58 protein-coding genes and 1 rRNA gene (1 of these 59 only partly in view) are annotated in these 56,277 nt (G+C 67.2%); 40 read left to right on the plus strand and 19 right to left on the minus strand.

Annotated elements, in window-relative coordinates; translation table 11 throughout:
- Together rrf and ABZ827_RS13340 are read left to right on the plus strand one after the other, a co-directional pair.
- Positions 1–91, plus strand: a 5S ribosomal RNA gene (gene rrf, locus ABZ827_RS13335); the annotation flags it as partial.
- Positions 92–785: 694 nt separating this feature from the next.
- Entirely contained in the window at positions 786–1,655 is an 870-nt protein-coding gene (locus tag ABZ827_RS13340; protein ID WP_357236683.1) for a hypothetical protein, read from the plus strand.
- A gap of 147 nt (positions 1,656–1,802) precedes the next feature.
- Here the strand turns inward: ABZ827_RS13340 and ABZ827_RS13345 are convergent, their stop codons facing one another.
- Positions 1,803–2,291 (minus strand): GyrI-like domain-containing protein, encoded by a 489-nt coding sequence (locus tag ABZ827_RS13345; RefSeq protein WP_357236684.1) that lies wholly within the window; start codon positions 2,289–2,291, stop codon positions 1,803–1,805.
- A 250-nt stretch (positions 2,292–2,541) separates the two neighbouring features.
- On the opposite strand from ABZ827_RS13345, the gene ABZ827_RS13350 reads away from it, so the two are divergent.
- From ABZ827_RS13350 to recN, 5 genes are read left to right on the plus strand one after another with little or no spacing between them, the layout of a single operon-like run.
- The gene (locus tag ABZ827_RS13350) at positions 2,542–3,444 is read left to right on the plus strand and encodes an HAD-IIA family hydrolase (protein ID WP_357236686.1); all 903 of its coding nucleotides are present in this window, start codon (positions 2,542–2,544) and stop codon (positions 3,442–3,444) included.
- A gap of 13 nt (positions 3,445–3,457) precedes the next feature.
- Entirely contained in the window at positions 3,458–3,742 is a 285-nt protein-coding gene (locus tag ABZ827_RS13355; RefSeq protein WP_357236688.1) for a hypothetical protein, read from the plus strand.
- A gap of 1 nt (position 3,743) precedes the next feature.
- Positions 3,744–4,565 (plus strand): TlyA family RNA methyltransferase, encoded by an 822-nt coding sequence (locus ABZ827_RS13360; RefSeq protein ID WP_357236689.1) that lies wholly within the window; start codon positions 3,744–3,746, stop codon positions 4,563–4,565.
- Positions 4,562–5,536 (plus strand): NAD kinase, encoded by a 975-nt coding sequence (locus ABZ827_RS13365; RefSeq protein WP_357236691.1) that lies wholly within the window; start codon positions 4,562–4,564, stop codon positions 5,534–5,536. The genes ABZ827_RS13360 and ABZ827_RS13365 overlap by 4 nt, the downstream gene beginning before the upstream one ends.
- Positions 5,514–7,286, plus strand: coding sequence for a DNA repair protein RecN (gene recN / locus ABZ827_RS13370; protein ID WP_357236693.1), 1,773 nt, complete (start codon positions 5,514–5,516; stop codon positions 7,284–7,286). The genes ABZ827_RS13365 and recN overlap by 23 nt, the downstream gene beginning before the upstream one ends.
- Before the next feature lie 192 nt (positions 7,287–7,478).
- On the opposite strand, the gene ABZ827_RS13375 is transcribed toward recN, so the two are convergent.
- The gene (locus ABZ827_RS13375; RefSeq protein ID WP_357236695.1) at positions 7,479–7,898 is read right to left on the minus strand and encodes an SRPBCC family protein; all 420 of its coding nucleotides are present in this window, start codon (positions 7,896–7,898) and stop codon (positions 7,479–7,481) included.
- A gap of 173 nt (positions 7,899–8,071) precedes the next feature.
- Here ABZ827_RS13375 and steA point away from each other — a divergent pair, with 173 nt between their 5' ends.
- The 10 genes from steA to der all read left to right on the plus strand — a co-directional run bounded on the left by steA (position 8,072) and on the right by der (position 19,261).
- Complete coding sequence (steA, locus tag ABZ827_RS13380) at positions 8,072–9,283, plus strand: putative cytokinetic ring protein SteA (protein ID WP_357236697.1); 1,212 nt, start codon at positions 8,072–8,074, stop codon at positions 9,281–9,283.
- 316 nt (positions 9,284–9,599) lie between these two features.
- Positions 9,600–11,327, plus strand: coding sequence for a CTP synthase (locus ABZ827_RS13385; protein ID WP_357236699.1), 1,728 nt, complete (start codon positions 9,600–9,602; stop codon positions 11,325–11,327).
- Positions 11,324–11,980 (plus strand): NUDIX hydrolase, encoded by a 657-nt coding sequence (locus ABZ827_RS13390; protein WP_357236701.1) that lies wholly within the window; start codon positions 11,324–11,326, stop codon positions 11,978–11,980. Before ABZ827_RS13385 ends, ABZ827_RS13390 begins: the two co-directional genes overlap by 4 nt.
- A gap of 14 nt (positions 11,981–11,994) precedes the next feature.
- Positions 11,995–12,942, plus strand: coding sequence for a site-specific tyrosine recombinase XerD (gene xerD, locus ABZ827_RS13395; RefSeq protein ID WP_357236703.1), 948 nt, complete (start codon positions 11,995–11,997; stop codon positions 12,940–12,942).
- A 353-nt stretch (positions 12,943–13,295) separates the two neighbouring features.
- Complete coding sequence (locus ABZ827_RS13400) at positions 13,296–14,102, plus strand: ParA family protein (RefSeq protein WP_357237405.1); 807 nt, start codon at positions 13,296–13,298, stop codon at positions 14,100–14,102.
- A gap of 83 nt (positions 14,103–14,185) precedes the next feature.
- A complete protein-coding gene (locus ABZ827_RS13405; protein WP_357237407.1) occupies positions 14,186–14,989 on the plus strand; it encodes a segregation/condensation protein A in 804 nt (267 codons plus the stop codon).
- A 71-nt stretch (positions 14,990–15,060) separates the two neighbouring features.
- The gene (gene scpB / locus ABZ827_RS13410) at positions 15,061–15,717 is read left to right on the plus strand and encodes an SMC-Scp complex subunit ScpB (protein ID WP_357236705.1); all 657 of its coding nucleotides are present in this window, start codon (positions 15,061–15,063) and stop codon (positions 15,715–15,717) included.
- A gap of 9 nt (positions 15,718–15,726) precedes the next feature.
- Positions 15,727–17,058, plus strand: coding sequence for a pseudouridine synthase (locus ABZ827_RS13415; RefSeq protein ID WP_357236707.1), 1,332 nt, complete (start codon positions 15,727–15,729; stop codon positions 17,056–17,058).
- A gap of 80 nt (positions 17,059–17,138) precedes the next feature.
- A complete protein-coding gene (gene cmk / locus ABZ827_RS13420) occupies positions 17,139–17,837 on the plus strand; it encodes a (d)CMP kinase (RefSeq protein WP_357237409.1) in 699 nt (232 codons plus the stop codon).
- Positions 17,834–19,261, plus strand: a complete 1,428-nt coding sequence (gene der / locus ABZ827_RS13425) for a ribosome biogenesis GTPase Der (RefSeq protein ID WP_357236708.1) — start codon at positions 17,834–17,836, stop codon at positions 19,259–19,261. The genes cmk and der overlap by 4 nt, the downstream gene beginning before the upstream one ends.
- 75 nt (positions 19,262–19,336) lie before the next feature.
- On the opposite strand, the gene ABZ827_RS13430 is transcribed toward der, so the two are convergent.
- Positions 19,337–20,254, minus strand: coding sequence for an NADP-dependent oxidoreductase (locus ABZ827_RS13430; protein ID WP_357236710.1), 918 nt, complete (start codon positions 20,252–20,254; stop codon positions 19,337–19,339).
- An 89-nt stretch (positions 20,255–20,343) separates the two neighbouring features.
- Here ABZ827_RS13430 and ABZ827_RS13435 point away from each other — a divergent pair, with 89 nt between their 5' ends.
- The 6 genes from ABZ827_RS13435 (at position 20,344) to ABZ827_RS13460 (ending at position 24,876) form a co-directional block, all read left to right on the plus strand.
- Positions 20,344–20,943 (plus strand): helix-turn-helix domain-containing protein, encoded by a 600-nt coding sequence (locus tag ABZ827_RS13435; RefSeq protein WP_357236712.1) that lies wholly within the window; start codon positions 20,344–20,346, stop codon positions 20,941–20,943.
- Between the two features lie 31 nt (positions 20,944–20,974).
- Positions 20,975–21,907, plus strand: a complete 933-nt coding sequence (locus ABZ827_RS13440) for an alpha/beta hydrolase (RefSeq protein WP_357236714.1) — start codon at positions 20,975–20,977, stop codon at positions 21,905–21,907.
- A gap of 126 nt (positions 21,908–22,033) precedes the next feature.
- Positions 22,034–23,398: a hypothetical protein gene (locus ABZ827_RS13445; protein ID WP_357236716.1), complete on the plus strand. Its 1,365-nt coding sequence runs from the start codon at positions 22,034–22,036 to the stop codon at positions 23,396–23,398.
- A gap of 96 nt (positions 23,399–23,494) precedes the next feature.
- Positions 23,495–24,007: a DUF1992 domain-containing protein gene (locus ABZ827_RS13450; protein WP_357236717.1), complete on the plus strand. Its 513-nt coding sequence runs from the start codon at positions 23,495–23,497 to the stop codon at positions 24,005–24,007.
- A gap of 45 nt (positions 24,008–24,052) precedes the next feature.
- A complete protein-coding gene (locus ABZ827_RS13455; RefSeq protein WP_357236719.1) occupies positions 24,053–24,478 on the plus strand; it encodes a nuclear transport factor 2 family protein in 426 nt (141 codons plus the stop codon).
- Between the two features lie 119 nt (positions 24,479–24,597).
- Positions 24,598–24,876: a CsbD family protein gene (locus ABZ827_RS13460; RefSeq protein ID WP_357236721.1), complete on the plus strand. Its 279-nt coding sequence runs from the start codon at positions 24,598–24,600 to the stop codon at positions 24,874–24,876.
- A 93-nt stretch (positions 24,877–24,969) separates the two neighbouring features.
- Here the strand turns inward: ABZ827_RS13460 and ABZ827_RS13465 are convergent, their stop codons facing one another.
- From ABZ827_RS13465 to ABZ827_RS13490, 6 genes are all read right to left on the minus strand, one after another.
- Positions 24,970–25,737 carry a metallophosphoesterase gene (locus tag ABZ827_RS13465; protein ID WP_357236723.1) on the minus strand — a complete coding sequence of 256 codons (768 nt, stop codon included), beginning with the start codon at positions 25,735–25,737 and terminating at the stop codon, positions 24,970–24,972.
- 24 nt (positions 25,738–25,761) lie between these two features.
- A complete protein-coding gene (locus ABZ827_RS13470) occupies positions 25,762–26,040 on the minus strand; it encodes a BON domain-containing protein (RefSeq protein WP_357236724.1) in 279 nt (92 codons plus the stop codon).
- Positions 26,041–26,056: 16 nt separating this feature from the next.
- On the minus strand, positions 26,057–26,626 hold the full coding sequence (locus ABZ827_RS13475) for a nucleotidyltransferase (protein WP_357236725.1): 570 nt from the start codon (positions 26,624–26,626) through the stop codon (positions 26,057–26,059).
- A 101-nt stretch (positions 26,627–26,727) separates the two neighbouring features.
- Entirely contained in the window at positions 26,728–26,949 is a 222-nt protein-coding gene (locus ABZ827_RS13480; protein ID WP_357236727.1) for a CDGSH iron-sulfur domain-containing protein, read from the minus strand.
- Entirely contained in the window at positions 26,930–27,589 is a 660-nt protein-coding gene (locus ABZ827_RS13485) for a HemK2/MTQ2 family protein methyltransferase (protein WP_357236729.1), read from the minus strand. The genes ABZ827_RS13480 and ABZ827_RS13485 overlap by 20 nt, the downstream gene beginning before the upstream one ends.
- Complete coding sequence (locus ABZ827_RS13490; protein ID WP_357236730.1) at positions 27,586–28,596, minus strand: iron-containing redox enzyme family protein; 1,011 nt, start codon at positions 28,594–28,596, stop codon at positions 27,586–27,588. The genes ABZ827_RS13485 and ABZ827_RS13490 overlap by 4 nt, the downstream gene beginning before the upstream one ends.
- A gap of 237 nt (positions 28,597–28,833) precedes the next feature.
- On the opposite strand from ABZ827_RS13490, the gene ABZ827_RS13495 reads away from it, so the two are divergent.
- The 4 genes from ABZ827_RS13495 to ABZ827_RS13510 all read left to right on the plus strand — a co-directional run bounded on the left by ABZ827_RS13495 (position 28,834) and on the right by ABZ827_RS13510 (position 31,428).
- On the plus strand, positions 28,834–29,241 hold the full coding sequence (locus ABZ827_RS13495; RefSeq protein ID WP_357236732.1) for an STAS domain-containing protein: 408 nt from the start codon (positions 28,834–28,836) through the stop codon (positions 29,239–29,241).
- A gap of 90 nt (positions 29,242–29,331) precedes the next feature.
- Positions 29,332–30,015, plus strand: coding sequence for a PAS and ANTAR domain-containing protein (locus tag ABZ827_RS13500; RefSeq protein WP_357236734.1), 684 nt, complete (start codon positions 29,332–29,334; stop codon positions 30,013–30,015).
- A gap of 164 nt (positions 30,016–30,179) precedes the next feature.
- Positions 30,180–30,623, plus strand: a complete 444-nt coding sequence (locus tag ABZ827_RS13505) for an anti-sigma factor (RefSeq protein ID WP_357236736.1) — start codon at positions 30,180–30,182, stop codon at positions 30,621–30,623.
- Positions 30,613–31,428, plus strand: coding sequence for a SigB/SigF/SigG family RNA polymerase sigma factor (locus ABZ827_RS13510; RefSeq protein ID WP_357236737.1), 816 nt, complete (start codon positions 30,613–30,615; stop codon positions 31,426–31,428). The genes ABZ827_RS13505 and ABZ827_RS13510 overlap by 11 nt, the downstream gene beginning before the upstream one ends.
- On the opposite strand, the gene ABZ827_RS13515 is transcribed toward ABZ827_RS13510, so the two are convergent.
- On the minus strand, positions 31,417–31,935 hold the full coding sequence (locus tag ABZ827_RS13515; RefSeq protein WP_357236739.1) for a DUF664 domain-containing protein: 519 nt from the start codon (positions 31,933–31,935) through the stop codon (positions 31,417–31,419). The two genes, ABZ827_RS13510 and ABZ827_RS13515, sit on opposite strands and share 12 nt — an antisense overlap.
- Before the next feature lie 209 nt (positions 31,936–32,144).
- Here ABZ827_RS13515 and ABZ827_RS13520 point away from each other — a divergent pair, with 209 nt between their 5' ends.
- On the plus strand, positions 32,145–32,627 hold the full coding sequence (locus tag ABZ827_RS13520; protein ID WP_357236740.1) for a nuclear transport factor 2 family protein: 483 nt from the start codon (positions 32,145–32,147) through the stop codon (positions 32,625–32,627).
- Positions 32,628–32,634: 7 nt separating this feature from the next.
- On the opposite strand, the gene ABZ827_RS13525 is transcribed toward ABZ827_RS13520, so the two are convergent.
- On the minus strand, positions 32,635–33,675 hold the full coding sequence (locus tag ABZ827_RS13525; protein ID WP_357236742.1) for an NAD(P)-dependent alcohol dehydrogenase: 1,041 nt from the start codon (positions 33,673–33,675) through the stop codon (positions 32,635–32,637).
- A gap of 171 nt (positions 33,676–33,846) precedes the next feature.
- Here ABZ827_RS13525 and ABZ827_RS13530 point away from each other — a divergent pair, with 171 nt between their 5' ends.
- The 6 genes from ABZ827_RS13530 to ABZ827_RS13555 all read left to right on the plus strand — a co-directional run bounded on the left by ABZ827_RS13530 (position 33,847) and on the right by ABZ827_RS13555 (position 39,200).
- Positions 33,847–35,190, plus strand: coding sequence for an NAD(P)-binding domain-containing protein (locus ABZ827_RS13530; protein WP_357236744.1), 1,344 nt, complete (start codon positions 33,847–33,849; stop codon positions 35,188–35,190).
- A complete protein-coding gene (locus ABZ827_RS13535) occupies positions 35,187–35,867 on the plus strand; it encodes a TetR/AcrR family transcriptional regulator (protein WP_357236745.1) in 681 nt (226 codons plus the stop codon). The genes ABZ827_RS13530 and ABZ827_RS13535 overlap by 4 nt, the downstream gene beginning before the upstream one ends.
- Positions 35,845–36,819 carry an alpha/beta fold hydrolase gene (locus ABZ827_RS13540; RefSeq protein WP_357236747.1) on the plus strand — a complete coding sequence of 325 codons (975 nt, stop codon included), beginning with the start codon at positions 35,845–35,847 and terminating at the stop codon, positions 36,817–36,819. The genes ABZ827_RS13535 and ABZ827_RS13540 overlap by 23 nt, the downstream gene beginning before the upstream one ends.
- A 187-nt stretch (positions 36,820–37,006) precedes the next feature.
- Positions 37,007–37,231: a hypothetical protein gene (locus tag ABZ827_RS13545; RefSeq protein ID WP_357236749.1), complete on the plus strand. Its 225-nt coding sequence runs from the start codon at positions 37,007–37,009 to the stop codon at positions 37,229–37,231.
- Positions 37,228–38,526, plus strand: a complete 1,299-nt coding sequence (locus ABZ827_RS13550; protein ID WP_357236750.1) for a hypothetical protein — start codon at positions 37,228–37,230, stop codon at positions 38,524–38,526. The genes ABZ827_RS13545 and ABZ827_RS13550 overlap by 4 nt, the downstream gene beginning before the upstream one ends.
- Positions 38,527–38,699: 173 nt before the next feature.
- A complete protein-coding gene (locus tag ABZ827_RS13555) occupies positions 38,700–39,200 on the plus strand; it encodes a L,D-transpeptidase (protein WP_357236751.1) in 501 nt (166 codons plus the stop codon).
- A gap of 247 nt (positions 39,201–39,447) precedes the next feature.
- Here ABZ827_RS13555 and ABZ827_RS13560 read toward each other — a convergent pair whose 3' ends face one another.
- The gene (locus ABZ827_RS13560; RefSeq protein WP_357236752.1) at positions 39,448–39,699 is read right to left on the minus strand and encodes a hypothetical protein; all 252 of its coding nucleotides are present in this window, start codon (positions 39,697–39,699) and stop codon (positions 39,448–39,450) included.
- A 10-nt stretch (positions 39,700–39,709) separates the two neighbouring features.
- A complete protein-coding gene (locus ABZ827_RS13565) occupies positions 39,710–41,440 on the minus strand; it encodes a sodium:solute symporter family protein (protein ID WP_357236753.1) in 1,731 nt (576 codons plus the stop codon).
- A gap of 366 nt (positions 41,441–41,806) precedes the next feature.
- Here ABZ827_RS13565 and ABZ827_RS13570 point away from each other — a divergent pair, with 366 nt between their 5' ends.
- Positions 41,807–43,864, plus strand: a complete 2,058-nt coding sequence (locus tag ABZ827_RS13570; RefSeq protein WP_357236754.1) for a hypothetical protein — start codon at positions 41,807–41,809, stop codon at positions 43,862–43,864.
- A 64-nt stretch (positions 43,865–43,928) separates the two neighbouring features.
- Here ABZ827_RS13570 and ABZ827_RS13575 read toward each other — a convergent pair whose 3' ends face one another.
- On the minus strand, positions 43,929–44,177 hold the full coding sequence (locus ABZ827_RS13575) for a hypothetical protein (protein ID WP_357236755.1): 249 nt from the start codon (positions 44,175–44,177) through the stop codon (positions 43,929–43,931).
- A 116-nt stretch (positions 44,178–44,293) separates the two neighbouring features.
- Here ABZ827_RS13575 and ABZ827_RS13580 point away from each other — a divergent pair, with 116 nt between their 5' ends.
- Entirely contained in the window at positions 44,294–45,049 is a 756-nt protein-coding gene (locus tag ABZ827_RS13580) for an SDR family oxidoreductase (protein ID WP_357236756.1), read from the plus strand.
- A 22-nt stretch (positions 45,050–45,071) separates the two neighbouring features.
- On the opposite strand, the gene ABZ827_RS13585 is transcribed toward ABZ827_RS13580, so the two are convergent.
- The 5 genes from ABZ827_RS13585 to ABZ827_RS13605 form a co-directional block, all read right to left on the minus strand.
- Positions 45,072–47,546, minus strand: a complete 2,475-nt coding sequence (locus ABZ827_RS13585) for a CoA transferase (protein WP_357236757.1) — start codon at positions 47,544–47,546, stop codon at positions 45,072–45,074.
- Between the two features lie 172 nt (positions 47,547–47,718).
- Positions 47,719–48,705: an enoyl-CoA hydratase/isomerase family protein gene (locus ABZ827_RS13590; protein ID WP_357236758.1), complete on the minus strand. Its 987-nt coding sequence runs from the start codon at positions 48,703–48,705 to the stop codon at positions 47,719–47,721.
- Between the two features lie 54 nt (positions 48,706–48,759).
- Positions 48,760–49,884, minus strand: a complete 1,125-nt coding sequence (locus tag ABZ827_RS13595; protein ID WP_357236759.1) for a M24 family metallopeptidase — start codon at positions 49,882–49,884, stop codon at positions 48,760–48,762.
- On the minus strand, positions 49,874–51,109 hold the full coding sequence (locus ABZ827_RS13600) for a Xaa-Pro peptidase family protein (RefSeq protein ID WP_357236760.1): 1,236 nt from the start codon (positions 51,107–51,109) through the stop codon (positions 49,874–49,876). Before ABZ827_RS13600 ends, ABZ827_RS13595 begins: the two co-directional genes overlap by 11 nt.
- A gap of 30 nt (positions 51,110–51,139) precedes the next feature.
- On the minus strand, positions 51,140–52,309 hold the full coding sequence (locus ABZ827_RS13605) for an amidohydrolase family protein (RefSeq protein ID WP_357236762.1): 1,170 nt from the start codon (positions 52,307–52,309) through the stop codon (positions 51,140–51,142).
- 435 nt (positions 52,310–52,744) lie between these two features.
- Between ABZ827_RS13605 and ABZ827_RS13610 the strand changes: the two genes are divergently transcribed.
- The 4 genes from ABZ827_RS13610 to ABZ827_RS13625 form a co-directional block, all read left to right on the plus strand.
- A complete protein-coding gene (locus tag ABZ827_RS13610) occupies positions 52,745–53,347 on the plus strand; it encodes a TetR family transcriptional regulator (RefSeq protein WP_357236764.1) in 603 nt (200 codons plus the stop codon).
- A complete protein-coding gene (locus ABZ827_RS13615) occupies positions 53,347–53,853 on the plus strand; it encodes a hypothetical protein (RefSeq protein WP_357236766.1) in 507 nt (168 codons plus the stop codon). Before ABZ827_RS13610 ends, ABZ827_RS13615 begins: the two co-directional genes overlap by 1 nt.
- 761 nt (positions 53,854–54,614) lie before the next feature.
- A complete protein-coding gene (locus ABZ827_RS13620) occupies positions 54,615–55,409 on the plus strand; it encodes an ABC transporter permease (RefSeq protein ID WP_357236768.1) in 795 nt (264 codons plus the stop codon).
- Positions 55,410–55,422: 13 nt separating this feature from the next.
- Positions 55,423–56,277, plus strand: the 5' portion of a protein-coding gene (locus ABZ827_RS13625; RefSeq protein ID WP_357236769.1) for an ABC transporter permease. The gene runs 3 nt beyond the window's last position; the window shows 855 of its 858 coding nt (coding positions 1–855); its start codon is at positions 55,423–55,425; its stop codon lies off the right edge, out of view.

The raw sequence follows: 56,277 nt of genomic DNA on the forward strand, positions 1-56,277 counted from the left end.
GCCCGGTCCCATTCCGAACCCGGAAGCTAAGCCTGCCAGCGCCGATGGTACTGCACTCGACAGGGTGTGGGAGAGTAGGACACCGCCGGAACATACTTTCACGATAGGGGACCCAGATTCTGGGTCCCCTATCGTCGTTTCTGTATCGGGGTTGTGGCCCGTAAACTTGTGCTGAACAACAGTTCGTTGTGATCAATTCAGACGTTTTCATTTGAGAGAGGGAATCCGCCGTGCCGGAACACAGCGATGACCGGAAACCGTTCCGGCGCAATTCTTCCGGGGCGGATAGCGGATTCCGCCGGTCGGGGGGCGACGGCAAATCCGGCTCGGGTGGTGAGAAGCCTGCCGGCGACCGTGCCCGGAGTACGGGCGGCCGCGGCGGCTTTCGTCGTGACGACGCTTCGGGCGGAGGTCCGCGAGGCGACCGCACTGGTGAATCCCGAACCGGGAATCGCGGACGGCCCGCCTCCGGCGACAATCGGTTCGGTGGTGACAGCGGCCGCGGTTCCTACCGGGGCGACCGGGATCGCCCTGAACGCGGTGGCAGCTCGAGCGGCCGGGACAATCGTGCCGGCAGGTCCGATGATCGCGGCGGTTTCCGAGCGGGCGGAACGCGACCGGGGCGAGACGACAACCGCTCTGGTGGATACGGCGGCCGGGATTCGCGGGCCGGTGCGGACAAGCCCGAGCGTGGGTATCCGGACCGTGGCGAGCGCCGTGGGTCCGATCGGCGCGGCGGCGAGGACAGCGGTCGTGATCGGAGCTACCGGGATGCCGCGGGTCGGGTGGACCGGCGCCCGGATTCCGGCGACCGCCGGTTCGGTGAACGCGGTGGCCCGGGCGGTTCGGGACGTGGGGCCGATAGGACTCCTGGTACGGCCGGTGCCAACGGGTCGGCGGCGCACCGGGGTGACGATTCGCGTGGGCCGCGGCGCCGAGGTGGAGAAGGCGCTGCCCGGGGCTTGGATCGGCGCCCCCCACGTCCGGACGAACCCGATCTGCCCGATGATATTCAGGCCGGTGACCTGGATTCCGCCGTCCGGCGTGATCTGCTGAGCCTGGACAAGGGCAACGCGGAAACTGTCGCACGGCATCTGGTGATGGCGGCGCAGGTACTCGACGACGACCCGCGGCTGGCTCTGGCCCATGCGCGGGCGGCTCGGCAGCGTGCGGGACGGATCGCCGTGGTCCGCGAGACAGCGGGCGTAGTGGCCTACCACGCCGGGGAGTGGGCAGAAGCGCTCTCGGAGTTACGCGCGGCGCGCCGGATGTCGGGCGGTTCCGGGCTGCTTGCTGTGATGGCCGACTGCGAACGTGGTCTGGGCCGGCCCGAGCGGGCCATCGAAATCGGGCGCAGCGATGAAGGCCGGGCATTGACCGGCGACGAGGCGATCGAGCTGCGGATCGTGGTCGCCGGGGCCCGGATGGATCTGGGCCAATACGACCAAGCGGTGGTCACCCTGCAGACTCCGGATCTCGATCCGGCCCGCAGCGGTTCCGGTCCGGCGCGGCTGTTCTACGCATACGCCGACGCGCTTGTCGCCGCCGGTCGCACAGACGAGGGTTTGACCTGGTTCTTCAATGCCGCGTCGGCCGATCTCGACGGGGAAACCGATGCGGAGGAACGGGCAGCGGAGCTCACCGGAGGTTCCTGACAACCCGAGGACGGGCTCGTACCCGCCGGTGAGCCGCGTACAACGGGGCACCTGTGCGGTTCTCGGTGGCTCGGGTGCTGTTCCGGATGTCGTGCACGGCGGGGTGCTCGCCCGGACATCGGCTGAATATCTGGGCGAGGACGTCGATCACGCAGGTGTGATGGACCAGTTGAGCTCTGTACGGAGGTCGCCGGGGTCCATCTGTGGGTTCGGCTCGGTTATATAGACCTCCCACCTGGCGGTTCCCGGGGTGAGGTCCCGCTCGGTGATCCAGGAGTGCAGGAGATCCCAGCTGCGGCTCAGGCCGTCGAAGGAACCGTGGTGCACAAGACGAGCGATCTGCCCGGCTGGGAGCCGGTCGGCAATGACCTCGCCTTCGGGACGGATCGGCCGGTTGACGGGGAAACCTACCGTGATGTCCATTGTGTGCTCGGTGATGGTGCCGTAGCGGGCGAGTGCGGGGCCGGTGATGGTGATGGCCTGCGCGGCGATGACGGTTGCCAGCCGGCTGAAGGACGCGTCGAAGAAGTCGCGAATTCCTTCCGGTGAGATCCGGCCGTGGACGGCCGCGAGTATCGATTCGGCGATTTCGAGCACCTGTGGTTCGGCAGTCCGATCGGCGGACTCGGCGGCCATATGTTTCCTCCAAGATCGTTGTCCGGTGGTCGCGTCGTGCGCGGCCGGATGCTTCTCGACTACTACGACGTCGTTCTCGGTGCAGAGTCATCGTTCCTGCCTCCGGGGCCGGCTACGGCTGGGCCCGGAGAGCGATCATTCCCTGTCCCTGTCCCTGTCCCTGTCCCTGTGCCTGTGCCTGTGCCTGTGCCTGTGTGCGGCGGGTGGGCTGGGTGGGAGCCGGCTACGCAGGACGACGTAGGGTCCGGGTGTGCGGGAAGCGAGTGAAACGCCACGGTTGCGGGATCGGTACGAGGCGCTGCTGCTGGATCTGGACGGGACCCTCTACCGCGGATCCGCGGTCGTCGAGGGCGGGCCGGCGGAACTGGCCGGGGGGTCACAGCGGCTGATGTATGTCACGAACAATGCGAGCCGGGCTGCCGGCGCGGTCGCGGACCATCTCGCCGAGCTGGGATATTCGGCCGGGGAAACCGATGTGGTGACCAGTGCGCAGGCCGCGGTGCGGCTCCTGGCCGAACGCGTCGAGCGTGGCGCGGAGGTCCTGGTTGTGGGCACCGACGACCTGGCAGCCGAGGTGAAGGCCGCGGGCCTGCAACCGGTGCGGCGGGCGACGGATTCCGTGGCGGCGGTGGTGCAGGGGCATTCCCCGCAGACCGCGTGGCCGGATCTGGCCGAGGCGTCGTATGCCCTGCGCGCGGGCGCGATCTGGGTTGCTGCCAATACCGACCGGACACTGCCGAACGAACGGGGCCTCGCCCCGGGTAACGGTGCGATGGTCGCCGCGCTACGGGCGGCGTCGGATCGCGAACCCGTGGTCGCGGGTAAACCCTGTGCACCGCTGCTCGATGACGCGCTCGCGCGGGCCGGGACCCGGGCCGCCCTGGTGGTGGGCGATCGCCTCGATACCGATATCGACGGTGCGGAGAACGTGGCAGTGGATTCGCTGCTGGTGCTCACCGGCGTCAGCACGGTCGAGGAACTGGCCGGGCTGCCCGAAGAACGGTGGCCGACCTATATCGCCGGCAGCCTGGCCGCGCTGAACAATGCGCCGGTCGTCGGCGGCATAGGCGAGCCGGCCGCCATCCGGCGTGAACTGCTCGCGCATCCGGACCGGGCCCTGCGGGTTCGCGCGCCTCGCTCGGAAATCCGATAGCGTTGACCTCACGATGACTACCCCGAATCCCCGCCCGAACAACCCCGGCGCTGCCCGGCCCGGGGTGCCGCTGCCCGGTCAGCATCTGCCCGGAGCTTCCGAGCAGAGCGAACCCGCGGATCCGGAACGGATCCGTGCCGACGTCCGTGAACTGCTCGCCGAACTGGCCACCGGGCCGATCGGCGATGGCGCGGCCGGGAACGATACCGCTGGCACCGACCTCGCCCGCCGTGCGCACATCCTGGAACAGGCACATGATGTGCTGGTCCAGGCTCTGGCGACGGTGGACAAGATCTGAGGTGGCCAGGCGGGCGCGGGTGGACGCGGAACTGGTCCGCCGCGGATTGGCGCGGTCACGCGAACATGCTGTCGAGCTGATCGGCGCCGGGCGGGTGCTGATCAACGGGGCCGTCGCGGTGAAACCGGCGACAGCGGTGCAGACCGGGACACCGCTGATCGTCAAGGACCAGGTCGACGAGGTGGTGTGGGCGTCGCGCGGTGCGCACAAACTGCTGGGCGCGCTGGCGGCTTTCGAGCCGCGAGGTCTGACTGTCGCCGGACGGCGATGCCTGGACGCCGGCGCGTCCACCGGTGGGTTCACCGATGTGCTGCTCGATCGCGGGGCGCGGGAGGTGGTGGCAGCGGATGTCGGCTACGGCCAGCTGGTGTGGCGGCTGCGTACCGATGATCGAGTGCATGTTCTCGATCGGACCAATGTCCGCTCGCTCACACCGGACGATATCGGTGGACCGGTGGAAACGGTGGTCGCCGATCTGTCGTTCATATCGCTGAGTCTGGTGCTGCCCGCGCTGGCCGCCTGCGCGGCGCCGGGTGCCGATCTGCTGCCGATGGTCAAGCCGCAGTTCGAGGTCGGTAAGGAACGTGTCGGGTCGGGGGGCGTGGTGCGTGACCCACAGCTGCGGGCGGATGCGGTGTGCGCGGTGGCCGCCGCGGCCGCGGAGCACGGGCTGCGGACACTGGGGGTGGTGGCCAGTCCCTTGCCTGGGCCCTCCGGGAATGTCGAATACTTTTTGTGGCTGCGCCGGGAGGAAACCGCCGGTGAAACGGCCGGCGAGGTGGCGGAGATGGTGCGGCTGGCGGTCGAGGAAGGTCCACAATGAGTGCGGAAACCGGCCGGCCCAGAGAGATACTGCTGGTATCGCATCCGGGTCGCGCCGAGATAAGTGAGACGGCACATCGTGTCGCGAAAATCTGCGCCGAGGCCGGTATCGGCCTGCGGGTACTCGCCGACGAGGCGTACAGCACCCGCTTCGACGCCGACTGCGAACCGGTCACCGAATCCGGTGGCTATCCGGTGCAGGTGGTGGCGCATGAGCCGGATGCGGCGCTGGGTTGCGAAATGGTACTGGCGCTCGGCGGCGACGGTACGCTGCTGCGCGCCGCGGAATTGGCTCGGCACGTCACTGTACCGGTGCTCGGGATCAACCTGGGCCGTATCGGGTTCCTGACCGAAGCCGAGGCCGAGAATCTGGACGAGGCACTTGCCCAGGTGGTGCGGCGGGACTACCGGGTCGAGGACCGGATGACCATCGATCTCAGCGTCCGGCTCGACGACGAGATCATCGAGCGTGGCTGGGCGTTGAACGAGGCCAGTATCGAGAATGCCGCGCGCATGGGAATACTCGAAGTGGTACTCGAGGTGGATGGGCGGCCCGTGTCGTCGTACGGATGTGACGGAATCCTTGTCGCGACCCCTACCGGTTCCACGGCGTACGCATTCTCGGCGGGTGGACCGGTGGTGTGGCCGGAACTGGAAGCGCTGCTGGTGATTCCGAGCAACGCCCACGCTCTCTTCGCGCGGCCCCTGGTGACCAGCCCGGATTCGCGGATCGCGGTCGAATCGGTTGCCACCGGCCATGATGCGATAGTTTTCCTGGATGGCAGGCGCACCCTCGCACTGCCGCGGGGCGGCCGGGTCGAAGCGGTCCGGGGTGCCGAGCCGGTGCGATGGGTGCGGCTGGATTCCGCGCCGTTCGCGGATCGGATGGTGCGCAAGTTCGAGCTGCCGGTAACGGGTTGGCGGGGCCGGCGGCGAACGGAGGGCACACGTGCTGACAGAGATAAGAATTGACGGACTGGGCGTTATCTCCACGGCCACCGCGCAATTCCACGAAGGGCTGACGGTGCTCACCGGTGAAACCGGAGCGGGCAAGACGATGGTGGTCACCAGTCTGCACCTGTTGAGTGGTGCCCGCGCGGATGCCGGACGAGTGCGGCTCGGCGCGAATCGTGCGGTGGTGGAAGGCCGGTTCACCCTCGACGAGGTGAATTCGACGGCTCGCGGGGAAGCCGAACTGGTACTGGAAGCGGCTGCCGCCGTCGCGGACGACGACGGCACGGTGATCGCGATCCGCACAGTGGGCAGCGACGGGCGGTCCCGGGCGCATCTGGGCGGCCGCGGTGTTCCGGCTTCGGTGCTGTCGGATTTCACCGCGCCGCTGCTGACCGTGCACGGGCAGAACGACCAGCTGCGACTGCAGCGCCCCGAACAGCAGTTACGCGCTCTGGATCAGTTCGCGGACGCGACGGTGGGGCCGCTGCTCGGCGAGTACACCGACCGGCGCCGCGCCTGGCTGGACGCGCGGAACACACTGCTGGAACGCACCGCGCGCAGCCGCGATATGGCGGCCGAAGCCGAACGCCTCACCCAGTCGCTGGCCGAAATCGACGCGGTCGCACCGGAGCCGGGTGAGGACGAACGCCTGGTCGCGGAGGTCCGGCGGCTCAGTGATCTGGATTCGTTGCGGGAGGCGGCGGCCACGGCCCATGAGGCGCTGGCGGGTCCGGAAGACAATCCGGGCGAGAACGCCGGGGCGCTGGATGCACTGGGCGCAGCGCGCTCCCGTATCGAAGGAGCCGAGGACCCGGCGCTGGCGGCGCTGTCGCCGCGGCTGGCCGACGCGATCGCTGTGGTGGTGGATCTGACCACCGAATTGAGCGGATACCTGGCCGATCTGCCGTCCGATCCCGGTGCGCTGGAATCCATGCTGACCCGGCAGGCCGAACTGAAATCGCTGACCCGCAAATACGCACCCGATATCGACGGAGTGATCGCGTGGGCGGACGAGGCGCGGACCCGGCTGGAATCGCTGGATGTATCGGAGGAGACGCTGGCGGCGCTTGCCGCCGAGGTCGAGGCGGGCGCCGCACGGGTGCGGGACGCGGCGGTGAAACTGTCGGAGGCGCGTCACGCCGCGGCGGGGGCGCTGGCCGCGGCGGTGAGCGAGGAACTGAGCGGGCTGGCGATGGGTAAGGCGCGGTTGGAGGCGGTGGTCCGCCCGGTTCCGGCCGGACCGCAGGATTCGGCTCCGCTGCTGATCGACGGCACCGAACTACATGCCGGGCCCGCCGGCGTCGACGAGGTGGAGTTCCGGCTGGCCGCCCATTCCGGGGCGCAATCGCTGCCGTTGAGCAAGAGCGCGTCCGGTGGTGAGTTGTCCCGGGTGATGCTGGCTCTCGAGGTTGTGCTGGCGGGTAACGAACACGGCGCGACCATGGTGTTCGACGAGGTGGACGCCGGTGTCGGTGGCCGGGCCGCGGTCGAGATCGGCCGGCGGCTGGCCCGCCTCGCGCGCACCCATCAGGTGATCGTGGTGACCCATCTGGCCCAGGTCGCGGCGTTCGCCGACACGCACCTGGTCGTGAACAAATCCGACGACGGTGAGGGTGCCGTGGACTCCGGGGTTCGCGCCCTGACGCAGGACGAACGGATCGTCGAGCTCGCCCGGATGCTGGCCGGGCTCGACGATACCGAAACCGGCCGCGCGCATGCCTGGGAACTGCTCAATATCGCGCGCGCGGAGCGTATCGCGGCGCGCTGACCCAACCACGCCCGTCACGCCTGGGACCCGGTTCGGCGATGGATCCCGCGGCGGATAGTTCGGCCGTGTGGGTTGCTCGCCGTCGGCGGGTGGCCCGGACCTCCCCGATGCCGCGCCGATCCGGCTGCCGGAACCACCGGGGTCGTTTGCGGCCGGAACGGCGTCACGGTGTGCGGTGAGCGGGCCGGCGGATCAGCGGACGGCTTTTTCCGCGGCGGCGATGAACTGATTGATCAGGCCTTTCAGTCCGACCTCCAGCGCCTTCGCGGGTACGGGCAGGGACGGCTCGGAGGTCATCGTGTAGCTGACGCGGGTGCCGTTGTCGGCGTCGGCGAAGGTGATCACGCCGGTATGGCTTTTCACCGGAGCACCCTTGACGATCTTGTATTCCATCCGCTCGTTCGGCACCAGCGCGGTGATCTCCTCGACCACGCCGACCGGTCCGAGTCCGATTTTGTGCTGGGCGCCCACGCCTTCGCGTTCGGTGGTGCCCGGTTTGACGAGGGTGATATTCACGGCGAGATGGGGGTTGATGCTCTCGCGGTCGGCGAACAGTCGGTACACGGTCGCACGCGGGGCGGCGATCACGGTGTCGACGGTGGTGCTGGCCATGGAGTCTCCTCTTCGAATAGCTGTGCCCGGCAGCATACGGCGCCGCCCGGCGGGTCCCCGCGTGGAGCCGAGCGGGCGGGCGTGGCCGCGGATAGCTGATCGATTGCCTGAATGCGGGCCGGTCAGCGGCGTGTCTCCACCGAAGGTTGAGGGTTTACCGACATCATCGCTGCATGAGGATGCTGGCGCTGCTGTCGAAGAGTCCCGAGACACTGCCCGGCCGGACCGGGATCGCCCGGGTCGACCGTGATACGCGACGGCTGCTCGCGCGGCTGGAACCAGGGGATATCGCGGTCCTCGACGAAATGGACCTGGATCAGGCCGTCGCCGACCGGCTGATAGCGGCCGGAGTGACGGCGGTGGTGAACACCTCACCGTCGATTTCCGGCCGCTATCCGAATGTCGGGCCCGAGGTTCTGGTCGCCGGGGGTGTGCTGCTGCTGGATACGGTGAGCTCCGATGCGTTCGGCAGAATCAAGGACGGCGCCCGGGTACGGATCGACGGCGGTGTCGTCTATGCCGACCGGCTCACCCGGAAGGAACCCGAGGCCCTCGTCGAATGCCTCGAACTGGATGAGGACGCGATCGCCGAACGTATGCGTGAGGCGCGGGACGGACTGGCCGAGCATCTGGAATCGTTCGCCGGCGACACACTGGAGTTCATCCGGGCCGAATCGTCGCTGCTCATGGACGGGATCGGCGTGCCCGGGCCGCAACTGGACCTGAACGGGCGACAGGTGGTGGTGGTCGGTGCGGGCCCCGGGCATACCGAAGACCTGAAGAAGCTCAAACCGTTCATCAGGGAGTACACCCCGGCAATGGTCGGTGTCGGTATCGGCGCCGAGGCACTGCGGCGGGCGGGCTACCGGCCCGATCTGATCGTCGGGAATCCGGACGAGCTCACCACCAAAACGCTGACCTGCGGAGCCGAACTGATCCTGCCGGCGGACCTGGACGGCCGGGCCGACGGTCTGGATCGAGTGAAGGAGCTGGGTCTGGGCGCGGTCACTTTCCCCTGTTCCGGGACGCCTGCCGATCTGGCGCTGCTGCTGGCGCATCACCACGGGGCCTCGCTGATCGTGACGGCGGGCGCGAGCGCCTCGCTGGAGGAATTCTTCGACCGCGGCCGCCGGGACAGCAACCCGGCGACATTCATGACCAGGCTGAAGGTCGGCGAATCGATTATGGACGCGACCGCGGTGGCCACGCTGTACCGGAGCCGTTTCTCGGGGGTGATCACGGCACTGCTGATCCTGGCGGTGCTGGGGGTGGCGATCGTGGCGATACTCGCGGCCGGACACGGCGGCGAGATGCTGGCGGGGGTCCAGGAGATGCTGGACCGCGTGGAGCTGTGGGGCAGGGGATTCGTCGAGGGGGCGGGATAGCTACGGCGGCTGTCGGGTGATCTTCATCCGGTCCGGCACCGCGTGGGTCGTGGCCGGAGTGGTACGCGGCTACGACCCGCCGGCTCGTTGCTCCGCGCAACCGTTCAGCACTCGCCGAACGGTGGTACGGAACTCCCGTGGCGAGCTCTGTGATCGCCGGGGATGTGGAGGAAGTGGCCGGTGGTGTCTCCGGGGCGGATGAGGAACGCAGTACCGCGGTTCTGTTCGCATTCGGGGAAGGCGGATCGGGCGATCAGGTGGTTAACCGGGAGTGGCGGTCGATTGTCGGGCCGGTTTCGTGTTACCGTGAAGACCCGTGGGTCATACACGGATTCAGGCGCGCACGGCCACCAAACACATTTTCGTGAGCGGTGGTGTCGCCTCTTCACTCGGTAAGGGTCTCACCGCCTCCAGTCTCGGTCAGTTGCTGACCGCACGGGGACTACGAGTCACCATGCAGAAGCTCGACCCCTATTTGAACGTCGATCCCGGCACCATGAATCCGTTCCAGCACGGAGAAGTATTCGTGACCGAGGACGGCGCCGAGACCGACCTCGATGTCGGGCACTACGAGCGGTTCCTCGATCGGGATCTGTCGAAGGACGCCAACGTCACAACCGGCCAGGTCTACTCGTCGGTCATCGCCAAGGAGCGGCGGGGCGAATATCTCGGCGATACGGTACAGGTGATCCCGCATATCACCGACGAGATCAAGGCGCGCATCCTGGCGATGCGCGGCCCGGACCTGCAGGGACACGAACCGGATGTGGTGATCACCGAGATCGGCGGCACGGTCGGGGATATCGAATCCCAGCCGTTCCTCGAAGCCGCCCGGCAGATCCGCCACGATGTCGGCCGCGACAATGTCTTCTTCCTGCACGTATCGCTGGTGCCGTATCTGGCGCCCTCCGGTGAGCTCAAGACCAAACCGACCCAGCATTCGGTGGCGGCGCTGCGCAGTATCGGTATCCAGCCCGACGCGCTGATTCTGCGCTGCGATCGCGAAGTCTCGGCCGGGCTGAAGGGCAAGATCGCGCTGATGTGCGATGTGGAGGCCGAGGCGTGCATCTCCACTCCTGACGCCCCGTCGATCTACGACATCCCGAAGGTGCTGCACCGGGAAGGGCTCGACGCCTATGTGGTGCGCAAACTCGGGCTGCCGTTCCGCGATGTCGACTGGACCATCTGGGGTGATCTGCTCGACCGGGTGCACGCGCCGCGGGAAACGGTGGAAGTCGCGCTGGTCGGAAAGTATGTGGACCTGCCGGATGCCTATCTGTCGGTCACCGAGGCGCTGCGGGCCGGCGGTTTCGCGCACCGGGCGAAGGTGAAGCTGCGCTGGGTGCAGTCCGACGATTGCGAAACCGCGGCCGGTGCCCAGGCCGCCCTGCGCGATGTCGACGCGGTGCTGATCCCGGGCGGATTCGGGATCCGCGGGATCGAGGGCAAGGTCGGTGCGATCCGGCACGCCCGCGATCGCAAACTGCCACTGCTCGGGTTGTGCCTGGGGCTGCAGTGCATGGTTATCGAGGCCGCGCGTTCGGTGGGACTCGCCGACGCCAACTCCGCCGAATTCGAACCGGACACCGAACACCCTGTGATCTCCACCATGGCCGATCAGGAGCAGGCCGTGGCCGGTGAGGCCGATCTGGGCGGCACCATGCGCCTCGGCGCGTATCCGGCGGTACTGGAGAAGGGGTCGGTGGTGGCCCGGGCCTACGGTGCCACCGAGGTGTCCGAACGGCATCGGCACCGCTACGAGGTGAACAACTCCTACCGTGACAAGATCGCTTCCGGCGGGCTCCGGTTCAGCGGCACCTCGCCCGACGGGCATCTGGTGGAGTTCGTCGAACTGCCCCCGGATATCCACCCGTTCTTCGTCGGCACCCAGGCGCATCCCGAACTGAAGAGCCGCCCGACCAGGCCGCATCCGCTGTTCGCCGAATTGATCGCCGCCGCGCTGCGGTACAAACTCGCCGAACGGCTTCCGGTGGATATTCCCGGTGAGCAGGAAATGGCCGGCGCCGCCGAGCAGACCTCATGAGCGGCACGGACCCCGTGCCGGGGACGCACGCCTTCCGGACCGTCGACAGCACGGTGGTCTACAGCGGCGCGATCGTGGCCCTGCGGCTGGATCAGGTCGAAATGCCGGACGGGCGGGTCGTGGAGCGGGAAGTGGTCGAACACCACGGGGCGGTCGCGGTGGTCGCCGTGGACGACGAAGGTCGGATCGTGCTGATCCGCCAGTACCGGCATCCGCTCGGCGAGCGGCTGCTGGAACTGCCGGCCGGACTGATCGATATACCGGGGGAAGATCCGCTCGAGGCGGCGCGACGGGAACTGGCCGAGGAAACCGGGCTGGCGGCGCGGGAATGGTCGGTGCTCGTGGATGTGGCATTGTCACCGGGTTTCACCGACGAGGCGCTGCGCGTGTATCTGGCGCGGGGGCTCACCGAAACCGAGCGGCCCACGCCCGAACACGAGGAAGCGGATCTGGAACTGGTGCGGATGCCGCTCGCCGACGCGGTCCGGGCGGCCCTGTCGGGTGAGATCGTGAACGCGACCGCGGTCGCCGGGTTGCTCGCGTTGAGTACGGCCGGCGCCACGGATCTGCCGTTGCGTCCCGCCGACGCGCCGTGGCCCGGTCAGCCGAGCGCGTTGCTGCGCCGTCGAGCGGCGCAACAGGCCGCGGACTGAGAGCGGGTTGTGCGGTGCGCGAGGTCGACGTCTTCCTGGATCATCTCGCGGTGGAACGCGGCGCCGCGCGCAGCACGCTGTCGGCGTACCGGCGGGATCTGGGGCGATACCAGGAGTACCTGAAGGACCGCGGTATCGGGAACCTCGAATCCGTTACCGCGATCGATATCGGCGAATTCGCGGTCGCGTTGCGTACGGGAGATTCCCGGCATCCGCCGCTGGCGCCGGGTTCGGTGGCGCGGGCACTGATCGCGGTACGCGGGCTGCACCGCTTCGCCGCCGCGGAAGGGCTGATCAGTACCGATGTCGCGCATACGGTGAAACCGCCGATGGTGGGGCAGCGGCTGCCCAAGGCGCTTCCGGTGGATCAGGTGCTGCGGCTGCTGGAAGCGGTCGGCGCGGATTCCGGGGCGGGTGGGGACGCGGGTGCCCGGGGGCTGCGGGATCGAGCGTTGCTGGAACTGCTGTATTCGACCGGTGCGCGGATCTCGGAAACTGTCGGGCTCGATATCGACGACCTCGATCTCGAGGGACGCGCGGTTGTGCTGCGGGGGAAGGGTGGTAAACAACGGATCGTTCCGGTCGGACGTCCCGCGCTGGCGGCGGTGGACGCCTATCTGGTGCGTGGGCGGCCTGCGCTGGCCGCCCACGGCCACAGTGGTGTGCGGTCCTCCGGGGCGGGCGCGGCGCTGTTTCTCAATGTCCGCGGCGGACGACTGTCCCGGCAGAGTGCCTGGCAGGTTTTGTCGCGTGCGGCGGAGCGCGCCGGGATCACGGCTACGGTTTCGCCGCATACGCTTCGGCATTCGTTCGCCACTCATCTCCTCGACGGCGGAGCCGATGTCCGGGTGGTGCAGGAGCTGCTGGGGCATGCGTCGGTGACGACGACTCAGATCTACACGCTGGTCACGGTGGGGACGCTGCGGGAGGTCTGGGCGACCGCGCATCCCAGGGCGCGATGAGAGCGGTGGGGTGTGAAGGTGGCAAGCACGGCCGAAATCACGCGGGGCCGGAGGCGCGCCGATAAACACAGGAACACGCCGTGGCCACACTGGGCGCTCGAGTGCTGTCAAGCGGTAGCGTCTAGGGGGAGCCGGACCGTGGCGAAAGCGAGACCGTGCCTTGATCGGCCTCGTTAAGCTCTACGAGGTGACGGGCAGGAACGTATAAGGAGCAGCGGAACGTGACGACAGTCGGAGCGGGCGAACCGCCGAGGGGCGCCGAGAACGACGAGCGTGCCGCGTCCGTGTGGGGTGCGGGTCCCGAGCCCGTTCCCGCGAACGCCGAGCTCGGTCCGACCGGGCGGCCGCTACGCATGGTCCCGGATCCTCCTGTGCCCTCGCACGAGGGCAGCGCGCTCATCGTGGCGATGTGTAATCAGAAGGGCGGAGTCGGGAAGACCACGTCGACCATCAATCTGGGTGCTGCCCTGGCGGAATACGGGCGGCGGGTGCTGCTCGTCGATCTCGATCCGCAGGGCGCGTTGTCGGCGGGGCTCGGTGTGGCGCACCACGACCTGGATCAGACCGTGCACAACCTGCTGGTCGGGGCACCGGTCGGCGTCGACGATGTACTCATGCAGACCAAGGTCGAGAACCTGGATCTGATGCCGAGCAATATCGACCTGTCCGCGGCGGAGATCCAGTTGGTCAACGAGGTCGGCCGGGAACAATCGCTGGGCCGGGCGCTGGAACCGATCCGGAATCGGTACGACTACATCCTCATCGATTGCCAGCCGTCGCTCGGGCTGCTCACGGTGAACGCGCTGGCCTGTTCCGACGGGGTGATCATCCCGATGGAGTGTGAGTACTTTTCGCTGCGTGGTCTGGCGCTGCTCAACGACACCGTGGAGAAGGTGCGGGACCGGCTGAATCCGCGGTTGAGCCTGTACGGCATCGTGGTGACCATGTTCGATGCCCGGTTGTTGCATTCCCGTCAGGTGATGGCGCGTGTGGTGGAGGTTTTCGGGGAGCTGGTGTACGACACGGCGATCGCGCGGACCGTCCGGTTCCCGGATGCCAGCGTCGCCGGTGAGCCGATCACGACCTGGGCGCCGAAATCCAGCGGTGCCGAGGCGTATCGCGCGATGGCACGGGAAGTCATCCACCGGTCCGGTCGGTGAGCGCGGCATCTGAGCCTGCACCGTCGAACACCAGCGAATCCGGCGATACCGCGGGCGCGGCGCCGGAGAAATCCGGTTTCCATCTGCGGCTGAGCAATTTCGAGGGCCCGTTCGATCTGCTGCTGCAGCTGATCTCACAGCGCCGGCTGGACGTTACCGAGGTCGCGCTGCATCAGGTCACCGATGAATTCATCGCCTATACGAAGGCGCTCACGGCCGGCCTGGCGGAGCCGGGGAATTCGCTGCGCACCGACAAGATTCTGGATCAGACCACCGAGTTCCTGGTGGTCGCGGCGACCCTGCTGGATCTGAAGGCCGCGCGTCTGTTGCCGTCGGGGGAGGTGACGGATCCCGACGATCTGGAATTGCTCGAGGCGCGAGATCTGCTGTTCGCCAGGTTGCTGCAGTACCGGGCGTTCAAGCAGGTCGCCGAACTGCTGTCCGAACTCGAGGCCGCCGCGCTGCGCAGGTATCCGCGGGCGGTGAGCTTGGAAGAGCGGTTCGCGGGGCTGCTGCCGGAGGTTACGCTCGGGGTGGACGCGGCTGGGTTCGCCGAGATCGCCGCGGCGGCGTTCCGGCCCCGGCCGGTACCGACGGTGGGGCTGGACCATCTGCACGCCCACACGATCTCGGTCGCCGAACAGGCGACCCTCGTTCTGGAACTTCTGCAGGCGCGTGGTGCGGGAACGTGGACCACCTTTGCCGAGCTGGTCGCCGATTGTGCGGCCCCGATCCAGATCGTGGCGCGCTTCCTGGCCCTGCTCGAGCTCTATCGTGGCCGGTCGATCGAGTTCGACCAGCCCGATCCGCTGGGCCCCCTCGCGGTCCGCTGGACCGGAGAGGACACCGCGGCCGCGCCGCCCACTATCGAAGAGGACTACGGATGAGCGAGTCAGGCCCGGAGGAGGGAGCGCAGCGGGACCACGCAGGGCCCTCGCGCAGTAGGAGAGGGGACGGTATGAGCGAAACTGTGACCGAATTCGCGCCCGAGTCGCTGGACGACGCCGAATTGCGCGCCGCGCTCGAAGCGCTCCTGCTCGTGGTGGACACTCCCGCGCCGGTAGAGCAGCTGGCGACAGCACTGGACGAGTCCCCGAGCCGGGTCGAACAGGCGTTACGTGAGATGTCGGCGGAACTGGCGTCGCGGCACAGTGGAATCGATCTGCGTTTCGCGGGGGACGGGTGGCGCTTCTATACTCGCAGCGAGTACGCACCGTATGTGGAGCGTATGTTGCTCGACGGCGCCCGGTCGAAGTTGACCCGGGCGGCTCTGGAGACGCTGGCGGTCGTGGCATACCGTCAGCCGGTGACCCGGGCTCGGGTCAGCGCGGTGCGCGGTGTCAACGTCGACGGTGTGATGCGTACCCTGCTGGCCAGGGGATTGATCACCGAGGCGGGCGCCGACCCGGAAACCAACGGCACGCTGTACGGCACCACCGAACTGTTCCTGGAGCGGATCGGACTGGCGTCGCTGAGCGATCTGCCGCCGCTGGCGCCCCTTTTGCCGGGCGTCGACCTGATCGATGAGATCAATGACAGTCTGGAGACGGATCCCCGTTACACCAGACTGCGTAAACCCGCCGAGGACGATCTGAATCTCGGCGCCGAGGATTGACAGGAAACCGTGAATACACCCGCTCGCCGAGATGGCACACCGGATCGTAGACAACGCGGCGACCAGCCCAGCAGGGCCGGTCGCGGGCGCGGCGCACCCCGCGGGGCGGGTGAGGCCCGCCGGGGAGGTAGCGAATTGCCCCGAGCTGGCCGCGCCGGGGGGACACGTAGCGCGGAGCGTGGGGCGCGCAGTGAACAGGCCCAGCGTGGAGGACGTGCCGGAAACCCGGACGCGCCGATGGGCAGGCGCGGTGCACGTCCGCAGCCGGGTCGCGGTGGTTCCGCGACGCCGGCGCGTGGTGGTTCGGCCACATCCGGGCGGGGTGCTCCCGGATCGAGCCGTGGTGGTTCCTCTGTCGCCGGTCGTGGTGGTCCCGCGGCATCCGGTCGTGGTGGTTCCGCGGCAGCCGGGCGAGGTGGATCCGGTGTAGCGGGTCGTGGTGGTTCCGCGGCCGGATCGCGGACCGGCGGGCGTCCGGGCAGCGGCGGTCCGGCTCGCAAGAGCCAGACACCTCGGTCCAGTGGTCCGCCGCAGCTGAACAATGCCAAACCGGCCCGGCGCCAGCATGTGGAACATGATGAGCCCGCCCACGAGAAAATGCCCTGGGGTGAGGGCGAACGTCTGCAGAAAGTCCTGGCCAAGGCCGGGGTGGCATCGCGGCGGGCCGCCGAAGAGATGATCGACCGGGGCCGGGTCGAGGTGGACGGCATCATCGTGCGCGAACAGGGTCTGCGTATCGACCCGGAGAACGCCGTCGTGCGGGTGGACGGTATCCGGGTGGTGGTGCGTGAGGAACTCGTACATCTGGCGTTGAACAAGCCCAAGGGCTGGCAGTCCACGATGTCCGACGATCTGGGCCGCCCCTGCGTGGGCGATATCGTGGCCGAGCGGGTGGCGGCCGGGCAGCGGCTGTTCCATGTCGGCCGGTTGGACGCCGATACCGAGGGGCTGCTGCTGCTCACCAACGATGGTGATCTCGCGCATCGGCTGATGCATCCCTCGTATTTGGTGTCGAAAACCTATCTCGCGACCGTGCAGGGCGAGGTGCACCGCTCCATCGGGAAGATCCTGCGTGACGGCGTGGAACTCGAGGACGGCCCCGCCACCGTGGACAAATTCCAGGTACTGGATGTCGACGCGGGACGCTCACTGGTGAAGGTGGTGTTGCACGAAGGGCGCAAACATATCGTGCGACGGCTGCTGGACGCGGTCGGTCACCCGGTGACCCGGCTGGTCCGTACGCATATCGGCCCGGTGGTACTGGCCGATCAACGGCCGGGCACCCTGCGGGTACTCGGGCGTGACGAAATCGGAAAACTCTACGAGGCGGTGTCATTGTGAAGGGGGTCGTTGTGAACGGCGTCGAAGCTCCGGTAGGGCTCATCGCGGACCCGGCGGGCGACCGGTCGCTGGTCGTGGCGATGGACGGACCCTCGGGTACCGGTAAATCCAGTGTTTCGCGGCGTTTGGCGGTGCGCCTTTCGGCCCGCTACCTCGATACCGGGGCCATGTACCGGGTCGCGACCCTGCAGGTGCTGCGCGCCGGCGTCGATCCGGCGGATACCGGCGCGGTCCTCGCGGCCGTGACCGATATGCCGTTGCGAATCGGCACCGACCCCGATCGTGAGCTGATCGAACTCGACGGCGACGATGTGCGCGGCGAGATCCGCGGCCCCGCGGTGACCGCGGCGGTATCGGCCGTATCGGCGGTGCCGGAGGTACGCGAGCAGTTGGTGGCGCTCCAGCGGGAGATCTCGGTCAGCGCCGGCCGGATCGTGGTCGAGGGCCGGGATATCGGCACCACCGTACTGCCCGACGCTGATGCCAAGATCTATCTGACCGCCTCCGCGCAGGCCCGTGCGCATCGGCGCAATCAGCAGAATATCGCCGAGGGCCGCGGCGACGACTATGCCGGCGTGCTCGCCGATGTCCAGCGCCGCGATCGCCTCGACTCGACCCGCGCGGTCTCGCCGCTGCGGTGCGCCGAGGACGCGGTGCAGATCGACACCAGCGATCTGACGATGGACGAAACTATCGAAGAGCTGTATCGCGAGGTCGCCCGGCAGCTGGACCAGCCGCGCGATCGGCATGCGGCGCGTCGCCGGGGAGCTGCCGGATGAGCGGGGACACCATGAGCGATGTACTCGCCGGAGACGGCGTATGGAGTGACGAAACCGACTGGGAGATCACCGATCTCGCGGACGACCCGGAAGCCGGCGACCATCTGCTGATGCCCACCCTGGCAGTGGTCGGCCGCCCGAACGTGGGGAAGTCGACGCTGGTCAACCGGATCCTGGGCCGTCGTGAAGCGGTGGTCGAGGATGTACCCGGTGTGACGCGCGACCGCGTGTCCTACGAGGCGACCTGGGCGGGCCGCCGCTTCTGGGTACAGGACACCGGTGGCTGGGAACCGGACGCGAAGGGATTGCAGCAGTCGGTGGCCCGTCAGGCCGAACTGGCCATGAACACCGCCGACGCCATCCTGCTGGTCGTGGACGCGGTGGTCGGCGCGACCGCCACCGACGAAGCCGCGGTGAAGGTGCTGCGCCGGGCGAAGACACCGGTGATCCTGGTCGCGAACAAAGTCGACGACCAGCGCATCGAATCCGACGCGGCCGCACTGTGGTCGCTGGGGCTCGGGGAACCGCGGATGGTGTCCGCGGCGCACGGACGCGGTACCGGGGACCTGCTCGACGATGTGCTCGAGGTGCTGCCCGAAACACCCCGCGAGGACATCGGCCGTGTCGGCGGGCCGCGCCGGGTGGCGCTGGTCGGGAAACCGAATGTCGGAAAATCGAGCCTGCTGAACAAGCTGAGCGGCGACGAGCGGTCGGTGGTGCACGATATCGCCGGCACCACAGTGGACCCGGTGGACACGCTGGTGGAACTGGGCGGCAAGGTGTGGCGGTTCGTAGACACCGCGGGCCTGCGCCGCAAGGTGGCCAATGCCAGCGGGACCGAGTTCTATGCGTCGCTGCGTACCAAATCGGCGCTGGAAGCCTCTGAGGTGGCGATCATGCTGATCGATTCCTCGCAGCCGATCACCGAACAGGATCTGCGGGTGATCAGCCTGGTCGCGGATTCGGGGCGGGCGCTGGTGCTGGCGTTCAACAAATGGGATCTGGTGGACGAGGATCGCCGGTTACAACTCGACCGTGAGGTGGATCGGGACCTGATCCGGGTGCCGTGGGCGCAGCGGGTCAATATCTCCGCGCAGACGGGCCGGGCGGTGCAGAAACTGGTACCGGCCATGGAGACCGCGCTCGAGTCGTGGGATAAACGGATCCCGACCGGGCGGTTGAACACCTGGCTGAAAGAGGTTATCGCCGCGACCCCGCCGCCCATGCGCGGCGGCCGGCTGCCCCGGGTGCTGTTCGCGACGCAGGCGACCACCCGGCCGCCGACGTTCGTGCTGTTCACCACCGGGTTCCTGGAAGCGGGTTACCGGCGGTTCCTGGAACGGCGGCTGCGCGAGGAATTCGGGTTCGACGGGTCGCCGGTGCGGATCTCGGTGCGGGTCCGGGAGAAGCGCCCGAAGAAGTAGCTGGACCGCTCACCCGTCCGGGAGACGGGTGAGCGTAGGGGCGGGCCGCCGCGCCCGCCCTCTTCGCTGCGACACCTAGCTGATCTGCAGGACGAGTTTGCCGTGGGCGTGTCCGGACAGGCTCGCTGCGGCGGCTGTGCGCCAATCCTCCAGTGCGAAGGTGCCGGCCACCGGTACCGAGAAGCGGCCTTCGGACGCCAGCTGTGCGTATTCGCCGATCGCTTCGTGGCGCAGGGGGGCGTCGGGGCGGCCGAGGTTGATGCCGAGCTCGTTGGTTGAGCCGGGCGGGGCGAAGGAAAATACGTGTGCCGGTGCCTCGACGGTCCGGATGAGGTCGGGCAACACATTGCTGAACGGTGCCGCGTCGAGGGTGAGGTCGACCGCTCCGCCCGCGAGTGTCCGTACTCGCTCGACCATGCCGTCGCCGTAACCGGTGACTTCGGCGCCGGCGGCGCGCAGCGCGTCGGCGTAGGTTTTTCCGGCGGTGGCGATGACCCGCGCCCCGTGGCGAACCGCCATCTGCACCGCGGCGTATCCGACGGTGGTGCCCGCGCCGTGTATGAGCACGGAGTCGCCTGTTCGGATGCCGAGTTGTTCCAGGCCTCGACAGGCCGTTTCGACTGCCATCGGCAACGCGGCGGCGGCGGTCGGGTCGAGCCCCGGCGGGCGCGGGAACCAGATGTCGAGTAGCGCCTGTTCGGACGCGCCTGCGGTCGGTCCCGTGAACGGTGCCGGGCCGAGTACCGGTTCGCCGATCTCGACGCCGGTCACCCCGTCCCCGAGGGCGTCGACCGTGCCGGACACCTCGAGCCCGATGCCGCGTGGCAGGTCGCCGGGGAAGAGTCCGTCGCACAGCGCCCAGTCCGCCGGGGTGAGCCCGCACGTCTGGACCACGACGCGGATCTGGCCCGGCCCGGGTGTGGGCGGTGCGGTGTCTTCGAGCCGCAGGACGTCGAGCGGTGCACCGAACTCGTGGAAACGAAGGGTACGCATGTAGTTCTCCTCGAAGGCTTATGACAGCAGATGCTGTCGTCACTACGATAGCAAGTGACGACAGCATCTGCTGTCGCTATGATCGCTGAATGGCACGGTGGGAAGGCAACGCCCGTGGGCGGCTCGAACGCGCGGCGCTGGACCTGTTCAGCGAGCAGGGCTATGACCGCACGACGATCGCGCAGATCGCGCAGCGCGCGAACCTGACCGAGCGATCGTTCTACCGGTGGTTCGCCGATAAACGTGAGGTGTTGTTCGGCGGCGGCGAAGATCTCGAGCAGGTACTCGTCTCCGCGATACACGCCGTACCCGCGGACACCGCCCCGCTGCCCACGCTGCTGGCCGCGTTCACCGCTGCACCAGAAGTGTTGCGTCCACGCGAGTTCCTGCGGGAGCGGTCCGCGGTTATCGCGGCTAATCCGCAGTTGCAGGAACGCGAGCTGAGCAAGCTGGCATCGCTGTCCGAATCCCTCACCGCGGCCCTGGTGCAGCGTGGCTGCGACGGGCAGACGGCACGGCTGATCGCCGATGTCGGCATGGCCGTGTTCCGCCTGACCGCCGAACGGTGTATGGCCGATGAGCAGGCCGATTTCGCCCAGACACTATCGGCCAGTGCGGCCGACCTGATCGCCGTCACCGCGGACAGCATCCCCGACGGCTCCGGATCGTCAGCAGCCGAAAGATCGTGACCGGCCATTCCGTACTGCTCGAGGAGAAGTCATGGTCAGTCGTCGCACCCGGGCGTTATCGGTACTCCTGCGCCTGACCCGTAAGCGCGGGATGGACACTGCTGAGAAGGTGCGGGCCGCCATGGCCGAGCCGGCCGCGGAGCACACGCCCCCGGGGCGGTTCCGGCGGCGCTACCGGGTCGGCTGCCGGACGGTCGGTGGGTTCCCGTGTTACACGGTGACGTCGCGCTCGGGTGGGGAATCAGGTGTGGTCGTGATCTATCTCCACGGTGGGAGTTTCTTCCGGGAGATCAGCTGGTGGCATTGGCGGTTCATCGGACGCCTGGTGGCGGCGGGGCATCGGGTCGAGGTGCCCATCTACCCACTGGCTCCGCGCTACACCTACCGGGCTACCCCGCCGTACCTGACCGCGGTCTATCGGGATGTACTCGGCGAATTCGATCCCGCGCGGGTGGTGCTGGCCGGGGATTCGGCCGGCGGGACCTTGGCACTACTGCTCGCCCAGTTGCTGCCCGGGGCAGGACTGCCGGCACCTGCCCGCCTGATCCTGTTGTCGCCGTGCCTGGATATGCGGCTGTCGAACCCTGAGATCGATGGGCTGGAAGCTGCCGATCCGTGGCTGGCGCGGCCGGGTCTGCTCGAAGCCGGCCGGGTGTGGGCCGGCGGTGACGAGCTCGGCCTGCCGGCGCTCAGCCCGATCAACGGTCCGGTGGCGGGGCTACCGGAGACCGATATCTACATGGGTACCCACGACATCCTTTATCCGGACGCTCGACTGTTCGCGGAACGTGCCGCCGCCTCCGCGGAATGTGGCGGTGCCACAGTGCATTTCATCGAGGAACGGGCCGCATTCCATGTGTATCCCCTTGCGCCGGTGCCCGAGGCCGGGCCGGCTGTGCGCGCGATTCTGGCTGCTGTGGACGCTGTATCGGCGGAACCGCGACCCCGCCAGGGGAACTCGTGAACGGCCTGTGAACGGCGACATAAATCGGTCGTTTCGACCGTGACGGTGCATCGCGAAGCAAAGCGAAGTAACGTACCCCGGCGTGACTACTTGTCTGCCATCGAATCACCCGAGGCGGGAGCCGTAATGACTGTCGAGCCGCCGATCGAGGACGATGTCACGCAACTGGCCCAGCGAGTCGAACATGCCCGCGGCAGATTGGCCTACCAGTTCGATCCCGCGCTGACCGAGGCGTTGTCGGAAACGGAGCTACGCGCCGAACGTGAACTCGCCGAGCGCATCCGCGAGCAGGAGCGCGGGCAGCGCTGGAAGGAGATCCAGGCGGTCGCCTCGGCGAACGACCGGGCCAGGCAGACCACCGAGCAGATCGAGAAGGCGGATATGCGCGACCTCTTGCTCGCCCGTAAAGCCATCGCCGCGCAGCGCCGGGAGTCCAGCCCGCACGCCAAACTGGCTTCGCTGTACCGGCATCGGTCCTGGTCGTTGCGTGCGCTGGCCGGCGTTGTCGGTTCGGGCATGCTGTGGTCGGCGGTCAACGTCCAGCAGAACATCGCACCCACCGGTCCCAGCGATCCCCTGTTCTGGTTCAGCTATCTGCTGGAAGGGATGATCAGCGTCTGCCTGATCATCATCATGATCGGCACGAACAAAGTGGCCGAATGGGGTGTGATCAACAACCGGAAGCAGACGGCGGCCGCCGAATTGGCGCTGCTGGCCCTGACTGTCGGGCTGAACACGTATCCGTATCTCCGGATGGGCGACTGGTACAACATCGGGGTGCATGCCGTCGCACCGGTGATGATCGGTGTCGCCCTGCTCATCCATGACGCGGCCAGCGCCCGGTACGGGATGGCGATCCTGCGCGCTACCGAACAGGTCCGGGTGCTGCCCGATCCGGCCGCGCAGATCCGCAGCAGTCTGCCGCGGGTGAGCATGAAACTCGATCCCAATGCCGGTGAAGCGCGGGCATTGCCGACCGGGGAGACCGGGGCGGTGAAACCGGCGGCATTGGAATCCGGTGCGAAAAATACGTCCGACGCCGGTGGACCGGCGTTCCGGGCGGAGGGCAAAACCGGCGAATCCGCGAAGAAACGCACGACCGATCTCGCCGAGGTGACCTCCGGGCTCATCGGGCGCACGAGTTCTCTGCTGGACGAACTGGCCACGAACTCACCTCTGTTCGACGAACCCACGGTGAAATCCGCGGATGTCACCGATAAGCTTCCGGTCACCAAGAAGCTGGGACAGAACAAGCAGGGCGCTTCGGCCAACGGAACATCGGGTGCCTCGGCCACGGGAGCCGCCAAGGGCAAATTGTCCGGTGACAAGGAAACCGACGAATTCCTGGAAGTCGTGCGCTCCTCCGACGGCTATGACACCGGTCAGTTCCGGGTTGCCGATATCCTGGAGCAGGAACTCGCTGAACTGCAGGCCGAACGGCGCAAGGCCCGGTCCGGCCGGCCGCGCAGCGCCTCGACCAACGGAGCCTGATCGGCTGCCCCGCCGCTCGGGCAACCCGGCCGGTGTCGCCGCTGTTCCGCACGGTGAGTGACGCGTTACCGTGGTGAACGACGGTGAGGAGGCACGATGTCCGAGCGCAAACCCGCGGGGGTGGACTTCGAATCCTGGGTCGACCGGAAAATACGCGAGGCCACCGAGCGGGGCGAGTTCGAAAATCTCCCGGGAGCCGGAAAACCGCTGCCGGGAGCGGGCAACCCGCATTACGACGAGAACGCCTGGCTTCGCGATTACGTGCGCCGCGAGGGCGTGAGCGGGGACGCGCTGCTGCCGCCCTCGCTGTTGCTGCGACGCGATGTGGAACGTCTGCCCGAATCGGTGCGTGAGCTCACCACCGAAGCCGAAGTACGCGAAACCGTTTCCGCGCTCAACCGGCGGATCGTGGACTGGTTGCGGGTGCCGAGCGGCCCGCAGGTGCCGATCGCCCCGGTCGATGCCGAAGAGGTGGTCGCCGGATGGCGCGCCGCGGCCGTGGGCGCGACGCTGCCGGCCGATCAGCGCCCGTCCACCGGACAACCCGGCCCCGCCCCGCGGTCCGGTGCCCGGGCATCGTGGTGGCGCCGGTTCCTTCGGCCGGGCTGAACCGATAGCACCCGGGCGCCGGGCTCGGTGCTGTTGTATGGGGGGATGGATTCACGCACCCTCGCCGACCGGATCGAGATCACCGATCTGCTCACCCGCTACGCCACCGCCGTCGACGACAAGGACTGGGCGCTGTACCGCACGGTGTTCACTCCGGACGCGCAAATCGACTACACGACGGCCGGTGGGCCCGCCGGGGATATGGAAACCGTTATCGCCCGGCTGACCGAACAGCTGGCGTTGTTCGCGCGGACCCAGCATTTCGTCTCCAATATCGCGGTCGATCTGGACACGGATACCGCCAAGGTCCGTGCCATGTTCTTCAACCCGATGATCGTCTCGCCGGGTAAGCAGTTCACCTGCGGCGGTTGGTACAACCACGATCTGGTACGTACCCCGGACGGCTGGCGCAGTGCCCGGCTGGTCGAGGAATCGGCCTGGTTCGACGGTCTCGAGGCAGCGTTCTCCTGAACGACCCGGCGCGGTGAGCCAGGACACCCCGATCCGAGTGCTGTTGCCGGATTGAACCCGGCAGGCCCGGGTACGCGACCGGTATCCAACCGAAAAAACGAGATTCGGAGGTGGATATCGTGACCGAGCACAAGACCGCACGCGAGGGCATCGAAGGTGTCGTCGAGGGCGCGAAGGGCAAGGTCAAGGAGGCCGCGGGAGCGGTTCTCGACAACGACTCCCTGCGTACCGAGGGTAGGGCCCAGCAGGACAAGGGAGAGTCGCAGCGCGCTGCCGCCGAAAAGGAGAACGAGGCGCAGCAGCAACGACTGGAGGCCGCCGACGCCGAACAGCGTCAGCGGGCCGAGCAGGATCCGGGCCATGGGCAGACCGTGGCACCGACCCAACGCGACGTCTGAGCACGCGGCCCGGCGGTGAGCTGTACCGGCCGGGCCGGAGGACAACTGCGGCGACCTCTCCGTGAGGTCGCCGCAGTGCTGTCCCGGCCGCCGTCAGCTCGATACCGTGGTCCGATCCTGATCGCTATCGCCTGCCGGTTCCGCGTCCGTATTCTCGTGTAGTTCATAGATCGCGAAAGCCTTGCCGATCACCGGCTGGGCGACATTGCGTACCCGGATACCACCCGGTGTGCTGCCGCGTTCGGTGCCAGCGTGCGCATGACCGTGCACGGCCAGATCGGCGCCGTGCGTATCGATGGGCTCACCCAGCAGATAGGAACCCAGGAACGGGTAGATCTCGCGCGGCTCGCCGTGCAATGTGTCGCTGATCGGGGCGTAGTGGGTCATAACGATCGTGATATCGGTATCCAGCCCGGCCAGGGCACTGTCCAGCTCGGCCGCCAGCTCGACGGTATGCCCCGCGAACTCGCGCATCAGCCGCTCCCCGAAAACGCTCGCGCATTTTCCCGCGAACCCGCCGCCGAAACCTTTGGTGCCGGCGATTCCGAGGGTCGATCCATTGATTTCGATCGTGGTGGCGCTGCCTTCGAGGACGGTGATACCGGAGGACTCCAGCATCTGCGTCACCTCGGCCTCGGCATCGCTGTGATGGTCGTGATTACCGAGCACGGCGACTACCGGCACACCCACATCGGCGAATTCGTGCGCGACGACTTCGGCCTCCGCAGGCGTTCCGTGCCTGGTCAGATCACCGGCCAGTAGTAGCACATCGGCGAGCGCCGGCAGTTCGCGTAGTGCCGGGCGCAGCAGCCCACGCGAATCGGTTCCCAAATGGACATCTCCGACAGCGGCGATCCGCATCTGCCCCACTCCTTCCACTCGGTGTCACCCACCGAGGTCTTCGCTATCGCCCGGCCGGGCAGTCGCGGTGACGTGCACATCGTTGTGGATAGGCAGCTCAGGGGCGATATCGTGGACCACGTCGGCGAGCAGTTGCCGCCGCTGCGTGGTACCGACCTCGCCGTCGAGGACCACGACACCGCCGCGGATCCGGACGCGTACGCCCTGTTCGGCCGTGCGTGGATCCTCGGCCAGCGCCCGATGTAGTTCGGCGGCCAGATATTCCGGTGGCCGCTGCCGGGGCGAATTCGGGTTTCCGGACATCTACTCCGCCTTTCCGTCAGGCGCGCGGCGGCGCGGTGGTTTCGGCGATACCGAGATCGTCGATCAGGCCGAGGAACGCACGCGCGTAGGGCGAATGCTCGGTCTGCGCGCGCACCGCGGGCCAGTTCACCTGTTCGCGCAGATCGCGGGAGATGCGCAGCAGCGGGCTGAGGTCGAGCCGGTGCGCGTCGAAGACCAGCAATTTATCGACCAGCAGGTCGGTGCCGTCCACCACGGGGGCGACCGTCGGCCCGACTCGCATCGTCTCGGCGCGAGCCAGGAGCGCGTCGTCGACCTCTCGATTGTTGGGCCGGTGGATGATATCGATGAGAACGTCCCCGTCGTATGCCTTGGCCAGCCAGTCCTCGGCCGCGTCCGCGATCCGCAGGCCGGCCCTGGCCAGTTCGCTGCGTGCCCGGGCGCTGTCGGCGGGTTTGACGAACAGGTCCACATCGTGGTCGGAGGGCGGGCCGCCGCGGGCGTACACGGCGCAGCCACCCGCCACGGCGAAAGGTATGCCCTGCTGCGTGAGGGCATTCGCGGCCCGGGTCAAAGCGTGTAGCAGCTGCTCTTCCGTCGGAACCATATTCGGCGGCTACCCGCGCGTCGCGCCGCTAATCAGCGGATGACCTGCCGGTCGGCGATACACCTGCCGGCAAGTGTGAGTCGTGCGCGGGGACAGATCCGTCAGCTGTCCCGGCAACGTCGCCGGTGCCGGTGGCTGGTATCGCACAGCGGGTAGCTCCGCGACCGTTTACAGAGGCAGATCGCTACGAGGAAACGGTCCGCCCGGGTGACCGTGCCGTCGGGAGCGACCAGTTCCACCGGACCGTCGACCAGTGCCGGCCCGTCTTCGGTGAATACGATCCGGGTCGGCTCGGCCGGTTTCTCATCGCGTTCTGTCGGCACGGATGACCACCAACTCCTCATGTTGCTGCCCGGGCCGGATCAGGCCGCGGTCACACAGCCAGCCGCTGCGGCGGGCCAGCACCGGGCCGAAGGGGATCATCGTCCGCGCCACGACCGTCGCTTTCAGCCCGCCGTCGCGCAGCTGGCCGAGGCTGGTCGTGGGCCCGGACAGGGCCGAGTGCACGATGAGTGCGGTGCCGCCGATATCGAGCAGCCGCGGCATCATGACGCACAGCGGGTCGAGCACGGACCGTCCGTACCGGCCGGCATCCCAGGCGCGGGCCGACCGGCGGCTCGCGGCCGGGTCGTCGCTCGGGACATAGGGCGGGTTGGCCACGATCACATCGAATGTCCGGCCCGCCACAACCCGGGTGACATCCCCGCACAACAATTCCAGCCGCACTCCGCGCAGCCGGCTGTTGAGCCATGCCGAGGCCACGGCGGTCCGGGACAGATCCACCGCCGTCACCGCCGCCGCTCCCGTCCGCGCGGCATGGATGGCCAGCGCACCGGTTCCGGTGCAGGCGTCGAGCACCCGGGTGCCCGGCGGCAGCGCCGCCTCGGTCATCGCCCGGGCCAGCAGCCAGGTATCGGGTTGCGGCCGGTACACCCCCGGTGCCCGGACCAGCATCGCACTCATCCGGCCTCGGTTCGTAGTGAGCTGTCACCTGCCTGCCAGCAGCGCAGCATCGCATCGGCGCAGCGGTCTTCGAGCAGATCGGTGGCCTGGATGCCGAAAACCACCGATTCGGCGAGCTCGGGTTCGCCGGCGAGCAGATCGGCGAGGACATCGCGGCGTACGACCTGTTCGTGCACGGCATCCGCAGTGACATGTTCCGCGTAGAAGCGCACACAATCAGGATGCGCCGAAAATCGCCGCAGCGCATCGACCATGACCTGGGAGGCGGGGGAGGAAGTGATCTCCACTGCCGCGAAATGGCCCACCAGTGCCCCGCGCAGCGACCGGTGCAATCCGAACATCGACATCATGTCGACCAGGGTCAGCATGGGTGCCGGCACGATATCCAGATAGTGCAGATAGTCGTCGGCGAGTCCGGCGCCGCGCAGCAGATCGGCATAGAGGCGGGCATGGATCCGGTCGCCGTGACCGCCGCCGAATTCGTCGAATTCGATCGCCGCGAGCGCGGCTTTCGCCTGGCCCCGCAGGCGGGGGAGCACCCAGGCGACCGGGTCGGCCTCCTTGAGATGATAGATCGAGCGCTGTACGAAGTACTCCTGTGCCTGCCACCAGGAGCCCTCGTCCCGGAGCCGGCGCGCGATCCCTCCGGCCGCGGGCGCGGTGAGCAGCCGGTCCAGCTCGGCGGTCACGTCGTGGCCGCCGGGAACCTCGGAGCGTAAGGCGTCCTCGAATCGGCGTTCCAGTTTGCGGCGCAGCCGGAGCAGGCCGCTGTCCCATTCCCATTCCGGATCGACATCACGGAACCCCTGGTAGTGCAGTTCGTAGCAGGTGTGCAGAGTCAGCTGGAGGTCCTCACCGAAGGGGTCGAGATCCGGCGGAGCCTGCGGGACCGGACTGCCCGGTTCGGCCGACAGCAGCGTTATGACGTCGGCGGAGAGCAGACCCCGGGGTACCGGCAGGCCCACCCCCCGGGAGGCAGTGCCCAGGGCGGCGAGTGTTTCGACCATGTCCCCGCAGTAGCCGCCACCGGGCGAGGTAAACGTCTGCGCCGGCAAGAGACCCCGAGTGATCGGCGCGGTGTACAGGTGCTGCCGGTCGTGCCAGAATGGGACGAGGTTGAAACACGCAGCCGAACCCGGTCCGGCGTATGCCGGTAGTCGGGCTCGCCGGAGGACATGCTCGTCCGATGCCGGCTCGACCAGGTAGCCAACCGGAAATCCCGAACCGCGACGGAAGGGATTGATATGTCGGTAACCACCGCTCTGTGTCAGGTCGATCAACACCGGAGCAACGATCCGCGCACCGCGGCCGCCGGCCGGATGTGGTCGCGGCGTAGCGCCGATTACCCCGACTGCTCGATCGCCCGGGTCGAGGGCGAACTCGACGTTGTCGGACTCGACGAATTCCGCGCTCTGCTCGGCCGTTGCAGTCGTGCCGGGTGCCGGGTGGTCGTGCTGGATCTGCGGGCCACGACCTTCCTGTGTATCCGCGCCGCCGCGTCCCTGGCCGATGCCAAATGCGACGCATGGCGTTCCGGGGTCGAGCTGCGGCTGGTCAGCGGTCGTAAGGATATCGAGCGTGCGCTGGCGATCACCGGGGTGCGTCACCTGTTCCGGTACTACCCGACCCTGCGCACCTCGTTGCGGGACTGAGACCGGGACCGGCCACCGCCCGCGATCGCGGCGGTGGCCGCCGGGTGCCCGCGGCTCGCGCTGCCGGCGGAAACAGCCGATAATCGGGCGGTGACGCAGCGCCGGAGCGATTCCACCGACGAGATCCAGCCGACGGACCCCGAACCCGAGTCGGGGATAGAGCAGTGTGCGGGGGGTTTCCGTTTCTGGTTCGCCGAACGGCGCTGGGAATGGTCGGAGGCTGTCGCGCAGATGCACGGCTATCCGCCCGAACCCATGGAACCGGATACGGATCTGGTGCTGAGCCACAAGCATCCCGGGGACAGGGCTCGAGTGGCCGGTGCGCTCGCGAAATCGGTGGCCGACGCGGAACCGTTCTGTAGCAGGCACCGGATCGTGGACACCACCGGGCGGACCCGCCATGTCCTCGTGGTCGCCGATTCGATGACCGACGAAGCCGGAGAAGTGGTCGGCTCCGCGGGCTACTACGTGGATCTCACCGCGACCCTGGCCGAGGAGCGGCAGGAAACCCTGCAGGACACCCTGCCCGAGTTGTACGCGGCCCGGGCGGTTATCGAACAGGCCAAGGGAGCGTTGATGCTCGTCTACAGCATCAACGCCGAGCAGGCCTTCCGGGTGCTGACGTGGCGTTCGCAGGAAACCAACACCAAGCTGCGCGATCTGGCGGCGCGCTTGGTCACCGAGCTGACTTCGATCGGCCACGCATCGTCGGTTCTGCGCACCGAATTCGACCATATGCTCCTGACGGTCCACGAACGCCTCGACCGGCAGTAAGCGGCGGGAGCCGGTTTCGGTGTCCCGATCCCGGGTACCTGCGCATGTGAGAATCAGGCCGAGGACAGACAGCCGCGGCGTCGCCATAGGTCAGAGGCCACGATGGCCCGGGTAGGCGCCCCCGGCCCCTTTCGGTGGGCCGCACGAACGAGGTGGTGGTGCGCATGGTGGACAGCGTCTCCGACTCTGTGGGTACGACAGCACGCGATACGAAGGCCGTCGGCGTGCGAGTCCCGGCGCAGCGCGAGCAGTTGGTGATGCTGCGGGCGCTGGCCGAGACGGTATCGCTGATAGCCGACTTCGGTTTGGACGAGGTGACCGATATTCGGCTGGCCCTCGACGAGGTGGCCACCTCACTGATCACGGCCGCCGTTGCGAATACGACACTGAGCTGCGATTTCGATTATGACGAGCACCGCATGACAGTGCGCGTAGCCTCGACTTCGGTGGCCGACGGGCTTTTCGATCAGGAAGAGTTCGGCTGGCATATCGTGCGGACCCTGACCCGCGGGGTGACCGTGGTGCAGCACCCCTACGACGTGGCGAGTGGTGGGTACCCGACCGATGTCGAATTCAGCTGGTTCCGAGGAGGCGCCGATGGCGCATGAGGCAGCTCGGGTGGATCCGGGGCCCTCACGCCGCCATCGTGGCAATGACAGCTACGACAATATCGAGCCGTTGTTCGGCGAGTTGGCCGTCCTGCCCGAGGGATCGGCGGACCGCTCGGCTCTCCGCGCGGAAATTCTCGCCCGCTGCCTGCCGCTGGCCGAGCATATCGCCCGGAAATTCTCGGGCCGGGGCGAATCCTATGATGATCTGCTCCAGGTCGCTCGCGTGGGGCTGCTGAACGCGGTGGAGCGGTTCGATGTATCCCGGGGATCGTCATTCCTGTCCTTCGCCGTCCCCACGATCATGGGCGAGGTGCGCCGCCATTTCCGGGACAACACCTGGTCGGTCCGGGTGCCCCGGCGCGTGAAGGAGATCCAGCTGAACCTGGGGCCCACGATCGAGATCCTGTCCCAGCGGCTCGGCCGGGTGCCGCGAGCCCGGGAGATCGCCGAGGAACTCGGGATCGATCTGGTGGAGGTGACCCAGGCGCTGATCGCCGGTAACGCCTATCAGGCCTCCTCGCTCGACGCGCCGGCCGGTGAGGACAGTGATTCCGCCACCCCGGCGCTCGTGGAATCGCTGGGTGCCGAGGAATCGTCCTACGGCTGGGTGGAGGACTATCTGGCGGTCGAACCGCTACTCGGCGAGCTCTCCGAGCGGGAGCGCGAGGTTTTGCGGATGCGATTTTTCGAGTCCAAGACCCAGTCCCAGATCGCCGAGCGACTCGGGGTCTCGCAGATGCACATCTCCCGGATACTGTCGCGGACCCTGGGATGGTTACGGGAGGAAGCGCTACGAGACTGACTCGCGCCGGGCGGCCACACCTCGCAGGAACGCGGCCTGTCCCGCGTGCTGGAGATCGTCGGCGATCACACTGACCAGCCGCACACCCATCGTTACCGGTGGGTTCCAGTTCTCGTCGACCACCGTCGCCAGATCGCTGTCGGTCAGCGTGCCGACGAATCGGACGGTGTGCGCGTGCACGGCGTCGTAGTAGCCGGTCAGCAGTTCGGCGGGGGCCCGGACCCGGGCGATATCGTCCGGGGTGTCACCGTATCCGGTGGCCTGCCGGTCGATCGGCAGATCGAACCGCTCGTACCAGCCGCGGCCGGACCAGAACGACTCGGTGCCGGCGAGTTCGGCGAGGTGCTCGTCCTGCACCCTGGTCAGGTGCCAGACCAGCCAGGAGATGGAGTTGGCGGCCGGGTCGACCCGGTAGTTCAGGGCGTCCGCGTCGAGCCCCTCGACGGACTCGTGCACGACCTCCCGGATCCGGTCGAAGGCATCGGTGAGCATCTCGACACTGTTCATAACTGTCTCCGTAGCTCGTCGGTATGCGTGGAGCGGACCGTTTCGTAGCGGCCACGTTGTGCCTACCGCATTACCACGACCGAGTGCCCGGCAAACCGCCCCGGAAGTCCTGGCGCGTCGACCCGTGGGCCGATTGTCCGGTCGGCTCCGCGCGACTCGAATTAGAACGTGTTCTTGCCGCCGGGGGTCGCCCGTGCCAAGGTGACTGCATGGATCTGCAGGCACTCGAACTCATCCGCGGTCTCAAATACCGGTACTTCCGCACCCTGGACCTCAAACAGTGGGGCGATTTCGCCGAAACCCTCGACCCCGGGATCGAAGCCCGCTACGGGACGCACGCCATGGGGCGCGAACTCACGCTCGACGGCCGCGACGCCGTGGTCGAGTTCATGCGCGAGAATATGGGCTCCGGCATCGTGACCACCCATGTCGCCAACCATCCGGAGATCGTTGTCGAGGGTGACACCGCCACCGGTAGCTGGTTGTTCGAGGATACGGTCATCGCCACCGATTTCGGTGTGCTCATCCGAGGCGCCGGGTACTACACGGATCGTTATCGCCGGGGCGAGGACGGGATCTGGCGGATCTCCGCCACGTCCTACGTCCGGATCTACGAGTCCTCGCAATCGCTGGCCGATACCCCCAGCCATAAGCTGATCAGCAATATGTGGGCACCGGCCGGCGGGGAGTGACAGCCGCTCAGGGCACCAGTACCGCGCGGCCGCGGATCCGGCCCTGCTCCAGCAGTTCGTAGGCGTGCGCGCCGTCCGCCAGGGCGAACCGCTCTGTGCGGGCGGTGATCCTGCCCTCGCGGGCCAGCGCGATACTGTCGATGAGATCGCGTTTGGTGCCGCCGTAGGATTTACGAACCGTTGCGCCCCAAGGTAATCCGGGACCACCGGCGGGTCCGGCCGTGATCTCCGGGTTGCCGTCGCCCAGCCCGATCATCCGGTATGCGCCGTTCGGTCCGACACTGCGCACCGAGAGTTGGGCGGTGGCGTCCACGCCGACGAAATCGAATACAGCTTCCGCGCCGCGGCCGTCTGTCATATCGAGGATCCGGGCCGCGGTGTCCTCCCCGGCCGCCAGAACCTCGTGTGCCCCGCATTCGGTGGCGAGTTCCAGTTTGGCGGTATCGGTGTCCACCGCGACGACCCTGGCCGCGGTGATCGCGCGCAGGATCTGGATACCGACGTGGCCGAGGCCCCCGGCGCCGATCACCACGGCGGTCGAACCGGGATACAGCTGGTCGCGGGCGCCGCGGATGGCGTGATAGCTGGTGAGCGCGGCATCGGCCAGGGGCGCCGCGGCGACGAAATCCATATCACCGATCGGAACGAACGAATTCGCCGGTACGGCGACATATTCCGCCATACCGCCATCGGGTCCGAGACCGGGGCACGGCGGCATGGCCACCCGGCCGGCGGCGCGGCAGACGTTCTCGTTTCCGCTCGCGCATTCGGGGCAGATACCGCACGACCAGCACAGATACACCACCCCGCGCTCGCCGCTCGTCCTTCCCTGGACCTGGTCGCCGACCGCGGCGATCGTGCCCGCGATCTCGTGACCGAGGGTCAGCGGTTCCTCGCGCACCTTGAAAGGCAGGTGCAGTACGTGCAGGTCGGAATGGCAGATACCCGATGCGCCGACGCGGATCAGCAGTTCGCCCGGCCCGGGTTCCGGTGTCGGGACCTCGCGTATCTCCAGCCGGCCGGGCTCGGTGAGTTGCAGGGCTCGCATGGGTTTCCTCCCGATCCGACCGTATGACGTGCTTCACAAAGTTAGGTTGTGGACGGCCTACTGACAAGGGTTGATTTTTCTTGACACCTGTCAAATTCGCCCCTAATCTTCGTGTGACCGGTGTCACTGCCGGATCGGATCCGCCGTTCGGCGGAACGCGCAGGAGGTCGTATGTCGAAACCCACCGTCGCGGTCATCGGGGCCGGTATCAGCGGTCTGACCAGCGGAAAAATGCTGGGGGACTACGGGATCGACTACACATGTTTCGAAGCCTCGGACCGGATCGGCGGGAACTGGGCGTTCGGCAATCCGAACGGGCATTCCAGCGCGTACCGATCGCTGCATATCGATACGTCGAAATATCAGCTGTCGTTCCGGGACTATCCGATGCCGGATTCCTATCCCGACTTCCCGCACCACAGCCTGATCAAGGAGTACCTCGAGGGCTATGCCGCGGCATTCGACCTGAAACGAGCCATCGAATTCGGCAACGGTGTACGCCACGCCCGCCCGGTGGACGGGGGATGGGATATCGAGACCGGCAGCGGCGAGAACCGGCGGTTCGACATGCTGGTCGTCGGCAACGGGCACCATTGGGACCCTCGGCTGCCCGACTTTCCCGGTGAGTTCACCGGGCAGTCGATCCACTCCCACTCCTATATCGATCCGCGCACCCCACTGGACCTCTACGGCAAACGGATCCTGATCGTCGGGATCGGTAACAGCGCCGCGGATATCACCGTCGAACTGTCGTCCCGGGCGATGGACAACGAGGTGTGGCTGTCGACGCGATCGAGCGCGTGGGTGGTCCCGAAGTACTTCGTCGGCACCCCGGCGGACCGCTATTTCCGCACCGTGCCGTACGTACCGTTGTCCTGGCAGCGCAAAATCGTGCAGACATTCACGCCGTTCATCTCGGGCGATCCGGAGAAGTACGGACTACCCGCGCCGAACCACAAGTTCTTCGAGGCCCATCCCACCCAGTCCGTGGAACTGCCGCTGCGGCTGGGGTCCGGTGATGTGGTGGCCAAACCCGACGTGAGCCGGTTGGACGGCGCCACCGTGCATTTCGTGGACGGGTCACACAAGGACTTCGACGTCATCATCTACTGCACGGGCTACAACATCACCTTCCCGTTCTTCGATCCGGAATTCATCAGCGCGCCGGACAACCGGATCTCGCTGTACAAACGTATTTTCAAACCCGGTGTGGACAATCTCGCGTTCGTCGGTTTCGCGCAGCCGTTTCCCACCCTGTTCCCGTTCGTGGAATGCCAGGCCCGGCTGGTCGCCGCTTATGCGGCCGGGCACTACCGGCCACCGCCGGAGCCGGTGATGCGCCGGGTCATCGCGGAGGACCAGCGGCGATTCACCGGGCACGTGGTGGACCGGCCGAGGCACACTCAGCAACTGGACTACTTCGTCTACGAACGCGATCTGCGGCTCGCCGAACTCCCCGCCGGATTACGCCGGGCCCGTGCGCACGGCGCGCTCCCGGCGGGACGCACCGGATGACCGCCCGTTCGCGCACCGACCGGCGCACCCCGCAGCGCGGCGACCAGCGTCGTAGTGCGCTGCTGGTGGCGCTGCACGAACTGCTGCGCGATAACGGGGGCCGGCTCGAGGCGGTCAATATCGCCGAGATCTCCCGGCGGGCCGGGCTGACCCGTTCGGCTTTCTATTTCTACTTCGAGAACAAGGCGACTGCCGTGGGGGCCGCCCTGGAGGAAATCTACGAGGAAGTATTCGCGGTCAACGATATTCTCGTGGGCCCCGGAGAGCCGGCCGGCCGTATCGAACGCACGATCCGCGGATTGGTGGATTTCTGGGACCGCCACCGGTATCTCTACAGCGCCGTCCTCGACGCACGCAGCGCGTCGGCGGCTGTGCGCGATATCTGGGAGTCCGAGCGCCAGGCGTTCATCCCGTCCATCGCGGCCATGATCGAGGACGAACGCCGGGCCGGTCGCGCACCCGCCGGCGGGGACGCGGAAACGCTCGCCGATGTGCTGCTTCTGCTCAACGAACGACTGCTCGAGCGCCTCACCCTCGGTGTGGAGCTCGACCGGGAAAGCTATATCGAATCGGTGGTCACCGTCTGGCTGCGGTCGATCTACGGCCGCGAACCCGGGCCGCGGCCCGCTGAACCCACCATCGCGAGGAACACCCATGACCCTGCAGCACACGCCTGAACCCGACACCACCGCCCCCACCGAGCTCACCTTCCGTTCGGGGGAGGATCGGTGCCACGCCTGGTACTTCCGGGCCGGTACCGCTGAGCTGGAAGGCCCCGGTGGCCGCCCGATCGCGGTGATGGCCCACGGTTTCGGCGGTACGAAGGATTCCGGGCTGGAGCCGTTCGCGCGGGCCTACGCTGCGGCCGGAATCGACGTACTCGCCTTCGACTTCCGGTACTTCGGAGCCAGTGGAGGCAGTCCCCGGCAGCGGGTCCGGATGGCCGACCAGGTCGCCGACTACCGGGCCGCGGTCGCTGCGGCCGCGGATCTACCGGGAGTGGATCCGCGCCGGGTGGTGTTGTGGGGGGTCTCGATGTCCGGGGGCCACGTTTTCGCCGCGGCGGCGGCCGCGCGCGCCACACCGGAGAAGGCGGATACCGCACGTACCGCGCTCGCCGCGATCGTCTCGGTGACACCGCTGGTCGACGGGCGAGCCGCGGCGGCGCTGGCGGTACGGTCCGGCGGTATCGCGGCAACGTTGCGGGGTGCATACGCCACGGCGTGGAGCCGGCTGGCCGCGCGCGCCGGCCGGTCGGGCCTCATCCCGCTCGTGGGTCGTCCCGGTGAGGTCGCGGCACTGGCGCTGGACGGGTATTACGAGTCCTACCGGGCGCTGGCCGGTCCGACCTGGCGGAACGAAATCGATTCGGGTGTACTGCCGCAGCTGGCGGGCTACCGTCCCGCGCGGACAGCAGCCCGGCTGCGATTGCCGGTTCTGGTGCAGATCGCCGATTTCGATCGCGGTGCGCCACCGGATGCGGCGGCGAAGGCGGCGTTCGCGGCGCGTGCCGAGGTCCGGCACTATCCCTGCGACCATTTCGGTGTCTGGCCGGGTAACCCCTGTTTCGAGCCCGCCGTGCGGCATCAGGTGATGTTCCTGCGCCGGCATCTCATGGCGGCGAGATAGCTGTACCCGGCTGCGGTAGCGTCACGCATACCCCGCGATGTGAGGCATGCCGAATTGCAGGCAGGTAACGCCCGTTGTGAATGCCCTTACGGTCATGGTGATTCGGCATATCGTCATGCGGGTACTACCTGGTGCCGGGTGCGAGATCCGCGCGGCCCCCGGCCACTGAGAGAGACACAGGAGCAGAATGAGTGCCAGAACTGAACTCGTCCGCGAGCTGAACGGACCCACCGCCGCCTCGGAAATGCTTTCCGAACAGGAGATGGAGGATCTGCTCGGACTGTTCCGGGATACCCAGAAAATGGAGAAGGAACTACTCATCGAAGCCGTCAACGGGATGATCCGGTTCTTCCCGCCGCCGTTCAAGGCGATCACCCGCCGGATCATGTTCGGGGGACTACTCGAAGGATGAGTGATCTGGTAACTCGCGCGCAGATGATTCTGCTCGCGCGCACACTGCATGTCTCGGTCGAACGGATCGCCTATCTCGAACGGCTCGGTCCCCAGCACCTGCACGAGCTGGAGAAGCGGATATCGGGCCGGATCTACGAATACCACGGGGAGATGTTCAAACGGATCGGGCGACTGATCCCCATCATTCCGCTGACCGTCTCGTTGCCGCTGGTGCAGCGGATCGTGCCACCCATGATGACCGGTCGCGCGGCGGGCGCTGTCGGCGTCGACTATCCGGACGCGGCCGCGGAAACGCTCACCATGCTGAAGGCCGAGTATGCCGCGTCGTGCGCGCCGTACGTGGACCCCAAGGCGCTCGGTGAGCTGGGCGACATCATGGCGTCCGAACCCCTGGTCGCGATTCTGAACGAAGTACTGCGCCGCCGGGACCACATCACGGCCGGACCCTTCCTCGAGTATGCCTCGCCGCGTTTGGTCGAGGCCTTCGAAACCGGGACCTTCGACGACGAAGGGGTCCTCTTCTCCGCCGCGTACGCCTACTCCTCACCCGCGATCAGCAGAATCCTGCGGCAGCTGCTGCACGGCGCCTCACAGCGGATCCCGCGCATGATGGATACGGTGGTGGCCGGCTCCCCGGACCTCCAGGAAGCCGCGATCTCGATGCTGGCCCGGGCCGAGGACGATGTGGTGGCCGAGGTCGGTGATGTGCTGATGGCCCGCACCACCCCCGAATCGCTGGGAGTACTCGCCGCGCACGTCATCCAGAAGGGTGCGGCGCCGGAATTGATGGCCTTCGTCTCGAAACTCCACGGGCCGGCCGTGCGCCAACTCGCGATGAATCCGATCTTCGCCAATACGGCCGCACTGACCGCGATTGTCGAATCACTGGTCGTGGCGTTCGAACCCGGTCCGTGGAAAGGCCTGCTGGTACTGGCCGGGAACACACATCACGAAGTGCAGCGCTTCGTGGTGGGGCTGGTGGCGCGGATGCCGGTCGAGCGAATTGCCGAGTTGCCTTCGGTGGCCAATGCGGATGACCTCTGGCCCCCGTTGCTGCGGTTGCTCGCGGTGGCCGATATCGCCGCTCAGCGGCGGATCGGAGTGGTGTGGTCGCAGCTGTCGGCGGAGCGCCGGGCCGGTTTGCACCGGCGGATCGCGGAACTGGAACTGGACTCCCGGCTCACCGGGATTGTCGAGGAAGTCCCCAACGTCTCGGTGGAAGAGGTGTTCTACCAGCGTCGGCGGCGTATCCGGCGACGCGGTGCCGCATCCGATAGCTGGAGTGTCGCCTGAGCGGTCGTGGGCTGTGTTCTACCGTGGATTTCGCGTCCGTTTCGGCGCGTCGGCGGTGAATACGGCCCACAGTTCGTGGAATTTCAGTACCGTCGAGTAGTTCTCTGATCTTCGCTCCGGATTTGCTGGCCCCGCCGGATCGGCGGCGGATCGAGAAAAGAGGTCGGTACGAGATGAGCAGCGGAACTTTCCTTCATCGGGTGTGCCGGATGGCTGTGCTCGCCGGGGTCACGGCGGCGGCTCTTGCTCCGGCGGCACCCGCCCTCGCCGAACCGCTCTGGCCCAACGGGCCCAACGTGCCCGGCGCCCCGGCGATCATCCCGGCTCAGGCGCCGTGCTCACCGGCGGCGCGAGCCTGCCTGCGCTTGTCCACGAATGAGGTGTGGCTGATGGACAACGGCAGAGTTGTCTACGGCCCGACACCGATGTCGCACGGGATGGACGGATACGAAACCCCACCCGGGGTTTTCCATGTCTCGTTCAAGCGCCCGTATCACTGGAGCACCATGCATCATGCTCCGATGCACTACGCGGTGTTCTTCAACGGCGATATCGCCTTCCACATCGGGCCGGTGGAGGCCGAATCCCACGGCTGTATCCGGTTGACCGAACCGGGAGCCGTCGCGGTCTATCACTATCTGAACCCCGGCGACGTCGTCGAGGTCGTGCCCTGATCCGAGGTCCGCGGTCCCTCCGAAGGCCACGCCGGGCATCGGTATCCGACCCGGTATCCGGCGTGCTCAGCGGGTTTCGTACGCTTGCCTGATGTGGATCATCGTGGCTGTTTCGATCATCAGTTGCCTGCTCATCGCCATCGGCTTCGCCATCGGCCTGCCGGACTGACGCGCTTTCGGCCGAGCTGACCGGTACCCGGTCCGGTGGGGCGGGCTCGTGCCGCAGCTACCGGAGCCGGTCGCCGAGTCAGTCCTGGCCGGTGGCGGGCTCGATCTCGGCTCCCGGGTCGGGGCGGTCGACGACTACCGGTCGCAGTCGTGCCCACGCCAGGAAAGCGGCCGACACCACGATCATCCCCAGGCCTGCCCACAGGTTCACATTGATTCCGCCGGTTTTGGCCTGCTCGGCGGCGGTGTCGTGAACCAGTCCGGTGATGACCAGGACGATGCCGTAGAGGCCGAGTAAGCCGCCGACAATGGTGCGGATATCGAAGAGCACGGTCGTAGTCCTATCCGGTCGCGATATTGAGGATGATCACGAGCACCAGCGCGATACCCGCCAGCAGCACCGGGCGCTGATACCAGGGCAGGGTGGCGGCTTCCGGATCGGTGCGCAGTTCGCGCGGTGTCTCCGAATACACCAGGCCGACGAGTTCGGCGGCGGGTTTCGGTGCGGTAACCAGAGTAACGGCCACACTGACCAGGATATCCACCACGAAGGCTGCGCCTGCCGCGACGAAGCTGACACCCTGACCGGACAGTGCGAACACACCCGTCTCGTTCAGTACGAAGATGGTGACGGCGACCGCGGTACCGGCCACCAGGCCGGTCCAGCCGGCGGTGGCGGTCATCCGTTTCCAGAACATGCCCAGGATGAAGGTCGCGAACAGCGGAGCGTTGAAGAAACTGAACAGCGTCTGCAGGTAGTCCATGATGTTGCTGAACCCGCCCGCGATGAACGCGGTGAAGATCGCCGCGACGGTGGCACCCACGGTGGCCAGCCGGCCGACTGTCAGGTAGTACGAGTCCGGCTTGTTCTTGACCACGTACTGCTGCCACAGGTCGATACTGAACACCGTGTTGAAGGCCGAGACATTGGCGGCCATACCCGCCATGAACGCGGCCAGCAGTCCAGCGAGTCCCACGCCCAGCAGGCCGTTGGGTAGCACTTCCTTCATCAGGTACAGCAGCGCCTGGTTATAGGTCGTATCGCTTTCCACATCGGGATTCGCGGTGACCGCCGCCTTGTAATCGGCCATCTGCGGTACCAGGACCGCGCTGATCATGCCGGGGATGATCACGATCAGAGGGATGAAGATCTTCGGATACGCGCCGATGATCGGGGTGCGCCGGGCGGCGGAGATCGAATGTGTCGCCAGCGCGCGCTGCACTTCCACGAAGTTCGTGGTCCAGTAGCCGAAGGACAGGACGAAACCCAGACCGAAGACGATGCCCATGATGGACGCGAAATCGTTGGCGAACCCGGACAGCGCGTTACCGGGCCAGGAATCCAGCTGTTCGGGGCCTCCCGGGGAGGCGGCCACCCGATCCTGCAATCCGGACCAGCCGCCGACCCGGTGCAGGCCGATCAGCGTGAGGGGGAGCAGGGCCGCGACGATCACGAAGAACTGCAGAACCTCGTTGTAGATCGCCGCGGACAGGCCGCCGAGAGTGATGTAGGAGAGCACGATGATCGCCGCCGCGATCACCGCGACCCACAGTGGCCAGCCGAGCAGGACGTTGAGGATGGTGCCGAGCAGATACAGGTTGACACCGGCGATGAGTACCTGGGCCACAGCGAAACTGAGCGCGTTCACCAGGTGCGCGCCGGTGCCGAAACGCCGCCGCATGAACTCCGGGACGCTGCGTACCTTCGAGCCGTAGTAGAACGGCATCATGACCACGCCCAGGAAGAGCATGGCCGGTACCGCGCCGATCCAGAAGTAGTGGAATGCGGGGAATCCGTACTCGGCGCCGTTGGCGGACATGCCCATGATCTCGACCGCGCCCAGATTGGCCGAGATGAACGCCAGGCCGGTGACCCAGGCCGGGAGGGACCGGCCGGACAGGAAGAAGTCCATACTCGACGAGACGCGCTGGCGCGCCAGCAGACCGATACCGAGGACGAATACGAAATAGAGGGCGACTATCGCATAGTCGACCGGTTGGGCGTCGAGTCGCAACACCTCACCTTCCGCGAGTGTGGAGACGACCTCCTGGGATATTCCGAACTGCGGCATAAAACGTTCTCCTCGAAGCGGCCCGGACAACCGCGCACAGCTCGCCTCGGCATCACCGATGGCCGGCCGCACTACCAGATCGGCTCTGGTGCATAAAACGTACCGCGTGCGGCTACGGCTCGGGCCGTGTTGATCAAAGCTGGGCGTGTCCGTTCGCGGACCGATCGAACGCTGTGCGGATGATATGCAGAAATGCGTACGCAAGCACGCGGACGCAGGCTCTCGTGCGCCGGTCCGCGGATTGCTACCATGGACAACGGCGCATCCGAACACGTTGTGCGCCAGGGTATTACGAGCTGCCCTGGCGCCCCTGTGGTGTGCGCGGGTTTTGTGGTCACCGATGTAGGGGTTGCCGTGATCATACGCGTGCAGAGCACCGAAATGTCCAGCGCGCAACGCTTTGTGCTCCGGCTTATCGGCGACTGGGGGCCGGGGTCCGAGCGTATCGGCGGCCTCGCGCTGCTCGGCTGTCCGCTACCGCGTGCCCGCCGCCGGTCTGCCACGGTGACCGATCTCCTGGTCTGGACTCCGTACGCCTGCACGCTGGTGGTGCTGGCGGATTTCGGCTCGGTTCAGCACGGTGTGCTCGACACCGAGCCGGCCGGCCGGTGGCAGATCGGCGATCGCGCCGCCGATCTGCGTACCGGGCCTGGTACGGCGAATCCGCTGCTGTGGGCGCGTAAACAGCGCGGCGAACTGGCCGCGATCCTGCGCCGGCACGGTGTGTCCGAACATATCGACGTTCTGGTGGTGCTGGTCCCGAAAACCGGCTCCCGGATCACCTGGACTCCACCCGCGCACGAGCCGGGCGAGGAAACGATTCTGATCCGCATCGGGCAGTCCTCGAATCTGACGGAGTACTTCGAGCGTCCGCCGTCCGGGGGAATCCGCTGGCGTGCCGCCGATATCGTGCAGGCGCTCCGGGCGCTCGAGGTTCCCCGGCTCGCCCCGGAGTGGGACGATTTGGCGGGCGAGGGGTTCGCGGTCTCCGATGTCGAGAAGGCCGGTCCAGCAGCAGGCACCGTATCCGAGCCGGGACGGACCGGATGGGCAAGGAAGGCCGGTTTTCCGCGAATCGGAGCGCTCGGCCGAACTCCGGCACAGGATCGCGGTGGTGCCGCCGAGTTCGCCGAAGCCACTGCGCGCGTGGTCACCGATTCGGTGCGAGCGGGGGCGCGCCGGCGCAAGATCGAGACCGGCCCCGAACCGGCCGCGATATCCGGGCAGCTGGAGTCCGACGAGAATGCCGGCCTGATCAGGGAGTCCGCGGCGAAGGCGCCTGAAGGGGAGAGGCTCCCGGTATCCGACGGCGTATCCGTGGCAGAGATATCGCAGCCGGCGGCCACTCCGGCACCCGCTGTCGAGTCTCCGCCGCATGTGGAGGAAGTGGAAACCAGTACGCAGGGACAAGCCCCGGTCGCGGCGGAGGATATGTGCCCGCCGGCCCCGCCGAAACCGGTGCAGGATGCGGAGGTAGCGGTACCGTCGCGTCCCGGGCCGGCCGAGGGGAATGCCTCGCCGCGCGCAGACGTTGCGCCCGTCCAGTCCGAACCGGTCGGAACGGCGGCGAATACGGGTGCTGTGGAAGACGTTTCACGGGTTCGGTTCAGGTCCGCATCGGCCGGTCCCGGGCGACGGAGGTCCACCGGCGTCCCCGGTGGCCGCCGGCGTGGGCTGTCCCGGTTTCGGCCGGGCGCCGGCCGGACGTGGCGTCGCTCCGCGGTCCCGGGAGCGGCGGGTGGTGTACGTACGCCGGGGCAGGGCAGGGCAGACCGGCCGGATGAGCGGGCTGTCGCTCGTGGACGTGGTGCGGGAGTGCGGCACCTGGCCGCGCTCGCGGTGGCTGTCGCGGCGCTCGCGGGGCTGGGCGCCACTGTGTTCGCGGCATCCGGGTTCGCCCGGTTCGATGTCGCGGAGTATGCGACGGTGTGCGGCGGCGGGGGCGGAACCACGGTCGCACCGCCCTATGCGCCTGCCGGACCCAGCCCCGTCTATCTCGCCGGTGAACTGTCGGAGGCGAATGGGTTCGGACCGTCCGCGGTGTGGCATCCGGTCGATGCCGGGACAGTGCAACTGGTCGCGTGTGTTTCCGAGGTACGTCTCGGGAAACTGGTGCGTACCTGCCAGTATCCAGCCGTCCCGGGGCAGCCGGTGGGACGGACACTGAACCTGTTCGCAATGGTGTACCGGCTCACCGTGTACGAGGCGCGCACCGGGAATCGGCTGGCGGCGATCGATATCGTCGGTGACCGATTCGCGGCGGATCCGGCGGTCGCGGACCCGGATCTGTGCCGTGCCGCTACCGGGGCGCCGGAAGACGGGTTGCCCGGTCGCCGGCACAGCCGATTGTCGCATCAGCAGGTTCAGCAAGCGCTCGGCCCGTTCGTGAACCCGGGGCCGCCCCACCTCCGGGCCACCGGCTGACGGGGCGGCATCGCCGGGTTCCGGCGAAGCCGACCGATCCGGCAGGGGGTGGCGCTGCGAATCCTTACACCTCATGCGGTTCCAGAACTCCGCGCAGGACCGCGGCGAAGGCCCTGGGTTCGCCGGTCATCCCGAATTCGCCGTCCAGGAAGCCGGTGGGTCCGCCCTGGAAGACCACGGCGTCGTCGCCCGGCGCCACGGTGGCGCGGGCGCAGAGTTCTTCGGCCGAGGCGCTGCCGGTGCCGAGCCCGATCCGGGTCGGCGCCGCGGGAAGGAGGCCGTTATACGCGATCAGCGCCATGGATTTCGCCATGTCCTGATCCGGTCCACGTGAACTGCGGGCAGCTGCCTGCGTGCCGGATAAGCTCGGGATACTCGCCGAACACGCCGCATCGTCCCGGTGCGGCCGACCTCAGGAGAAACACTACTGTGGCAACTGGTTCGATCCTCATCACCGGCGCGAGCTCGGGTCTGGGCGCGGAAATGGCCCGCCAGTTCGCAGCGCTCGGCTACGACCTGGCCCTGTGCGCCCGGCGCACCGAGCGGCTCGATGAACTCGCCCGGGAAATCGCCGGGGCGTATCCCGGGGTGCGCGTACGGACCGCGGCCCTGGATGTGACCGATTTCGATTCCGTCCCCAAGGTTTTCGACGAGTTCGCCGCCGACCTCGGCCGGCTGGACCGGGTGATCGTCAACGCCGGCCTGGGCAAGGGAGTGCCCTTCGGTAAAGGTGGTGACCGGCCCAACCGGCAGACCGCGACCACCAACTTCCTGGGGGCGATGGCACAGATGGAGGCAGCCATGAAGATCTTCCGCGCGCAGGGCGGTGGACATCTGGTGGTGATCTCCTCCATTTCCGCATTGCGCGGGATGCCCAAGACCATGACCAGTTACGGTGCGAGCAAGGCCGGGGTGGCGGCCATGGCCGAAGGTATCGCGGCCGAAGGTGTCCCGGGCGTCGACGTCTCGATCATCTTTCCGGGCTATATCGCTTCGGAGATGAACGAGAAGGCCGCCCATCAGCCCAAATTCCTCGTCGATACGCCGACCGGGGTCCGGTCCATGGTGTCGGCGATAGAGAAGCGCCGCTTCAAGGCCTACACACCGGCCTGGCCGTGGGCCCCGTTCGGTTACGCCATGAAGGTGCTACCGCTGCCGATCGTGCGCCGGATCGCCGGTATGTGACCGTGTCCGCGCGGCGTCCGATTCAGGAGCCCGGGATACCGCCGATCACCTTGTCCCGCTCGAGTGTTTCGATCTCTGTCGCCGTGTACCCGAGCTGCGCCAGGACCGCCGCATTGTCCTGACCCAGCAGCGGGGCGTGGGTGCGGTGATAGCGCTCGGGCCCGCCGGAGAAGCGCGCCGGAACCGTGCTGTGCCGTGCGGTGGGGTTGATCGGATGGTCGACCGGTTCGAAGAACCCGCGGTGGCCGAGCTGGGGGATATCGGTCTGCCGGTGCGGTTGCCGGACCTCGGCCACCGGTATCCCCGCCTCCCAGAGGAGGGCCACGATCGCACCGGCCGTACGGTCGGCGCACCAGGCGGCCAGCTGCTCGTCGATCTCGTCGTGATGCGCCCGGCGGCCGGCGGCGGTGCCGAGCCCGGAGGCGGTCGCCCAGGCTGGGCGGCCCAGGATCTCGGTGAGCGCCTCCCACTGTTCGTCGGTGGTGACGGCGAGCGCGATCCAGTTGTCCGGCCTGCCGAATTCGTCCACGCCGGCCGCGCGGTACAGGTTCTGCGGTGCCGCGTGCGGTCCGCGGTTACCCGCCCGCTCCAGCTGTTTCCCGTACGCCGAGTATTCGATGACCTGCTCGGCGGTGATATTCAGCGCGGCATCGACCATGGCCGCCTCGACGAGCATGCCCTCGCCGGTACGCCGTCGATGCTCCAGGGCGAGCAGCAGCGCGACCAGCGCGTGGACACCGGCATTGGGATCACCGAGGCTGTAGGGCTCGACCGGGTTCTCGTCGGGATACCCGGTGCGCCAGGTCAGACCGGATGCGTCCTCGATGACGTACGCGAACGCCGGGTTGTCCCGCCACGGACCTTCCAGGCCGAAACCCGGCATCCGGACCATGATCGCGTCGGGCCGCAGGGAACGGACGGTCTCGTAGTCGAGGCCGATCTGCTCGATAACCCGCGGGGTGTAGTTCTCCACGAACACATCGCAGGAGGCGACCAGCCGGCGCAGGATTTCCCGGCCCTCGTCGGTGCGGAAGTCGACGGTGATCCCGCGCTTGTTGGTGTTCAGGCCGGTGAAGATGCCGGACTTCTCCCACCAGTGGTCCTCGTCGATCGGTACGCCGGCGATGAGCCGGGTTCCGTCGGGCCGCTGGGCCGATTCCACATGGATCACTTCCGCGCCCTGTAGCGCCAGGAAATGCGTGCAGGACGGGCCGGCCCAGAACGTGGTCATATCCAGTACTCGCAGGCCCTCGAACGGAAGCGAGTTCGCGGAATCGCCGGTCGAGGAGGTCTCGCCTCCCTTTCGCTCTGTGGCGAGACCGGGTCGGCCGACCGGAGCTGTCCGGTACTGGTCCGTGTGTTCACCCAGGTAGGGGGCGGGTTCGGGGGAGCGCAGTACAGACGGGGTGCTCCGGAACGGCGGGCCGGGCTGGACGAAACCGCCCCGGGGGTTCACGGTGAAGAAGTCCCGGGCACGGTGTTGATCGAGCTCGGTGACGTCGGCGCCGCCGGGCACGGGGCTGTTGGGGATCCGGAAAGCTGTGGCCAGTTCACGGATTTCGCCGACCTTGTGGTCAGCGAACCAGGCGGCGATCTCGGCGGCCTTCTCATTGGTGCGTTCGGTGATGGCGGGGGTGGGATCCTCGTCGATCCATTCCGGATGGCCGACCATCACACACAGATCGAACCACTGCTGTGCGGTACCGCAGCCGACCGCGATGAGCCCGTCGGCGGCGGTGGCGACGCCGGGCCGGCTCAGCCGTCGCTGGGTGCGGAACGGCCGGTCCACGGTGTCGTAGAAGGAAATCGGATAGTACGACAGGCCCAGGATCTGGGTTTCCAGCATCGAGAGATCGACGAGTTCACCGGTTCCGGTGCGGAGCGCCCGGTGCCGGGCGGTGAGCGTGGCGGCGGCGGCGTGAGCGCCGGCGAACCATTCGCCGACATCCCCGCCGATATGGACCGGGGCCCGCTCCGGGGCACCGCGGCCCAGCCCGACGATACCGCCCGACCAGGCCTGCAGGGTGAACTCGGTGGCCGGACGCCCGGCCCACGGCCCGTCCAGGCCGAAGGGGGTGATCGCGGTGACGATCAGATGCGGGTGCCGTTCGCGGATCGCCGGCGGTGCGAACAGCGGATCCTCCGCCGGTGCGGATCCCGGTGACCAGAGCACGGCATCGGCGCCGGACAGCAGTTTCTCCAGCAGCTCCCGGCCGTCCGGATCGGCCGGATCGGCCACCACGCTGTGCTTCCCGCCGGCAAGGAACTGGAACAGCGCGCCGTCGGCGTCCGATTCGAGGTGCGTACCGGATGCCGACCGGCGGCGCAGCGCGACACCGTGCGGCGGTTCGGCGGCGACGACCCGGGCGCCGGCGTCGGCGAGTTGTTTGGTGCAGTAGGCCCCGGCGATACCGCTCGTCAGGTCGACGACGGTGTATCCCGACAGTGGCCGACCGTCCGAGGAACCACCCTGCGCTGAGATGCGATTCGCTGTCATATCCCTCTCGATTCCTCCCCGCGGGCCCTCGGGCTCGCGGTACTCCGGCCGTGACCCGCGGAGCCGGTCGCCGCGGCCCGCACCGGAGGTACCGGGATGCCGCACCCGGATCGTGCTGCGGGTGCGGCATCGGTTATGCCCGCCGAGGTGGGGACCGGCGGGCTCCGGTCCGCTATTCGGTTTTCCGGCGACCGGATTTACTGAGCCGGAAATCCGGTGGGAACCGGCTGTCGTTGTCCTTGACCGAGTTGTTCAGGCCGCCGTCGAAGGCGTTGTCCAGCATCAGATCGTTGTCGTCGGCGTGGATATGGCCGCCCATCGATTCGAAGAACCCGCTGAGCAGGCTGCCCATGTACTCGCCCTGCTGTTGTTTCATGATCTCGAAGAAAACCTTCTGCATGAACACCGTGTCCGTCGGACGGTTCCGGGCACAGGCCAGGGCGTACTTATCGGTTTCGGCTTCCAGGTCCTCGCGCGGTACGACCCTGTTGAGGAAGTTGCAGTCGGCCATCTCCGCCGCGGAGAACGCGCGGCCGGTGAACACCATTTCCTGGAACTTGCGCAATCCCATGGTCTGCGCCCAGGTCCACATCCGCGGACCCCAGCCGTAGTAGCGGAACGAGGGATGCCCGAACAGTGCGTCGTCGGAGGAGATCACCAGATCGGCGTCGGCGGCCTGGTAGAAGTGCCAGCCGTAGCAGTAGCCCTTCACCTCGACGATGCTGATCTTCTTGAACTCCTGCAGACTGCGGCACCCGGCCTGAGCATTGGCGTACCACTGGCTGATGGAGGCGCCGTGCCGGAACGATTCCTTCGGCGGGTACTTGACCTCGTCCGGGCCGATCTTGTATTCGCTGAGTCGCGGGCCCTGGTCCGGGTCGTTCTGCACCGCCATGAACTCACCGAGGTCCGCACCCGAGCCGAAATCGTCGCCCGCACCGCGAATCACCAGTACCTTGACGTCGTCGTCGATACTGGCCCGGTGGATCAGATCGCCGTAGCGCAGGCGGGCGGCCATGGTCGGGGCATTGAGTTGATCGGGGCGGTCGAAGGTGATGGTCGCGATCCGGGTCGCGGGGTCTTTCGAATAGCGGATGATCTCCTCGGCGCTGGGCTGACCGGGGGCGGAGTGGGTTCCGGCACCGTTATCGTCGGTCATCCGCACGACTCCCTTCGTCCTTGCCCTGTGCGCCGGTGGTCCGGTGCCGGGCCGTCATGGCTTTTCCCAGTACGGGCTGGTGGTCAGCACCTGCGGCCCGTCGTCGTCGATGAGGACTGCGTCGCGGGTGAACACGGCGCCGGTACCTTCGGCCCAGACATAACCGGTCACCGCCAGGACCATGCCGGGTTCGAGCAGTTCCGCCTCGGCGGTGCCGCGCAGCGCCGGTGCCACGACCGGCGGGTCGAAACCCATGCCGAGCCCGCGCGCGACCGGCATCGCGGGCAGGGGCTCACCCACATCCAGGTAGGCGTCGAGCAGCCCGGCCGCGGAGGCGCCGGGGCGGCAGGCCCGCAACAGGCTGTCCCACAGTCGGTTCCAGCGTCCGTACAGTTTGCCGATCGCCGGCGTCACCGGTCCGACGGGCCACGTCCGCCCGATCTCGCCGATATATCCGTCACCGAGAACACCGGAGGAGAAGGCGACCAGATCGCCTTCCTGGACCCGCCGGTCGTCGGTCGCCCGCTGCCAAGGATGATTGCGGGCGGTCACCCACGCGGCATCCTGGGTGGCGGGTGTGCTCACCCCACCGGCCGCGCAGGCTTCCAGCAGTACGCCCGCCAGCGCCTGTTCGGTGACACCGGGCGCGAGCTGTGCCAGCGCCGCGGCGAGGCCGTGTTCGGCGACGCGCAGGCCGGTGCGCATTGTGTCGATCTCCGCCGCGAGTTTGATCCGCCGCGCCGCCCGGAATGCGAGTTCGCCGTCGACGATCTCCGCGTTCGGGAACGCGATGGGCAGTAGCTGGGTGAAGTTGGGTGACAGGGCGTCGGTCCCCACCCGGCGGGCCGTTGCCGCACCGTCGATATCACGCAGTACGGCCATGAGATTGCGCGGATCCCACATGGTTTCGTACAGGTTCGCGTGCGGGATGTCCTCGGGGATTCCCTCGTCCCAGGTGCTGTGCAGGTGGACCGAGCCGGACTTGCGGAACAGCAGCGCGACCGGGCCGAACGGCCGGGTACCGGCCACCCACAGCTGGGGGACGCCCGACAGATAGCGGGCGTTGGCCTGCCGTCCGGCGATCAGTACATCGAGATCATGGGCTTGCATCTGTGCCAGCACACGGTCGCGGCGCCCAACCCGAAGCGCGCGATCGTCCGGCAGAATCTCAGTCGCCATAGGGGGCATAGGTGTAGTCGGTGAGAGGCATCCAGCCTCCGTCGGTTACCACCACGATCTCCTCACTGCGATAGCCGCCGGTGCTGTCCTCCCACACCACGGGTTCGAGGACCAGCACCATTCCGGGTCGGAGCACGAAATTATCGTCGAACTCGGCGCCGAGATCGGTGCCGATCATCGGCATCTCGGCGGCGCTCACGCCGATTCCGTGCGAGATATAGAAATGCGGGAGCCAGGGGCGGCGCCCGCCGGCCGCTTCGGTCGCCGCGTGGGCGAGCTGGGCGGCGGTGGCACCGGGGCGGATCCGGTCGAGAACCGCCTGCAGGATATGGCGCCACTGCTGGTATTGAGCTTGCTGGCGCGGGGTCGGATCCTGCCCGACGATCCAGGTGCGGCCGAAGTCCGAGCAGTAGCCGTTGTAGGTGATGCTGACATCGGTCCACAGCACATCGCCGGCCTTCAGCTCCCGCTCGGTGGTGAGCAGCGGTAGCGCGAGGTCGCCGTGGGTGGTCCACACGCCGTCGGCTTTGCTGTCCGGCATCACCTGCCAGATGGCGTCGAGCATGGTCGCGGTGGCGCCGAGTTCGAACGCGCGCCGCACGAAACCGGCGGACAGGTCGATCTGGCGCACTCCGGGAACGAGCGATGCCTGTACATCGACGATCGCTTCCTCGGTGATCCGGCAGGCCTTGCGGATACAGGACAGTTCGTCCGGTGTCTTGATCAGCTTCGCGGGGCCGATCACCGTGGCCGCGTCCACCGGCTTACTGCCGGGGAAGAGCCGGTCGCGGGCGCGCAGCATGGCGCCGGTGAACTCGTCCACCGCGATGGTGGCGCCGGGCGGCACGAGCTCGGCGAGCCGGCGCCCGAAATCCGCGACACCCTCGTCGAATTCGAGGTAGACCGGCGGATGCAGATGATCGTCGGGGAGTTCGGATTCGGCCGCGGCCCCCGCCCGGAACGGCAGGAACAGATGTGGCCACTCGTCGTCGACGGTCACTACCGCGACCGGCCGTTCGACATGGGCGAGTCCGGCATCGCCCAGCGGCCAGTTCGCACCTGTCGCGTAGACGACGTTGTTGTTCAGCAGCAGGACAGCCGCGTCTACCCCGCGTTCGGCCATGGCCGAACGCAGACGGGCCCCGGTCTCCCGGCGCATCCGCGCGCGGTCCGGGAGATCGGGTATCTCGATCGCCGCGGTGGACGCGGCGGGAAATGCGGTCATCGAATACGGTCCTTTTCGGCGTAGCTCGGCCTATACACCCAGGAAGTCCTTGATGTTTCCGCTGACGATGCGCGCGGCCTTCTCGGGGCCGACCGCTTCGACAACCCCGGTCAGGGACTTCTCCGAGTAGCCGAAGGTGCTCTCGTTGTGCGGGTAGTCCGAGGACCACATCACCCGGTCCACCCCGATCTGGTCGACGATGGCCAGGCCCAGCGGGTCGACCATGAACGAGGCCCGCATATGGTTGTCCCAGTAGTGGCGCACCTCGTGGTCCAGCGGCCGGTTGTACATATGCCGGTAGGACGCGTTCATATGTTCGGCGTCCTGCAGGGCCGAGGCGACCCAGTTGATCCCGCCCTCGAACCAGCCGATCTGCAAGCTGGGGTGACGGTCGATGATCCCGCTGAAGATGTACTTGGAGAACAGCTCCCGGAACGGGGCCACATTGTGCATCATGCCGACCACGACGCTGTTCACCTCGCACGGGGCCGACAGCGGAGATTCACCGATATGGTGCGATACCGGCACACCGGATTCCTCGATGGCATCCCAGACGCCGATCATCGACGTGCTGCCGTAGTCGATGACGTTGCCGTCGTCGTCCTTGCCGGCCGACAGGGGCAGCAGGAATGTCTTGAGACCGAGTGATTTCAGTTCGGTGAGGGTACGGCGTGCGCCGTCCGCGTCCCACCAGTTGATCAACCCGACGCCGTATGTGCTGCCGCCGGACCGCTCCTGTACCTCGGCGATGTACTCGTTGTAGATGCGGAAACAGCGTTCGCGAACCGCCTTGTCCGGGTAGAACAGCAGGGCCAGCAGCGAATTGGGAAACGCGAGTTCCTTATCGATACCGTCGGCGCGCAGATCCGCCATCCGGGCCTCGAGATTGGTGCTTCCGGAGCCGTCCAGCGGGTCGTACTGCATCAGGACGCGGCTGAAATCGCCGGGCAGGAACGACTTTCCCTTACGCCCGATCTGGTAGGCGCCCTCCTCGTACCACACCCGGGGTGCCTTGTCCCGGAGTTCCTCGGGGAAGCGTTCGTAGAAGATATCGTCCGCGAGCGAGATGTGATTGTCGGCCGAGAAGACCTCGGTGCCGGTGGGGAGTCCGAGAGTGCCCTCGGCATGGCCCCGGCGATCCTTCGGCGGGCCGAACCCCTGCGGGGGGTAGAGCGGAGCACTGCTGGGCGAAGTCGGCATCGTGACCCTCCAATGGATCGTTTGATTCGCGAATTTGCCGTCGGCGGTCGTCACCCCCGGGGCTGCCGGTCGCCTGCACGTGTTATAGCGATCCGGCATGGCTTGCCTTCCGCTGCGCCGACGGGGCAGGCGGTCGGGTGCCGGGTGGGTGTTCCGCCAAGCTGAAAACGACATTATCACAATAGGAGAGTGGCGTTCTACAGGTCAGGCCCGATTTGGCTGTTGTACTGCGGTTTATGCAGCGAGAATGCTATTTTCATCTCAGCTCTGGGCCGAGAGTGCGAAAGCGCCCCAGTGGGCGGATTTCAGGCCTGCGCCACCCTCGAGCCGCACGTGAAGGCCTATTGCGGGAGCAACTTCTCTGTAACCCTTGTCACAGGATGGAAACCAACCTACTGTGTGTTCACTAGGTTTTGTTAGATCGGGGTTCGGACCATGGCAGCTCCTCGTCCTTATGCCTCCCTCCTCGCCAAAGGGGAGGATCGCAGGCAGCGGATCCTCGCCGTCGCGCAGCGCCTTCTCACTCGTAACGGCTGGCGCAGCACCACGCTCGCGCAGATCGCCGGTGAGGCCGGGGTGACCTCCGCGGGGCTGCTGCATCATTTCTCGTCGAAAGAGCAGCTCTTGCACGCCGTGCTGGACGCGCGCGATGCCGAAGACCTGCGAGACGCGGATATCGGCGGCGATCTCATCGTCGAGATCCGCAAGGTTGTCACCCGAATGGAACGTTCTCCGGAGTTGGTCGGCACCTTCGTCGTCCTGCTCGTCGAGAACCTGATGCCCGAGGCGCCACTGCACGATCGGATGCTCGATCGGTGGCGCACGGCCGTCGAACTCGTCACCCAGGCGATTCGGCGGGGCCAGGACAGCGGCCGGTACCGGCGCGATATCGACCCGCGGATGCGCGCGGTGGAGATCGTCGCCTTCTTGAACGGAATGGAGATCTCGTGGCTGCTGGATCGTTCGATCCCGCTGGCCGACGTATTCAACGGTTACACCGAGTCGCTGGCCCGCGACTTGGCGGCGAAGGAGATGTAATGAGGTACCGGCTCGATGTAGTGGCGGCGACCGTAACCGATGCGGTCCAGTTCGCCGGTGGATGGTTGTTCGATCGGTCTGTCGCTGGGTGGGAGGTGACGGTGCTGCTGGCGCAGCCGTCCGATATCCGCCCGCTGAGGATTCTCGGCGCCGAGGTCCGTGAGCTCGATTCCGTACTGGCGACCGAGGTCCCGGGCCGGCTGCCGCAGGCGCTCGCGGTGAACGCGGATGTCTGTAGCCGGGACAGCCGCGCGCGCAAGGGTGTACTGCGAGCGCTGGAGCACCGGGGTATCGAGGTCGTCGTCTGGGGTGACGGCTGGCCGGCCGGCCAGGATCACGGTGTCGATCCCGTGCTGCATCGGCTGAGCTATGCCGCGCGTGCGTTCAAAGCGCAGGCCATGGTGGCTGCCGGTCTTTCGCCCGAAGCTGTCACGCCGAGCGAGATATTCCGCAGTGGCGCCACGGAGTACGCACCGGCGTGCGCGGATCTCGTTCCGGCGGTCTGATCCGGGGGAGGGGGATAGCGCCCGTGGTGGGGTAGTCCTCGCGCGGCTGATGTAGATGACGACGGCCGGGTCGGTAGGTGATGGGCTGACCCGGACAGTGTCGCGACCGGAAGCGCAAGTGGAGGCATCCGGAGTGTCCGGTCGGGCGACCGCCGGTGAACTTCCCGTGCGGATTGCGGCTTTCTGCTGATTTATCCGAATGTCTCAGTGGGGGGACTTGCTACGCATTTGTGCGAATTGGCTATCTCGCCCAGGTCTCGGGCAAATTTGAAACGTTCAATTTCCCAATTGGATGGGCTTGCCGGTGCCTCACTCCGGGGCTCGGGCTGCGTGGGGGTGGTGGTTATCATCCCTGTTCGTAGGGTATTTCGCTCGGCGGGCAGTCCGGATTCGCGGGTCTTGCAGGGGGTTCCCGAAAACTTGCCCGGAAGTATTGTGTTCTCCCAATCCGGATGCCATCCTATTGGAAATTGAGAATGACATTTCCGTACTGAGATATGTGACTGCAGACCGGCTGGGACGGTACAGCCTTCGGGTCCTGGATCCGTAGCCGTCGGCTGGTTCCGCCGGTCACGCCGCGGCTCACCTGCGAGCCGCCCGTCTCGGTGGATCGCGTCGCGCCGGCGTATTCCATCGAGTCGTCGATCGTTCGACAGGAGCACTTCGATGCCGAATTCCTCCTTGCCCGGGCGGGTCCCGGGTCGACCGGGGGACCGCCCGATCGGCATGGCGGCAACCGCGTCCGATTCCGTGAGGTGCGGATGACCACCCGCACGCCGTATTGGATCCAGGTCAAAGACCGGTTCGACGGGCCCCTCCAGACGATCGGCGGCCTGTTCTCCATGAGCGCCGACGCGGTGAAGTTCGCGTTCCGCCGGCCGTTCCAGACCCGCGAATTCTTCGAACAAGCGTGGTTCATCGTGCGGGTCTCCCTGGTGCCCACACTGCTGGTGGCGATTCCGTTCACCGTGCTGGTGAGCTTCACGCTGAACATCCTGCTACGTGAGCTGGGTGCCGCCGATCTCTCCGGTGCCGGTGCGGCATTCGGCGCGGTGACCCAGGTCGGCCCGATGGTCACGGTGCTGATCGTGGCCGGATCCGGAGCAACCGCGATGTGCGCGGATCTGGGGTCCCGGACCATTCGCGAAGAGATCGCCGCCATGGAGGTACTCGGGATCGACCCGGTGCAGCGGCTGGTGACGCCGCGCATGCTGGCCTCCGGACTGGTCGCGCTGCTGCTGAACAACCTGGTCTGCATTATCGGGGTGCTCGGCGGCTATGTGTTCTCGGTGTATGTGCAGGACGTCAATCCGGGTGCGTTCGTCGCCGGGATCACCCTGCTCACCGGTATCAACGAGGTGATCATCTCGTCGGTGAAAGCCCTGCTGTTCGGCCTGGTGGCCGGGATCGTCGCCTGCTACCGCGGGCTGATCGTCACCGGCGGCGCGAAAGCGGTGGGCAACGCGGTCAACGAGACCGTGGTCTATGCGTTCATGTCGCTGTTCGTCATCAATGTGATGGTCACAGCGATCGGTATCCAGTTGACGACCGGGTGAGGGGAGGTATCCGATGACAGCCTCCGAGGTTCTCAGCGCCCGGTATCCGGCGGTGATCCGCCGGCTGCGTAAACCGGTGGATGTACTCGGCCGGGTGGGCGATCACGCGATCTTCTACGTGAAGGCGCTCGCGTTCGCGCCGATGGCGGCCTGGCGGTACAAACGCGAGACGATCCGGCTGATCGCGGAGATCAGTATGGGCGCAGGCACATTGGCGGCCTTCGGTGGGACGGTGGTGATCGTCAGCTTCCTGACGCTGGCCACCGGTGGCACCCTCGCGGTGCAGGGTTACAGCTCGCTCGGCGATATCGGGATCGAGGCGCTCACCGGCTTCCTGTCCGCGTTCATCAACGTGCGCATCTCGGCTCCCGTGGTGGCGGGTATCGGCCTGGCCGCGACCTTCGGTGCCGGCGTTACCGCGCAACTGGGCGCCATGCGTATCAACGAGGAGATCGACGCGCTGGAATCCATTGCCATCGAACCGATCTCATATCTCGTGGGCACACGGATCGTGGCCGGGATGATCGCGATCACCCCGCTGTACGCCATCGCGGTGATCGCCTCCTTCCTCGCGAGCCGGTTCACCACGGTGGTGATCCTGGGCCAGTCCTCGGGACTGTACGACCACTACTTCGCCACCTTCCTGAACCCGGTGGATCTGCTCTGGTCGTTCCTGCAGGCGATACTCATGGCGATCACAATCCTGTTGATACACACCTATTTCGGATTCTTCGCCGCCGGCGGGCCCTCGGGAGTGGGCACGGCCGTGGGCAATGCGGTGCGGACCTCGCTCATCGCAGTGGTTTCGGTGACGCTGCTGGTATCGCTGGCGGTGTACGGGTCCAACGGTAACTTCGAGCTGTCGGGG

Origin of the sequence: Nocardia sp. NPDC019395 (genome assembly GCF_040632335.1) — a bacterium.
In the GTDB taxonomy this organism is placed as follows: Bacteria; Actinomycetota; Actinomycetes; order Mycobacteriales; family Mycobacteriaceae; genus Nocardia.

Coding starts and splice junctions, on each gene's coding strand:
- der (WP_357236708.1), top strand. CDS start 17,834: ATGAGCGGGGACACCATGAGCGATGTACTCGCCGGAGACGGCGTATGG.
- ABZ827_RS13400 (WP_357237405.1), top strand. CDS start 13,296: ATGGTCCCGGATCCTCCTGTGCCCTCGCACGAGGGCAGCGCGCTCATC.
- ABZ827_RS13470 (WP_357236724.1), bottom strand. CDS start 26,040: ATGTCCGGAAACCCGAATTCGCCCCGGCAGCGGCCACCGGAATATCTG.
- ABZ827_RS13565 (WP_357236753.1), bottom strand. CDS start 41,440: ATGCCGCAGTTCGGAATATCCCAGGAGGTCGTCTCCACACTCGCGGAA.
- ABZ827_RS13575 (WP_357236755.1), bottom strand. CDS start 44,177: ATGGCGAAATCCATGGCGCTGATCGCGTATAACGGCCTCCTTCCCGCG.
- ABZ827_RS13390 (WP_357236701.1), top strand. CDS start 11,324: ATGAGCGGCACGGACCCCGTGCCGGGGACGCACGCCTTCCGGACCGTC.
- ABZ827_RS13490 (WP_357236730.1), bottom strand. CDS start 28,596: ATGGTCGAAACACTCGCCGCCCTGGGCACTGCCTCCCGGGGGGTGGGC.
- ABZ827_RS13520 (WP_357236740.1), top strand. CDS start 32,145: ATGGATCTGCAGGCACTCGAACTCATCCGCGGTCTCAAATACCGGTAC.
- ABZ827_RS13495 (WP_357236732.1), top strand. CDS start 28,834: ATGTCGGTAACCACCGCTCTGTGTCAGGTCGATCAACACCGGAGCAAC.
- ABZ827_RS13585 (WP_357236757.1), bottom strand. CDS start 47,546: ATGACAGCGAATCGCATCTCAGCGCAGGGTGGTTCCTCGGACGGTCGG.
- ABZ827_RS13510 (WP_357236737.1), top strand. CDS start 30,613: ATGGCGCATGAGGCAGCTCGGGTGGATCCGGGGCCCTCACGCCGCCAT.
- ABZ827_RS13485 (WP_357236729.1), bottom strand. CDS start 27,589: ATGAGTGCGATGCTGGTCCGGGCACCGGGGGTGTACCGGCCGCAACCC.
- ABZ827_RS13615 (WP_357236766.1), top strand. CDS start 53,347: ATGAGGTACCGGCTCGATGTAGTGGCGGCGACCGTAACCGATGCGGTC.
- ABZ827_RS13375 (WP_357236695.1), bottom strand. CDS start 7,898: ATGGCCAGCACCACCGTCGACACCGTGATCGCCGCCCCGCGTGCGACC.
- scpB (WP_357236705.1), top strand. CDS start 15,061: ATGAGCGAAACTGTGACCGAATTCGCGCCCGAGTCGCTGGACGACGCC.
- ABZ827_RS13525 (WP_357236742.1), bottom strand. CDS start 33,675: ATGCGAGCCCTGCAACTCACCGAGCCCGGCCGGCTGGAGATACGCGAG.
- ABZ827_RS13590 (WP_357236758.1), bottom strand. CDS start 48,705: ATGACCGACGATAACGGTGCCGGAACCCACTCCGCCCCCGGTCAGCCC.
- ABZ827_RS13345 (WP_357236684.1), bottom strand. CDS start 2,291: ATGGCCGCCGAGTCCGCCGATCGGACTGCCGAACCACAGGTGCTCGAA.
- steA (WP_357236697.1), top strand. CDS start 8,072: ATGAGGATGCTGGCGCTGCTGTCGAAGAGTCCCGAGACACTGCCCGGC.
- ABZ827_RS13555 (WP_357236751.1), top strand. CDS start 38,700: ATGAGCAGCGGAACTTTCCTTCATCGGGTGTGCCGGATGGCTGTGCTC.
- ABZ827_RS13530 (WP_357236744.1), top strand. CDS start 33,847: ATGTCGAAACCCACCGTCGCGGTCATCGGGGCCGGTATCAGCGGTCTG.
- ABZ827_RS13545 (WP_357236749.1), top strand. CDS start 37,007: ATGAGTGCCAGAACTGAACTCGTCCGCGAGCTGAACGGACCCACCGCC.
- ABZ827_RS13535 (WP_357236745.1), top strand. CDS start 35,187: ATGACCGCCCGTTCGCGCACCGACCGGCGCACCCCGCAGCGCGGCGAC.
- ABZ827_RS13455 (WP_357236719.1), top strand. CDS start 24,053: ATGGATTCACGCACCCTCGCCGACCGGATCGAGATCACCGATCTGCTC.
- ABZ827_RS13595 (WP_357236759.1), bottom strand. CDS start 49,884: ATGGCGACTGAGATTCTGCCGGACGATCGCGCGCTTCGGGTTGGGCGC.
- ABZ827_RS13465 (WP_357236723.1), bottom strand. CDS start 25,737: ATGCGGATCGCCGCTGTCGGAGATGTCCATTTGGGAACCGATTCGCGT.
- ABZ827_RS13450 (WP_357236717.1), top strand. CDS start 23,495: ATGTCCGAGCGCAAACCCGCGGGGGTGGACTTCGAATCCTGGGTCGAC.
- ABZ827_RS13475 (WP_357236725.1), bottom strand. CDS start 26,626: ATGGTTCCGACGGAAGAGCAGCTGCTACACGCTTTGACCCGGGCCGCG.
- cmk (WP_357237409.1), top strand. CDS start 17,139: ATGGACGGACCCTCGGGTACCGGTAAATCCAGTGTTTCGCGGCGTTTG.
- ABZ827_RS13620 (WP_357236768.1), top strand. CDS start 54,615: ATGACCACCCGCACGCCGTATTGGATCCAGGTCAAAGACCGGTTCGAC.
- ABZ827_RS13505 (WP_357236736.1), top strand. CDS start 30,180: ATGGTGGACAGCGTCTCCGACTCTGTGGGTACGACAGCACGCGATACG.
- ABZ827_RS13605 (WP_357236762.1), bottom strand. CDS start 52,309: ATGCCGACTTCGCCCAGCAGTGCTCCGCTCTACCCCCCGCAGGGGTTC.
- ABZ827_RS13365 (WP_357236691.1), top strand. CDS start 4,562: ATGAGTGCGGAAACCGGCCGGCCCAGAGAGATACTGCTGGTATCGCAT.
- ABZ827_RS13355 (WP_357236688.1), top strand. CDS start 3,458: ATGACTACCCCGAATCCCCGCCCGAACAACCCCGGCGCTGCCCGGCCC.
- ABZ827_RS13440 (WP_357236714.1), top strand. CDS start 20,975: ATGGTCAGTCGTCGCACCCGGGCGTTATCGGTACTCCTGCGCCTGACC.
- ABZ827_RS13430 (WP_357236710.1), bottom strand. CDS start 20,254: ATGCGTACCCTTCGTTTCCACGAGTTCGGTGCACCGCTCGACGTCCTG.
- ABZ827_RS13435 (WP_357236712.1), top strand. CDS start 20,344: ATGGCACGGTGGGAAGGCAACGCCCGTGGGCGGCTCGAACGCGCGGCG.
- ABZ827_RS13445 (WP_357236716.1), top strand. CDS start 22,034: ATGACTGTCGAGCCGCCGATCGAGGACGATGTCACGCAACTGGCCCAG.
- ABZ827_RS13610 (WP_357236764.1), top strand. CDS start 52,745: ATGGCAGCTCCTCGTCCTTATGCCTCCCTCCTCGCCAAAGGGGAGGAT.
- ABZ827_RS13550 (WP_357236750.1), top strand. CDS start 37,228: ATGAGTGATCTGGTAACTCGCGCGCAGATGATTCTGCTCGCGCGCACA.
- ABZ827_RS13600 (WP_357236760.1), bottom strand. CDS start 51,109: ATGACCGCATTTCCCGCCGCGTCCACCGCGGCGATCGAGATACCCGAT.
- ABZ827_RS13540 (WP_357236747.1), top strand. CDS start 35,845: ATGACCCTGCAGCACACGCCTGAACCCGACACCACCGCCCCCACCGAG.
- ABZ827_RS13515 (WP_357236739.1), bottom strand. CDS start 31,935: ATGAACAGTGTCGAGATGCTCACCGATGCCTTCGACCGGATCCGGGAG.